Below are 56198 nucleotides of genomic sequence, written 5' to 3'. Positions count from 1 at the left end.
GAGCGCTGAACAGCGGGACTACAGGCGGGCTGAATTAATCCGCAAGCAATTGCGGAGTCAAACCGAGCATGGGGGTGCGTGAATATGATGTTTGGACGATTTACGGAACGGGCACAGAAGGTGCTGGCACTGGCACAGGAGGAAGCGGTTCGTCTTGGACACAACAATATTGGTACGGAACATATATTACTTGGCCTGATTAGAGAAGGCGAAGGCATCGCAGCGAAAGCTTTGATCGGTCTTGGCCTTGGACTTGAAAAAATACAGGATGAGGTAGAAGCGTTAATCGGCCGCGGACAAGAACAGCCGACGAACATCGCCTACACGCCTCGTGCGAAAAAAGTAATTGAGCTTTCAATGGATGAAGCGAGAAAGCTTGGCCATACTTATGTCGGCACCGAGCATATTCTTCTCGGCCTCATTCGTGAAGGTGAAGGCGTGGCGGCGCGGGTGCTCAACAATCTGGGCATCAGCCTGAACAAAGCCCGCCAGCAAGTGCTGCAGCTTCTAGGAAGCAGCGAAGCGGTATCCAGTAATCACGGTGCCCCTTCTAATGTCAGCACGCCAACACTCGATGGTCTGGCACGCGATCTGACGGCTTACGCGAAGGAAGGCAACCTGGATCCTGTTATTGGCCGCAGCAAGGAAATCGAGCGCGTGATTCAAGTGCTCAGCCGCCGGACGAAAAACAATCCGGTACTCATCGGTGAGCCGGGCGTTGGTAAAACAGCCATCGCAGAAGGCTTGGCACAAAAAATTATCGCCAATGAAATTCCTGAGACACTGCGCGACAAACGCGTCATGACGCTCGATATGGGCTCTGTCGTTGCCGGTACGAAATATCGTGGCGAGTTCGAGGATCGACTGAAAAAGATTATGGATGAAATCCGGCAAGCCGGCAACATCATCCTCTTCATTGACGAGCTGCATACACTCATCGGAGCTGGCGGCGCAGAAGGCGCGATTGACGCCTCCAACATTTTGAAACCGGCTCTGGCCCGCGGCGAACTGCAATGCATCGGCGCAACGACGCTGGATGAATACCGCAAATATATCGAGAAGGACGCAGCGCTGGAGCGCCGTTTCCAACCGATTACAGTAGATCAGCCGTCGCCGGAAGAAGCGGTTCAAATTCTGATGGGGCTGCGCGACCGTTACGAAGCGCATCACCGGGTTAAAATTACCGATGAAGCGATCGTTCAAGCAGTCAAACTGTCGGATCGCTACATTACCGACCGGTTCCTGCCGGATAAAGCGATTGACCTTATCGATGAGGCGGGCTCTAAAGTCCGGTTGAATTCATACACGGTACCGCCGAATCTGAAGCAGCTTGAGAATCGTCTCGAGGATATCCGCAAGGAGAAGGACGCAGCGGTACAAAGCCAAGAGTTCGAAAAGGCTGCTGCCTTGCGAGATACGGAGCAGAAGATTCGCGAAGAGCTGGACGTAACGAAAAACCAATGGAAAGAAAAACAAGGCCGTACTGATTCCGAGGTTACGCCTGAAGATATCGCACAAGTCGTGGCAAGCTGGACCGGCATTCCGGTCAGCAAGCTCGCAGAGGAAGAAACTCAGCGTCTGCTTAATATGGAAGCTCTGCTTCATGATCGTGTTATCGGTCAAGACGAAGCGGTCAAAGCGGTATCAAGAGCAATCCGCCGTGCTCGCGCAGGCTTGAAAGATCCGAAGCGTCCGATGGGCTCCTTCATCTTCTTGGGTCCAACGGGTGTTGGTAAAACCGAGCTGGCCCGCGCTCTCGCGGAAGCGATGTTCGGAGACGAGAATGCGGTCATCCGCATTGATATGTCGGAATATATGGAGAAGCATTCCACTTCACGCCTCGTCGGCGCGCCTCCGGGCTATGTCGGCTATGAGGAAGGCGGCCAATTGACCGAGAAGGTTCGCCGCAAGCCGTATTCCGTTGTCCTGCTTGATGAGATTGAGAAGGCGCATCCGGAAGTATTCAACATTCTGCTGCAGGTGCTGGAGGATGGACGCTTGACCGATTCCAAAGGTCGGGTCGTTGACTTCCGCAATACGCTGATCATTATGACGTCGAACGTTGGCGCCGATCAAATTAAACGCAATTCGTCGCTTGGCTTCACAGCGGTACATGATGCCGGCCGCGACTTTGCACAAATGAAAGACAAAGTAATGGCTGAGCTGAAGAAAAGCTTCCGTCCGGAGTTCCTGAACCGGATCGACGAAACGATCGTGTTCCACTCGCTGGAGCAAGAGCATATCGCTCAGATCGTAACGCTCATGTCCGACGATCTTCGCAAGCGTCTGCGCGAGCAAGAGGTGGATTTCGTACTCACCGATGCTGCGAAAGCATTCCTCGCGAAGGAAGGCTTCGATCCGCAATACGGTGCGCGTCCGCTGCGCCGTGCGATTCAGAAGCATATTGAGGACCGGTTGTCCGAAGATCTGCTGATGGGCAAAATCAGCAAAGGCGACACATTTACGATCGACGAGAAGGACGGCGCTTTGACCGTTACCCGTTCGGCCGACGTTGAGAAGGAAGCCGTTTCTGAGGAACCGGCAGCCAAATAATAGCTTGAATACAATGCGCTTCTTCCGGAAACGGAAGGGGCGCATTTTTTTTCATAGGCACAGGGGTTTATACGCTCGGGATTAAATGGTAAACTTTGAATGAAAGCGTATGTTAAAAGGAGCCTATCATGGCAAAAATAAAATCGAAGTTCGTATGTACGGATTGCGGCACCGAATCACCGAAATGGCTGGGCAAATGCCCTGGCTGCCACGCTTGGAATACAATGGTCGAGGAGAAGGAGACCGTTGTGAAGACACAGGGTGTTGGTCTTCGGATGGTTCATACGAAAGAAAAGGCACAATCCATCATACATATAGAAAGCGGGCAAGAACCGCGTATTGAAACAAGGATGCAAGAGTTGAACCGCGTACTGGGCGGAGGCGTCGTTCCGGGCTCGCTTATATTGGTTGGCGGAGATCCTGGCATCGGCAAATCGACACTGCTTCTGCAAACGTCGCATGCTATGGCGGTTAAGGGTCTGAAGGTGCTCTATATTTCCGGAGAGGAATCGGTTCGCCAGACAAGACTGCGGGCGGATCGCCTCGGCGCATTGACGGAAATGCTCTATGTGCTGTGCGAAACGAATATGGACCATATTAACGATGCCATTGAAACGATCGCACCCGACTTTCTCGTCATCGACTCTATTCAGACGGTGTATGATCCGAATGTACAATCGGCGCCGGGCAGCGTTGCCCAGGTAAGGGAATGTACAGCGCACTTTATGCGAGTAGCCAAAATCAAAGGCATTGCAACGGTGCTTGTCGGGCACGTTACGAAGGAAGGCGCGATTGCCGGTCCCCGCTTGCTGGAGCATATGGTCGATTGCGTGCTCTATTTCGAAGGCGAGCGGCATCATACCTACCGGCTGCTGAGGGCGGTGAAAAACCGTTTCGGCTCGACGAATGAAATCGGAATATTCGAAATGGGCGAGGAAGGGCTGCGCGAGGTTGCCAATCCGTCAGAGCTGTTTCTATCCGAGCGCCCGCTTGGCGTATCCGGCTCTACCGTCGTTGCCAGTATGGAAGGAACGCGGCCGGTACTCGTTGAGCTGCAGGCACTGGTAGCGACGACGAATTTTCCGTCGCCCCGGCGCATGTCTACGGGCATCGACCATAACCGGATGGCGCTTATTATTGCCGTGCTGGAGAAACGCATCGGCATGTTCCTTCAGACGCAGGATGCGTACTTAAACGTAGCCGGCGGCGTCAAGCTTGATGAACCGGCTGTCGATTTGGCAGCTGCGGTATCGCTTGCCTCCAGTTTCCGAGATGCGCCTACGAAGCCTTACGACGTTATTTTCGGCGAAGTAGGTTTGACCGGTGAAGTTCGGGCTGTGTCACGGGCGGAGCAGCGAGTGAAGGAAGCGGAGAAGCTCGGTTTCAAGAGGGTTATTATGCCGGAAAAAAGCCTGAAAGGCTGGAAGGCACCTGAGGGCATCGAGATTATTGGAGTCAATACCGTATCGGAAGCACTTAAGGCAGCACTTGGATAGGGGGCATACGATGAAAGAACCAAGTCAGCAAGACATAATGAATCAGTTGTTGCAGTTAGTCGCACCCGGCACCCCGTTCCGCGAAGGGCTGGAAAATGTACTGCGGGCGAAAACCGGCGCGTTGCTCGTTGTTGGCTACAGCCCTGAAGTCATGGAAGTCGTGGACGGCGGCTTTTCCATCAATTGTGATTTCTCGCCAAACTACTTATATGAGCTTGCAAAAATGGACGGGGCAATCATTTTAAGCGAAGATATGCGCCGCATTTTGTATGCCAACACACAGCTGATTCCGAACAGCTCGATCCCTTCGACGGAGACCGGCATTCGGCACCGCACGGCGGAGCGGGTTGCGAAGCAGACCGGCAAGCTGGTCGTTTCCATTTCGCAGCGCCGCAATATCATTACGCTGTACCAAGGTAATTTACGCTACTCCCTTAAGGAGATGGGCGTTATTCTAACGAAGGCGAATCAAGCGATCCAGACGCTGGAGAAATACCGGGTGGTGCTTAACCAATCCCTGACAAACCTGTCTGCGCTTGAATTCGAGGAGCTGGTGACGCTTCAGGAAGTCGCTCATGTCGTTCAGCGTGTGGAGATGGTGCTGCGCGTTAAGATGGAAATCAAGCGCTATGTGACCGAACTGGGCATAGAGGGACGTCTCATTGCCATGCAGCTGGAAGAGCTGGTGGACGGCGTTGATGAAGAAGCTTGGTATTTGCTTAAGGATTATGCGAAGGATCATGCCGACGACAAAATCCGTGAGCTGCGCATCGCGTTGAAGAAGCTCAGCTCCGATGAGCTGCTGGATGCCCAGCCGATTATCCGCCTTCTTGGTTACCCGAATGCTGGCTCCATGGTGGAGGAAGCCGTATCTCCGCGCGGATTCAGGCTGCTTAATCGCATCCCGCGTCTGCCGCTGATGATCATGAACAATTTGATCGAGCGCTTCGGCCGCCTGCCGCATGTTCTAATGGCTACAATCGAGGAATTAGATGAAGTGGACGGCATTGGCGAGGTTCGGGCGAGAGCGATTAAAGATGGCCTGAAACGGATTCAAGAGCAGATGTTCATTGACAGACAAATTTAAATCTCATACAATGGTTAGAATGCGTGTCGATCTGTTTGTGCTTGAAGTCACATAGACGATACATCAGTAATCAGTTTTAGGGCATAGTAGAGAAGAGGTGGAACAGATGATCACAAAGTCGATACCGAGCCTTCTCACGGTGGGGAACCTATTCCTCGGAATAGTCGCCATTATTCTTGTGTTTAATGAAAAGCCTGAACATGCCGCCATGATGGTCATTATCGCCATGCTGTTGGACGGCGTGGATGGCCGCGTAGCTCGGGCATTGAATGTACAAAGCGAATTCGGCAAAGAGCTCGATTCGTTGTCTGATGTGATCTCGTTCGGCGTAGCGCCGGCTTTTATAATGTATGTGGTCGCGTTTCAGAATCTAAATCCAACGGTAGCATGGATCATTACCGCGTTGTTCCCGATTTGCGGAGCTTTGCGGCTTGCACGATTTAATGTCGTCTCTTGTGCACCCGGCTATTTTATCGGCTTGCCGATTCCGGCTGCGGGAGGCGTACTGGCGACGATGGCTTTGTTCAAGAATGATATTTCCGTCACGATTCTGCTGGGAAGCACGCTTGTGCTGTCCTTGTTAATGGTGAGTACCGTGAAGTATCCAAATTTCAAAAAAATCGGTATTCCGCGGAGCGCGATTTGGGTTATTCCTGTCGTTGTGGCGATTGCGGTCGTGTTAGGCATACTGCTGCCTCACCAGTTATCGAAAATTCTTTTCCTGCCGTTGCTGTTATATGCGCTGTACGGGTTAAAAAAAAACGTTGATCGGCGGCTAAAGCGCCGGTTTCGCAAACGCCATCCCGAAGCAATCGGGACAGAGGAACCTGTACAGTCCGATACGTCGGCATAGTATGGAATGAAAGAAGCAAAGCTGTTTGAAGGTCGTCGCCCGACTTTCGAGCAGCTTTTTTCTTGTATAAAAGCTAGGAGTTTCGGCATATTGACGAATGAAATTTTAATTCCAATAAAAAAATTGAAACTTCATACTGGTAATGTCGTATACTGTATGTTGTACGCATACCGATGTTCGAGAGAATTTGTTCTCGTCAAGCAGAAGAGAGGCCTTATATGATTCAAGATTTTATAGATTATTTAATGGAATTCGGAGCACTTGGCCTTTTTATCCACTCCTTTATTGATGCTATCATATTTCCGGTACCGGCATTGTTTCTGCAAATTCCTCTCAGTCTAGTTGATCCCTCTAATGCCCTTTGGCTTGCAACTGCGGGTTTCGTCGCCTGTTTGCTTGGTTCTCCTATCGGTTACTATATCGGGAGATCGCTGGGCGCTACGGTTCTGTACAAAATTCTGAAAAAAGAATGGGTCGACAAAGCGACCGCCTTGTTTCAGAAAAATGGCGAGGCTGCCATTATGATCGGTTCCTTTACTCCCATCCCCTTTAAAGTGTTCACGATTCTTTCCGGCTCGCTCAAATTTCCGTTATGGCGTTTGATGTTATACGCAGCCGTCGGAAGAGCTGTGAAATTTTACGCCGTAGGTGCTTTGTTCTATTTTTACGGACGTTCTGCCGAAGGTATGGTAAAGGATGTATCTCTATATATTTTCGCAATTGGCGTTCCGCTTATCGTCATCTTCTTATTCATACGCAAAAAAATGCGCCAAAAGCGTGAGCGGTTGCTTGAAGCAGAAGCACATGCGGAGACGGCTTCAACTGCAACTGCAACTGCAACTGAAACGACTGCAACTGAAACGGCCCCCGCTTCGTCTGCGACTAAATCCGCAACTGCGTCTGTAAAGGCAGAGACGGAACAGGCATAGACGCATAGACGCTCATATTGAAAACAGCGTTCTCCTTGGTTGAAGGAGAACGCTGTTTTTTTGCTATATTCAAGTGAGATTAAACAGTCCAAGTGTCGAGCATTTGTCGTATTCGTCGGCAATGACTTCACTAAGCTCAATATCCAGCAGATTGCACATGGCGGTCATATAGAACAAGTTGCGCCCGAGATCGTTTTTGAGGGCGTCGCGGCAATTCTCGCATACTTGTCCGGAAAGATGGCTTTGAAGCGTCGATTTGGCATTTTCGAGGTTAAGCTCGTCTGAGTACTGCTGCTTGCGGGCATTTAATTCGATACAGCCGCAATCGGTAACCGCTTTCGATACTGCACGATTGACGGAAGCGCCGGATTGACCGAATTTGGACATGACGTCTAGCAGGCTGCGATGCCGCAGCAGTAATTCCGATACTTGTTGCTGAAATTGATCCAACGTTGGAGCGCTCATCAGTTCCACCTCTTTCATCAGCTTCTACAGAAGTTATCACTACTTCCATTATAAGCCTAGCCAGCAATCTTTTCAAAATTAAAAATCATTCACCATGACGGTTAGGTCGTCCAAAATTGGAACATAATTGTAATGGAGGTGGGAATGATGGTCAAAAAAATAATTCAAATTATCGGCGTGCTGTTTGGCGCAATGGCCGGAAGCGAGGTACATGGCTGGACAAATGGAACGGCGCTCTGGTCGGAGCCTTCTTTCGGTATGCTGCAGCGTTCAAGCTCTTATTACATGAATGTGGCGCTAGGAGCCATTGCAGGTCTTATTATCGCTACCATGGTTGCAGGCAAGCTGATCCGGTTGCTGCAAAATGGAGCCGAGAAGACGGCAGCACTGCCGGTTTCGGATCTGCTCGCAGGAGCGGGCGGTTTACTGGCCGGCTTATTGCTCTCCGTACTGCTGTACCCGGCGGTATCGGACCTTGGAGGACCCGGCATTCTGCTGCCGGCGGCGATGTCGCTTTGCTTCGGCTACTTGGGGCTTCGTATCGCATGGCATAAGAAAGAGGAGCTGGCGGCAGCGGCTGCAGCGGTGCTGGAGCAGCGCAAAGCGGCTCCCGTACCGGATGAGACTAGCGGCTTTGAGGAGCATAAAATATTGGACACGAGCGTCATCATCGACGGGCGAATCGCCGATATTTGCAAAACGGGCTTTATCGAAGGCACGCTCGTTATTCCGGAGTTCGTGCTGGAGGAGCTGCAGCATATCGCGGATTCTTCCGATCTGCTCAAGCGCAACCGCGGACGGCGAGGACTTGATATTTTGAACAAAATCCAAAAGGAGCTTGATGTTCGAGTTCTGATCTATGAAGGGGATTTTGAAGAAATAAGCGAGGTGGACAGCAAATTGGTGAAGCTGGCGAAAGCGCTGCACGGCAAAGTCGTGACGAATGATTTCAACCTGAACAAAGTATGCGAGCTGCAAGGCGTGTCGGTGCTCAATATTAATGATTTGGCGAACGCGGTTAAGCCGGTCGTGCTTCCGGGAGAAGAAATTATCGTACAAGTTATTAAAGACGGCAAGGAGCATGGACAAGGCGTTGCTTATTTGGATGACGGAACGATGATCGTGGTTGAAGGCGGACGCGATTATATCGGCACGACGATGGAGGTTCTGGTCACCAGCGTGCTTCAGACTTCTGCCGGCCGAATGATTTTCGCGAAGCCGAAGCTGTTGGAAAAAGCGCTCTAACCCTGTATAGTAGTAATAATCAGTTTGTCGCTATATTAGGGAGAGTAGGAAGCATGAACAAGTGGGGAGTCGTCGTCGTCGCAGCCGGACGAGGTTCGCGTATGGGGACGGCGGAGAGCAAACAGTATTTGCCGCTGCGGGGCAAACCGATACTTATTCATACGCTGGAGCTGTTTCAGTCGATGGAGGAGATCGCAGAGGTCGCGCTGGTCGTTGGCGGAGATGATGTGGAGCGGTGCAGCCGGCTCGTTAGCGAGCATAAGCTGGACAAGATCTCGGCAGTTGTCTCCGGCGGCGGCGAAAGGCAGCACTCGGTCTACGCGGGTATTGCGGCGCTGTCTCCGGCTGCGGAATGGGTCATGGTGCATGACGGTGTTCGGCCGTTAGTCACGCCGGAAGCGGTTCGCGCTTGCTGCGCTGCGGCAGAGCGGGTCGGAGCGGCGGTGCTCGCCGTACCAGTGAAGGATACGATTAAGCAGGTGGACGAGACGGGGTTGATCGTCTCTACGCCTGACCGCCGAAGCTTGTGGGCGATTCAAACGCCGCAAGCTTTTCGTCGTGAATTGCTCGTTGCGGCGCATGAGCGTGCGCAAGCCGAAGGGTATTTGGGCACCGATGACGCGATGGTCGTCGAGTGGACGGGCGCTGCCGTTACGATCGCAGAGGGCGATTATACGAATATTAAAATTACGACGCCTGAGGATTTGCCTTGGGCGGAGTTTTTGCTAGAGAAGCGGGAGAGGGGAAATTAAAGATGATTCGAGTAGGACAAGGCTTTGACGTGCATCAATTGACGGAAGGACGGCCGTGTATCATTGGCGGCGTTACAATTCCTTATGAGAAGGGGCTGCTGGGTCACTCCGATGCAGATGTACTGCTTCACGCCATCACCGATGCGGTGCTGGGAGCGCTGGGGCTCGGCGATATCGGCAAGCATTTTCCCGATACAGATGAGGCATTCAAGGATGCAGACAGCTTGAAGCTGCTGGAGCGGGTATGGGAGCTGGCGAAGGAGCGCGGCTACAAGCTTGGCAATGCCGATTCCACCATTATCGCGCAAAAGCCGAAAATGGCGCCATACATTCCGCAAATGGCGGAAATTATCGCACGGGCGCTGGAAGCTGATCTTTCGCAAATTAATGTAAAAGCGACGACGACGGAGCAGCTCGGCTTCACGGGCCGTGGCGAAGGAATCGCCGCACAATCAATCGTCTGTCTGATTAAAGCTTAACCAATCGGCTGAATGGCTGGAGCAAATCGTTTCATCTATTTTTCTGGTACAATAGAGCAGCATAGTTCAAGAGAGGGGTTTTTCACATGACACAGGAAGTCCGCGTACGGTATGCGCCTTCGCCGACAGGCCATTTACATATCGGCAACGCCAGAACGGCATTATTCAATTATTTATTCGCACGCAGTCAAGGCGGCAAATTTATCGTTCGCATCGAGGATACCGATGTGAAACGGAATGTAGCAGGCGGAGAAGAAAGCCAGCTTACTTACTTGAAATGGCTCGGCATGGATTGGGACGAGAGCGTCGATATCGGCGGCGGCTATGGCCCTTATCGTCAGACCGAGAGACTGGATATCTATAAAGAATATTGGCAGGACCTGCTGGACCGCGGCCTGGCTTACCGCTGCTATTGCACAGAAGCTGAGCTGGAGCAGGAGCGCGAGGAGCAGATCGGCCGCGGCGAGACGCCGCGTTATTCGGGCCGCCACCGCGAGCTGACGGAGGAGCAGCGCCAAGCATTCGAGGCGGAAGGCCGCGTAGCGAGCATCCGTTTCCGTGTACCGGAGAACCGCACCTTTGCGTTTGACGATATGGTCAAAGGCACGATCAGCTTTGATACGGCTGAGATGGGAGATTTCGTCATCGTCAAGAAAGACGGCATCCCGACTTATAACTTCGCTGTTGTGCTTGACGATTACTTGATGCGTATCAGCCATGTGCTTCGCGGCGAGGATCATATTTCCAATACGCCGCGCCAATTGATGATCTATGAAGCGTTCGGCTGGGAAGCGCCGCGCTTCGGCCATATGACGCTCATCGTCAACGAGAACCGCAAAAAGCTCAGCAAACGCGATGAATCGATTATTCAGTTCATCGAGCAATATGACGGTCTTGGCTATTTGCCGGAGGCGTTGTTCAACTTTATCGCTTTGCTTGGCTGGTCGCCAGAGGGCGAACAGGAAATCTTCACCCGCGAGCAGCTGGTTGAGGTTTTCAACGCTGACCGTCTCAGCAAGAGCCCGGCTGTATTTGATACGAATAAGCTGACGTGGATGAACAATGAATATGTGAAAAAAACCGAACTGCCGCGTCTCGTCGATCTATGCCTCCCGCATCTGCAAAAGGCTGGCCGCGTAGAAGCCGAGCTGAATGCAGAAGGCCGCGAGTGGGTAGATGCGCTCGTTAAGCTGTATCAGGACAAGATTCGCTATGCCTCGGAAATCGTGCCGCTCACGGAGCTGTTCTTCCGTGAAACGGTAGAGGACGAGGAGGAAGCCGCTGCTGTGCTGGCCGAGGAGCAGGTTCCGACTGTACTGGCAGCTTTTCTTGCTCAGGTAGAAGCCGGAGAGAAGCCGTTTGAAGCCGACGGTGTGAAAGAGATGATCAAAGCCGTTCAGAAGGAAACGGGCTTTAAGGGCAAGCAGCTCTTCATGCCGATCCGCGCGGCGATCACCGGGCAGACACATGGTCCTGACCTGAACCAATCGATCGTCCTGCTGGGCAAAGATAAAGTGATCGGCAGACTGCAAGGCCGTTTGGCGCGCTAATAGCAGCTGTACAAATTTCCTTGTCACTTTTTTGACGATTGAGTATACTGGTACTACCATAACAATTCGATGAAACGATAAGCGATGAACAGGAGAAGTACGCAAGGCAGGATTTGCAGAGAGGACAACGGTCAATGAGGCCCGTTGCCGGTTCATTCCGGCATGGCGCATTGCAGGCTGCGAGTTGTCTAGTCCCCAAGCGGAAATATGCACCTGGGAGCTTTGTTCCGATCCGGTTGCCAGCCATCACATGATGGAGGGGAAGCGGGGTAGGCAGCAACGTAAGCCTGCGTTAAGGGCTCTAAGACGGACAGCCGGCTGCGGCTTTTGCGGGAGAGTCACCCCTTTGGGTGATACGACCGGGAAGCGGGAACGCGGTACGAGTCCAAGCAGAGTGGAACCGCGTACGCGATATGCACGCCTCTGCAGCATCGGCACCGATGCTGCAGAGGCTTTTTTATATGTTCGCCGTTCGATACTGTTATGGTTCGCAAAGCGCTAGAGCGTGTTGTGAGGGCTGGGGGAGGTAGAGAGGGATGTTTCGCCATTTTCATTCAGACATAAATGCGGTATTCGAAAATGATCCGGCGGCGCGAAGCCGTTTCGAGGTTGTTTTTACCTACTCCGGCTTGCATGCGATATGGGCGCATCGAATTGCCCATTCGCTTTATCGGAACAAATGGTATACGGTGGCGCGTATCATATCGCAGTTCAGCCGTTTTATGACGGGCATTGAGATTCATCCCGGCGCGACAATTGGCAGCCGGCTGTTCATCGATCATGGCATGGGGGTCGTAATCGGGGAAACTTGTGAGCTTGGCGACGACGTCGTCATCTACCAGGGGGTTACGCTTGGCGGTACAGGCAAAGAGAAAGGCAAGCGGCACCCTACCATCGGCAATAGCGTCGTTATTGGTTCAGGCGCGAAGGTATTAGGTTCGTTTAAGGTAGGCGATAATTCAAATATAGGTTCGAATGCGGTCGTACTTCGCGAGGTGCCGGACAACAGCACAGTTGTCGGCAATCCGGGGCGCATCGTGAAACGGAACGGAGAGCGCGTCGGGGACCGGCTGGATCATAAGCAGCTGCCCGATCCCGTCATCGAGATGTTCCGCGAAATGCAGAAGGAAATCGACGGCCTGAAATCCGAGCTGGAGAAGCTTAGGGAGCCCGTTGCTGGAGGAGATTTGAGAAAATGACAGTTCATATTTACAATACGCTGACCCGTTCCAAGGAAGCGTTCGTATCGCAAGAGCCCGGCAAGGTGAAAATGTATGTATGCGGTCCGACCGTATACGATTATATTCATATCGGCAACGCGCGTCCGGTCATCTTTTTTGATGTCGTTCGCCGCTACTTGGAGTATGCAGGCTATGAAGTCAATTACATCGTGAACTTCACGGATGTGGACGACAAGCTGATTCGTAAAGCTGAGCAGCTGGGCTCTACCGTACCGGAAGTTGCGGAGAAATTCATTAACGCCTTTAACGAGGACTTGGAGTCGCTTGGCGTTCACAAGGCTTCGATGAATCCCCGGGTAACGCAGCATATCCCGGAGATTGTCGCGTTTATTCAAGAGCTGGTCGACAAGGGCTACGCTTATACGAGCGAGGGCGACGTTTATTTCCGCACCTCCAAGTTCGAGGATTACGGCAAGCTGTCGCATCAGAATCTGGAGGAGCTGCAGTTCGGCATCCGGATTGAAATCGGCGACCGTAAGGAAAATCCGCAGGACTTCGTTCTGTGGAAAGGCGCGAAGCCGGGAGAGATCAATTGGGAGAGCCCTTGGGGAGCAGGACGCCCAGGCTGGCATATCGAATGCTCGGCGATGGCGCGAACCTACCTGGGGAACACGCTCGACATTCACGGCGGCGGACATGACCTGCAATTCCCTCACCATGAGTGCGAAGTGGCGCAGTCCGAAGCGTTGACGGGCCATCCGTTGTCCAACTATTGGATGCATAACGGTTATGTCCATATTAATAATGAGAAAATGTCCAAATCACTGGGCAACGGTATTGCAGTCCACGAGCTTGTGAAGCGGGTGAAGCCAAACGCCATTCGTTATTTCATGCTGGCAACGCATTACCGCAGTCCGCTGAACTTCAGCGACGATACGATTGAGCAAGCGGAGAAAAGCGTCGAGCGCATCGTGAACTGCGCTTCGAACCTGAAGCATCGCTTGTCCGCACTGGGTGCAGAAGCGGCTGAAGCTGCGCCTTCCGAATTGGACGGCAAGCTGGCGGCGATCCGCGAGCAGTTTGAAGCGAAGATGGGCGATGACTTCAGCACGCCCGACGCGATTACAGCCGTATTCGAGCTGGTCACGGAAGCTAACCAATACATGAACCGCGCGGATGCATCCGCAGAGGGGCTTGCGGCGCTGCTGAAGACACTGGAGCAAATGGACGCCGTGCTGGGCTTGCTGCCGCAGCAGGCTGCTGACGATGAGCTTCTGGATACGGAGATCGAGCAGTTGATTGTAGACCGCACAGAAGCGCGCAAATCGAAAAACTGGGCAAGAGCCGATGAAATTCGCGATCTTCTGACTGCGAAAGGCATTGCGCTGGAAGATACTCCACAAGGGATCCGTTGGCGCCGGCTGTAAGCGGGGCGAGAGCGGAAGACCGAACGGAGGAATATTCATGTTGAACGACGACAATGGCAGAGCGGTCGAAGAAGTAGAACAATTGGAGCGGGGCAGGTCCTCGCTTCTGTTCCACTCGCCGTCCAAGAAGCCGCAATTGATTAATCCTGTCGTACTCGCGTATGTCGGAGACGGCGTGTTCGAGCTTATGGTCCGGCAATATCTGGTGTCGCTGCCGAATCATAAGCCGCATCATTTGCATCGCGAAGCGACAAGCATGGTCTCCGCCAAGGCGCAGCGGAAGCTGCTGGAACGCTGGCAGCCGCTGCTTACGGAGGAAGAAGCCGATATCGTACGGCGTGGGCGGAATGCGAAATCAGGGGCGCCTCCGAAGAACGCGGACCCGGCCGACTACCGTCAAGCGACGGCGCTGGAATGTCTGGTCGGCTATTTGTATTACGAAGGACGGACAGCCCGATTGCAGGAGCTGTTTGAGGTCGCGATCGCTCCGGTCGACGCGGCAAAAGCATTGGATTAGGGGGATTAGCATGACTGAAGCATACAACCAAGAAGAACTGATCGCAGGCAAGCATCCCGTAATGGAAGCACTGCGCTCCGGTCGGGAGATCAATAAGATATGGATCGCCGAGGGCGCTCAGAAGAGCTTGACCCAGCCGATTGTGGCGGAAGCGAAGAAGAACGGCATCGTCGTTCAATTTGTGGACAAGCGCAAGCTGGACAGCATGGTGGAAGGGGTTCAGCATCAGGGCGTAGTCGCGCAAGCCGCGGCTTTTGCTTATGTTGAAATTGAAGATTTGCTGGAGCGGGCGCGCAGCCGCGGTGAAACGCCATTTATTTTGCTGCTGGATGAGATCGAGGACCCGCATAACCTGGGTTCAATTCTGCGTACTGCGGAATGCACGGGCGTGCATGGTGTTATTATTCCGAAACGCCGTGCCGCGGGCTTGACGGCTACTGTGTTGAAGACGTCGGCTGGCGCTGCCGAGCACGTTCCTGTAGCGCGAGTAACCAATCTGGCGCAAACGATCGACCGTTTGAAGCAAGAAGGCGTATGGATCGCCGGGACGGATCTCAGCGCTCCGCAAGATGTGTACAAGACAAAGTTTGATCTGCCCCTTGCTATCGTTATCGGCAATGAAGGCAAAGGCATTGGCCGGCTGATTAAGGAGAAATGCGATTTTCTGGTGAAGCTTCCGATGCTCGGACAATTGAACTCGCTGAATGCCTCGGTTGCTGCCGGTGTATTGATGTATGAAGTGGTCCGGCAGCGCCGGAGCCTGTAGCGGATGAGCCGGCCCGACGATATTTTGCTGGTGGACGGTTACAATATTATCGGCGCATGGCCAGTGCTGGAGCGATTGAAAGAGATTAATCTGGAGGAAGCCCGGGACAAGCTGCTGACGCTGTTGGCCGATTACCAGGGTTTCTCCGGATTGAAGATTTACGTCATTTTTGATGCGCATCAGGTTCCCGGACTTGGCGCTAAGTATAAGCATCACAAGCTGGACATCGTCTACACCAAGGAGAAGGAGACAGCGGATGAGTGCATTGAGAGGCTCGTTGTCGCACTCTATTCCAAGCGCCGCAACGTGTTCGTCGCTACCTCTGATCTCGTTGAGCAGCATGTCGCCTTCGGCAAAGGCGCGTTGCGCCTGTCGGCCCGAGAGCTGCTCATCGATGTCCAGCAGAGCCGAAAGCAGATTGAGCACACGCTCCGCGAGGAGAAACCGGGCAAGCGCAACTCGCTTGACGGTATTTTGAGCCTAGAGGTCCGGAGCAAGCTGGAGCGGCTGCGGCGGGGCGAGAAATAGGTTTGGTCCCCCGTTCGGGCGCCTTTGTAACAAAGTTACAGTTCTGCAATTAAATCGATGGCGCCCGCGGGGCAAATTTGTTGACGGTGTAAGGTTACATAATGTATACTGGCTCTATATTTACTATGGTAGGAAGTACAGCTTTTCTATGAATCTAGCGGTGTACGCCTTGCAGGCCGGAGGGATAGTTCGTGAGCATCGACCTCAAAGAATGGAGTACGCTCGAATATGACTGCAGTACGGACGAGGACATCGTCGAAGCGGTCCGCAATGGCGACAGCCTGGCTCTTGAATATTTGATAAACAAATACAAGAACTTTGTGCGTGCCAAGGCGCGTTCCTATTTTCTAATCGGTGCGGATCGGGAAGATATTGTGCAGGAAGGCATGATCGGACTGTATAAGTCTATTCGCGATTTCAAGGGAGACAAGCTCGCGAGCTTCAAGGCCTTTGCTGAACTGTGTATTACGCGGCAGATCATTACGGCGATCAAGACTGCTACACGGCAAAAGCATATCCCGCTCAACTCGTACGTCTCGCTCGACAAGCCGATTTATGACGAAGACTCTGACCGTACGCTGCTCGATGTCATATGCGGGACGAGAGTGTCCGACCCGGAAGAATTGATAATCAACCAGGAAGAATTTATCGGTCTGGAAGACAAGATGTCCGAAATTTTGAGCGACCTTGAACGCAAGGTGCTGATGCTCTATTTGGACGGAAGGTCCTATCAGGAAATCGCCGTTGATTTGGACAGGCATGTGAAGTCAATTGACAATGCTTTGCAGCGGGTGAAACGCAAGCTTGAACGTTATTTGGAAGTAAGGGATCTGAGCAGTTAGCCGTTTGGCATTGTGAACCTCGCTTTGTCCGAATCGACGAGCTCAGGCAACGGCATTCTTATATAAAGTTTTTGAGAGTAGGCTGTCTATCCGTTCGGGCAATGACCGATTCGGAAGGACAGCTATTTTCGGTTTTAAAAGGGATAATATGGACTATACTAATAGGACGAACGAGATCCCGAAGCAAGCCTTTTCCATTATCTGAAGCGTATGGAGAAGCTATCTAATCGTTGACATCAAATATGCCGTGTGATAAAGTGTTTTAGGTAGGCCTAAATGTGAGGTTTTTTTTCGTGTTGGGGCCGCATTCTCGTGAGGGGTAGGCTACTATCTCATCACAAAAAGTATTTAGTAGCAGTTCGGGAGGTGTACTTCAATGCGGGTAATTATCACGTTGGCATGCACAAACTGCAAACAGAGAAACTATGCGAGCAGCAAGAACAAACGCAATCACCCCGACCGCATCGAGTTGAAGAAGTTTTGCAAGTTCTGTAACGAGCAGACTCCTCATCGCGAGACGAGATAGTCTATGGAGGTGTGAACGTGGCATTTTTGGCTAAACTAAAGCAAAGCTTTGGAACAACGTTTAGTTTCTTTGCCGACAGCTGGGCAGAACTGAAGAAGGTTCGCTGGCCAAACCGTAAAGAGTTGACAAGCTATTCGATCGTAGTACTTTTGACGATCACGGCTGTGACGATTTACTTTTGGCTTCTTGACATCGGGATCTCGTCGATAATTGAACTGATTGTTTAAGAAGGGTCCAAAGGTGGATTGGAATGGAAAAAAGATGGTACGTCGTACACACTTACGCCGGTTATGAGAACAAGGTGAAAGCCAATTTGGAACGCCGCCTTGAATCGATGGGCATGGAAGACAAGATCTTCCGCGTGCTCGTTCCTATGGAAGATGAAGTGGTAGAGAAGGACGGTAAGAAAAAGATCGTTCAGCGTAAAGTCTACCCCGGATATGTTCTGGTGGAAATGGTTCAAACGGATGATTCCTGGTACGTTGTTCGCAATACGCCGGGCGTTACGGGATTCGTAGGATCGACTGGATCCGGTTCAAAGCCGACTCCGCTCATGCCTGATGAAGTGGAACAAATTCTCAAGCATATGGGTATGGAAGAGCCGAAGCCGAAGATCGAGTTCGAGCTGAAAGAAACCGTGCGCGTCAAAGTAGGTCCTTTCGCAGATTTTGTCGGCACAGTAGAAGAGATTCTTCTCGACAAGGCGAAGCTGAAGGTGCATGTTAACATGTTTGGCAGGGAAACCCCGCTTGAACTCGATTACACGCAAGTGGAAAAAGTTTAAGAAACGGGTTTCGCGGGAAATGTTCTGTTTTTGGAATTACTAGTAAGGAGGTGTAAAAGTCATGGCAAAAAAGGTCATCAAGATGGTCAAACTGCAGGTTCCTGCAGGTAAAGCGAACCCGGCTCCGCCGATCGGTCCAGCCCTTGGTCAAGCAGGCGTTAACATCATGGCATTCTGTAAAGAATTCAATGCTCGTACTGCAGATCAAGCTGGTTTGATTATTCCGGTAGTTATTTCGGTGTTCGAGGACCGTTCCTTCACGTTCGAGACTAAAACTCCGCCGGCAGCAGTATTGCTCCGCGTAGCAGCAGGTATCGAAAAAGGATCCGGCGAACCAAACAAGAAGAAAGTTGCTACGGTTAAACGCGATAAAGTGCGTGAAATCGCTGAGCAAAAAATGCCCGACTTGAATGCAGCTTCCGTCGAAGCAGCAATGCTTATGATTGAAGGTACTGCACGCAGCATGGGTGTAACAATCGTCGACTAATTGTCGCGGATATCGTGTGATTTTGGGTCTCCCAAAATCCTGATGTCAAGTGGGAGGATCATTCCTAGGAGGATGCTCCGCTACACCACATAAGGAGGATATAACAATGGCTAAACATGGCAAGAAATATCTGGAAGCCGCTAAGCTGATTGACAGCGAAGCAACTTACGAGCCGGAACAAGCGATTGAGCTTGTGAAAAAGGCTGCAACAGCTAAATTCGACGAATCCGTTGAAGTTGCTGTCCGTCTGGGTGTAGACCCGCGGAAACAAGACCAAGCAGTGCGTGGCGTCGTTGTACTTCCGCACGGTACTGGTAAAACTAAACGTGTTCTCGTATTCGCTAAAGGCGAAAAAGCAAAAGAAGCGGAAGCTGCTGGCGCTGACTTCGTAGGCGATGCAGACATGATCAACAAAATCCAACAAGGCTGGTTCGAATTCGACGTTTGCGTAGCAACGCCGGACATGATGGCTGAAGTTGGTAAATTGGGTCGTATCCTGGGTGGTAAAGGTCTCATGCCTAACCCTAAAGCAGGTACGGTAACATTCGACGTGACGAAAGCCGTGCAAGAAATTAAAGCCGGTAAAATCGAATATCGTCTGGATAAAGCAGGTCAAATCCATGCGCCAATCGGTAAAGTATCCTTCGATGCTGAGAAACTCACTGAGAACCTCAAAGCATTGGTTGATGCTCTGAACCGTGCAAAACCGGCTGCATCTAAAGGGGTTTACCTGAAAAACATCGCCGTTTCTTCGACAATGGGCCCAGGCGCTCGCGTCTCCACTGCGGTTTACCGCTAAGAAGAACGGAACTAAATTCGAATATGCATGCCGTAGACAGTAGGTGCCGCAGGGCTTAATTTCCTACCGAGGTGTTATGATAAAGCGTTTGTAAGCAGCTTGCCCTAACGGATTGAGCGCGTTAACGAACCATTCATGGCCTTCGCAGTCTTGGTACGTGCGGAGGCTTTTCTTCTGCCTTGCGGCAGGGAAAGCTCGTCGTAGTAAACGGGATGTACAACTATTACAGGAGGTGTACAGTTTGGCAAACGCAAAAATCATCCAAGAGAAACAACAAGCGGTTGAGACGATTTCGGCTAAGCTCCGCGAGAGCACTAGCACAGTCGTTGCCGATTATCGCGGATTGAACGTTGCGCAAGTTACCGAACTTCGCAAACAGCTGCGTGAAGCTGGTGTCGAGTTTCAAGTATTGAAAAACTCGCTCGTTCGCCGCGCAACTGAGGCTGCGGAATTGGCAGAACTGAACGAGATTTTGGTTGGACCTACAGCCATCGCGTTCAGCAACGGCGACGCAGTCGCTCCAGCGAAAATCCTTAACGATTTCGCTAAAAAGAACGACGCTTTGAAACTTAAAGGCGGCGTTGTTGAAGGTAAAGTTGTAGGACATGAACAAATCAAAGCGTTGGCGGAACTTCCGTCCCGCGATGGCTTGCTCTCCATGCTCCTCAGCGTTCTGCAAGCTCCAGTTCGCAACTTCGCGCTTGCGGTTAAAGCAGTCGGCGAACAAAAAGAAGCTCAAGCTTAAGTTGTTTGAGTCTAGCAACGTCATAAATACCGGACGGCGTTTATCGCCGGCGGCGTAACAAACCAACAAAAAAAACTAAACCATTTTCGGAGGTATAACCATGTCTAAAGAGCAAATCTTGGAAGCCATTAAAGTTATGACCGTTCTTGAACTTAACGACCTTGTAAAAGCAATTGAAGAAGAATTCGGCGTAACAGCTGCTGCACCAGTAGCAGTTGTAGCTGGCGGCGCTGCTGAAGCTGCTGAGCAATCCGAATTCGACGTAATCCTGACTAGCGCAGGCGCATCGAAAATCAACGTAATCAAAGTTGTTCGCGAAATCACAGGTCTTGGCCTGAAAGAAGCGAAAGACTTGGTTGACGGCGCTCCTAAAGCAATCAAAGAAAAAGTTGCTAAAGAAGAAGCAGAAGCAGTTAAAGCTAAGCTTGAAGAAGCTGGCGCAGCTGTAGAAGTGAAGTAATATCGCTTTAATCCTTTCGCGGGTGCGTGCTGGAAGCGGTGCGCGTTCGCGAAGCATAACGGGCCCCTTGAAACGTCTTGTTTCAAGGGGTTCGTTGTATGTTAATGCGAACGATATGAAGCAGCAGGAGGAGTACAGGAGATGTCGGACCACTATTACTCTCAAAAACCGGGAGTGAAGCATAACCGTCAAGTTCATCAAGACGAGCTTTGCGGCTTTACGTTGAAATTCGTGACGGATGCCGGTGTGTTCTCCAAATCCGGTGTCGACTATGGCAGCCGGGCGCTGTTGAATGCGTTGGAGCTTGCGCCTTCGGCCAATGTGCTCGATGTTGGATGCGGCTACGGGCCAATCGGCCTGACAGCTGCCAGACTGGCTCCGCAAGGCCGAGTCACGATGATAGACATCAATGAAAGAGCAGTAGAGCTATCGAAGGAGAATGCCGCTCTGAACGGCATTTCCAATGTTGAGGTGCTGCAAAGCGATCTCTATGAATCGGTAGGAGGCAGAAGCTTTGACGTCATCCTGACGAATCCCCCGATTCGGGCAGGCAAAGCGACCGTGCACCGCATCTTTGAAGAGGGTTACGAGCTTCTAGTACCTGGCGGAACGATGTGGGTTGTTATTCAGAAGAAGCAAGGAGCTCCCTCGGCGGAAGCGAAATTGCAGTCGTTGTTTGAAGAAGTAGAAGAGGTTTCCAAGGATAAAGGCTACCGGATTTATATGGCAAAAAAATAGGGATGTCTGTCTTCTTGACTTGACATTCCAGATATGATAGTATTATAAAATGTCAGCATTAAATTGGGCTCAATCTCTTTAGTCAACTAAAATGTCAAGCGTGAATTTTCAGCGCGAAATGAATAAATAAAACACGTTTGACGTATAATGTTTACATTTTGGGCAAAATTACTTGATATGGAACCATAACGCCCGCGCTGCGTTTGGTTGACTGCCGGAACATGCTCTTTTTTCGAACTATATTCGATAAGGGCTTTTCTTTATTTGAATTGACGCAGTGATATATCGATGCTGTGAGACAGACATGAGGGGTGAGGTTAAGTTGGCAGGACAACTTGTTCAGTATGGTCGGCGCACGCGGAGAAGTTACGCCCGGATCAACGAGGTGCTGGAAGTCCCGAACCTGATTGAAATCCAACAAAAATCGTACGAAAAGTTTTTGGATAACGACTTGCTTGAGTTGTTCCAGGACATTTCGCCGATTCAGGACTTTACGGGAAATCTATCGCTTGAGTTTATCGACTATAGCTTGGGCGAACCGAAATATTCGGTCGATGAATCAAAGGAACGCGATGTAACGTATGCGGCTCCGCTGCGCGTTAAAGTACGGCTCTTTAATAAGGAAACCGGCGAAGTGAAAGAGCAGGAAGTGTTTATGGGTGACTTCCCTCTTATGACCGAGACCGGCACCTTTATTATTAATGGTGCGGAACGCGTTATTGTCAGCCAGTTGGTGCGATCCCCAAGTGTGTACTTCAGCACGAAGGTTGATAAGAACGGTAAGAAAACATACACGGCGACGGTTATTCCGAATCGTGGGGCATGGCTGGAGCTCGAGACGGATGCCAAGGACATTATTTATGTTCGGATCGACCGCACCCGGAAAATTCCGGTTACGGTGCTTTTGCGTGCTCTAGGCTTTGGCACTGACGCTGAAATTCTCGAATTGCTAGGGCATGACGAGTATATTCGCAACACGCTGGACAAAGACAATACGGATTCGACAGAGAAAGCGCTGATCGAAATCTATGAGCGTCTTCGTCCGGGCGAGCCGCCAACTTTGGACAATGCGAAGAGCTTGCTGGTAGCTCGTTTCTTCGATCCAAAGCGTTACGATCTGGCAAATGTCGGTCGTTACAAAATCAATAAAAAGCTTCACATCAAAAACCGTTTGTTCAACCAGCGCCTTGCAGAGACGCTTGTTGATCCGGGAACGGGCGAGATTATCGCCGAAGCAGGCCAAGTGATTGATCGCCGCCTGTTGGACGATATCCTTGACAAGCTGGAGAAAAATGTCGGCTTCAAGACGTATCATGTTGCCAACGGCGTATTGGATGCAGATAGTATTCCACTGCAAACGATCAGTGTATTCTCGCCGCTTGATGATGCGAAGGTGATCAAGGTCATCTCCAACGGCATCATTGACAAAATGGTTAAGCATATTACACCTGCGGACATCATTTCGTCCATTAACTATTTCATCAATCTCTTGCACGGAGTCGGAAGCACGGATGATATCGACCATCTCGGCAACCGCCGTTTGCGTTCGGTAGGCGAGCTTCTGCAAAACCAGTTCCGTATCGGTTTGTCCCGTATGGAGCGCGTTGTGCGCGAGAGAATGTCGATTCAGGATGCGAATGCGATCACGCCTCAGGCTTTGATCAATATCCGGCCTGTTATCGCATCGATTAAAGAGTTCTTCGGTTCGTCGCAGCTGTCGCAGTTTATGGACCAAACGAATCCGCTTGCCGAACTGACGCACAAACGTCGTCTGTCCGCACTCGGACCGGGCGGTTTGACGCGTGAGCGCGCGGGCTTCGAAGTCCGTGACGTCCATCACTCCCACTATGGGCGGATGTGTCCGATCGAGACGCCTGAGGGACCGAACATCGGTCTGATCAACTCCTTGTCTTCGTTCGCACGAATTAATGAGTATGGCTTCATTGAGGCTCCATACCGTTGGGTTGATCCGAAGACTGGTGTCGTAACCGAGCAGATCTCGTATATGACTGCCGACGAAGAAGACAACTATGTCATCGGTCAGGCAAATGCCAGACTGACAGAAGATAGCCGCTTCGAAGACGAAAGTCAGATCGTTCGTTACAACAAGCAAGCCGATAATATCCTGACCATGCCAAGTGATCGCGTTGACTACATGGACGTATCGCCTAAACAGGTCGTATCCGTTGCGACGGCGCTCATTCCGTTCTTAGAGAATGATGACTCCAACCGCGCTCTGATGGGATCGAACATGCAGCGGCAAGCTGTTCCGCTCTTGATTCCGAAAGCACCGCTTGTCGGCACAGGAATGGAGCACAAGGCTGCAAAAGATTCCGGCGTATGTATCGTATCCAAGTTCGACGGTGTCATCGAGCGCGTATCGGCCAATGAAATTTGGCTGCGCCGCGTAGAGCTGCTTGACGGCAAACCTGTCACTGGCGATTTGGTGAAACATAAGCTGCACAAATTTACACGTTCCAACCAAGGAACATGCATCAATCAGCGTCCTATCGTTCGTAAGGGCGATGTCATCAAAAAAGGCGACATTCTCGCTGACGGTCCTTCGACCGAGCAAGGCGAATTGGCGCTTGGCCGCAACGTAGTCGTTGCGTTCATGACGTGGGAAGGCTACAACTACGAGGATGCGATCCTGCTTAGCGAGAAACTGGTTAAGGAAGACGTATACACTTCGATTCATATTGAAGAATATGAATCCGAAGCCCGTGACACGAAGCTTGGACCGGAAGAAATTACGCGCGACATTCCGAACGTCGGTGAAGAAGCACTCAAAAATCTCGACGAGCGCGGCATTATCCGTGTAGGCGCTGAGATTGGCGCAGGTGATATCCTAGTCGGCAAAGTAACGCCTAAAGGCGTAACGGAACTGACAGCGGAAGAACGGCTGCTCCACGCGATCTTCGGTGAGAAGGCTCGCGAGGTTCGTGACACTTCGCTCCGCGTACCTCACGGTACGGATGGAATCGTCGTTGATGTAAAAGTGTTTACCCGCGAGAACGGCGATGAATTGCCTCCGGGCGTGAATCAGCTGGTTCGTGTATATATTGCTCAAAAACGGAAAATTTCCGAAGGCGACAAAATGGCAGGACGCCACGGCAATAAAGGGGTTATCGCCCGCATCATGCCGGAGGAAGATATGCCGTTCCTGCCGGACGGCACGCCTGTTGAAATCGTGCTGAACCCGCTCGGCGTACCTTCGCGTATGAACATCGGGCAAGTGCTCGAGGTCCATCTGGGCATGGCTTGTAAACAGCTCGGACTTCATGCAGCAACGCCAGTATTCGACGGCGCTCGCGAGTATGACGTATTCGATACGATGGAAGAAGCTGGCATGCAGCGCAACGGCAAAACGGTCTTGTATGACGGACGTACGGGCGAATCCTTCGAACGTGAAGTTACGGTCGGCGTCATGTACATGATCAAGCTGGCGCACATGGTTGACGATAAAATCCATGCTCGTTCTACAGGTCCTTACTCACTCGTTACGCAGCAGCCACTCGGCGGTAAAGCCCAGTTCGGCGGCCAGCGCTTCGGGGAGATGGAGGTATGGGCGCTTGAAGCCTATGGCGCAGCCTACACGCTTCAAGAGATTCTTACTGTTAAGTCCGATGACGTTGTCGGCCGGGTGAAAACGTACGAATCGATCGTCAAAGGCGAGAACGTGCCGGAGCCAGGCGTTCCGGAATCGTTCAAAGTATTGATCAAAGAGCTTCAATCTCTCGGTATGGACGTTAAGATCCTGACGGAGAACGAAGAAGAGATCGAAATGAAAGAAATGGATGACGAGGATGAAGGCGCGGGCGACAAGCTCAACCTGAATCTGGAAGGCGCAGAAATGGGCGCTGAATAGCATTTGCCAAGGCTGCTCGTACCGCTAGTTGCGTGGACGTGCAGCCGCTAATTTGCACGACATAGCCATACATGACGAAGGAGGGTTGCTCCTTGTTGGACGTGAACAACTTCGAGTATATGAAAATCGGGCTTGCCTCGCCGGATAAAATTCGTTCTTGGTCCCGCGGAGAAGTCAAAAAACCGGAGACGATCAACTATAGGACGTTAAAACCGGAGAAGGAAGGGCTCTTCTGCGAGAAAATCTTTGGACCAACCAAAGACTGGGAATGCCATTGCGGCAAGTACAAGCGTGTACGTTACAAAGGCGTTGTCTGCGATCGCTGCGGCGTTGAAGTCACTCGTGCAAAAGTACGTCGTGAGCGCATGGGCCACATTGAATTGGCTGCTCCTGTATCGCATATCTGGTATTTTAAAGGGATTCCGAGCCGTATGGGCTTGGCTTTGGATATGTCGCCTCGTTCGCTTGAGGAAATTATCTACTTTGCATCCTATGTTGTAACCGATCCAGGCGAAACGCCTTTGGAGAAGAAACAATTGTTGTCGGAGAAAGAATACCGCAGCTACCGTGAGAAATACGGTTACGGATTCCAAGCCGGCATGGGTGCTGAAGCAGTCAAAAAACTACTGCAGGATATTGACGTGGAGAAAGAGCTTGAGACGCTGAAGGAAGAGCTGCGTACCGCACAGGGGCAACGCCGTAACCGTGCGATCAAGCGTCTTGAAGTCATTGAAGCATTCCGCAACTCCGGCAATGAGCCGGAATGGATGATTCTTGACGTGCTTCCGGTCATTCCTCCAGAGCTTCGTCCGATGGTACAACTCGACGGCGGCCGTTTTGCAACGTCCGACTTGAATGACCTGTACCGCCGTGTTATTAACCGGAACAACCGTCTGAAGCGTTTGCTTGATCTCGGCGCTCCTGACATTATCGTACAAAATGAGAAACGGATGCTTCAGGAAGCCGTTGACGCCTTGATCGACAATGGTCGTCGCGGTCGTCCGGTAACCGGACCAGGCAACCGTCCGTTGAAATCGCTCAGCCATATGCTGAAAGGTAAACAAGGCCGTTTCCGTCAGAACTTGCTCGGAAAACGGGTTGACTACTCCGGTCGTTCGGTTATCGTTGTTGGACCGAACCTGAAGATGTTCCAATGCGGACTTCCAAAGGAAATGGCGCTGGAGCTGTTCAAGCCGTTCGTTATGAAAGAGCTTGTCAACAAAGGTCTTGCCCATAACATCAAAAGTGCGAAGCGCAAGGTTGAACGCGTAAGCCCTGAAGTTTGGGACGTACTTGAAGAAGTCATCAAGGAGCATCCGGTTCTGCTGAACCGTGCACCGACCCTTCACCGTCTCGGCATCCAGGCGTTTGAGCCGATCCTTGTCGAAGGCCGCGCCATCAAACTTCACCCGCTCGTATGTACGGCTTACAACGCCGACTTTGACGGTGACCAAATGGCTGTTCACGTACCGTTGTCGGCTGAGGCTCAGACGGAAGCGCGTTTGCTCATGCTTGCATCGGGCAACATTTTGAACCCGAAAGACGGCAAACCGGTTGTTACACCGTCGCAGGATATGGTTCTCGGATCTTTCTACCTGACGATGGACAACAAGGATGCGAAAGGCAGCGGTTCTGTATTTGCTTCGGTTAATGAAGCGATCTCCGCATACCAACGCGGCATTGTGTCGTTGCATGCCCGCATCTTCATACCGGCTCGCGTCTTGAAGAAAACGAACTTTACGGAGAAACAACAGGAGTCGCTCATTTGTACAACTGTTGGTAAAGTTATTTTCAACGAAATTTATCCGGAAGATTTCCCTTACATCAACGAAGCGACCAAAGCGAACTTGCTGTACGGGACGCCTGACAAATATTTCGTTTACGACAAAGGCAGCGATCTGAATAAGATCAAGGAAGAACTTCCGATTGCCGGCGGCGTGGGCAAAGAGTATTTGGGCAACATCATCGGCGAATGCTTCCGCATTTACCATACGACATTGACGTCGATCATTCTTGACCGTATCAAGCAGCTTGGCTTCACTTACTCGACTCGTGCGGGTATTTCGGTTGCCGTATCCGACGTAATCGTTCCAGAAGAAAAGGTTCAAATTCTGAAGGAATCGGATGGCAAGGTATCGGTCGTTATGAATCAATACCGTCGTGGTCTGATTACGAACGAAGAGCGCTATGACCGCGTTATCGAGATCTGGAGCAAAGCGAAAGATCAAATTACCGAAATTCTCATGAGATCGATGGATCGTTACAATTCCATTATGCTCATGGTCGACTCTAAAGCACGGGGTAACAAATCGCAGATCGCTCAACTCGGCGGCATGCGGGGCCTGATGGCCAACCCGTCGGGTCGGATTATCGAGTTGCCAATTAAATCGAACTTCCGTGAAGGCCTTACCGTTCTCGAGTACTTTATCTCGACTCACGGTGCGCGTAAAGGTCTGGCCGATACAGCGCTTCGTACCGCTGACTCGGGTTACTTGACTCGTCGTCTCGTTGACGTAGCACAGGACGTAATCGTTCGTGAGGATGATTGCGGCACGGATAAAGGCTTTACCGTCAGCAAAATTCAAGACGGCAAAGAGGTTATCGAGGATCTGTACGACCGTATCGAAGGCCGCTATTCGTTCGAGACGATTCGCAACCCTAAAACGGGTGAAGTTATCGTTAAGAAAAGCGAGCTGATCGATTCGAGCAAAGCAGACGCGATCATCAATGCTGGAATTGAAAAGCTGCAAATTCGTTCGGTTCTCAGCTGCCGCGCCCGTCATGGCGTCTGCAAAATTTGCTACGGCCGCAACTTGGCGACCGGCAAACATGTTGAAATCGGCGAAGCGGTTGGCATTATCGCAGCACAATCGATCGGTGAGCCAGGAACACAGCTCACGATGCGTACGTTCCATACCGGCGGTGTAGCCGGAGACGATATTACGCAAGGTTTGCCGCGTATCCAAGAGCTGTTCGAGGCGCGTAATCCGAAAGGTCAAGCGATCATTACCGAGCTTGACGGCGTCGTGAAAGAAATTCGCGAAGCGAAAGACCGTCGCGAAATAGAAATTCAAGGTGAAGCAGAGTCCAAAGTATATGCAATCACTTATGGCTCGCGTATCCGCGTTACAGAAGGCCAGCATATTGAAGCCGGCGATGAGCTGACGGACGGTTCGATCGATCCGAAAGACATGCTGCGCATCAAAGGCATCCGTGGCGTTCAAAACTATATTTTGCAGGAAGTACAACGCGTATATCGGAACCAAGGCGTAGAAATCAATGATAAACACGTCGAAGTTGTGGTTAAGCAGATGCTCCGCAAAATCCGTATCGTAGATGCAGGCGAAACGACGCTGCTTCCTGGCGCATTCGTTGACATCCATGAATATGAATCTCAGAACCGCGACGCGATTCTTTCCGGACATGAGCCTGCAGTCGCTAAGCCAGTCCTGCTCGGTATTACGAAAGCTTCCCTGGAAACCGACTCCTTCTTGTCGGCAGCATCTTTCCAAGAGACGACTCGCGTATTGACCGATGCAGCGATCAAAGGCAAAGTTGACCAATTGCTCGGTCTGAAAGAGAACGTTATTATCGGTAAGCTGATTCCGGCCGGTACTGGCATGACCCGTTACCGCAACATCAAACTCGTTGGTTTGGAAGACGAGGTTGTTGCAGAGCAGGGCGAAGTGGAATCAGAAGCCGTTGCGATTGAATAGGTAAGATAGATTCACCTTTTGTACAAAGCTCTGGACGAAGAGCGAGATATCCGCTGTGAGGGCACGGGCCCAGCGGCGGGTATCCGCTCTTTTTATGAGTAAATGAGCTTTGGGCATGTTCGAAAGGCTTAAGAAAAGTTTAACAACTTCTATAAAGCCGTAGTTGCTTGACACAGGCTGTTCAAGGTGATACTATATCGAAGTGTGCCTAATTGTGTGAGGTGTCTTCCGATAAGGAAAGGTGATTTCATGCAGTTTAAGGTTGGCGCGAAACAGACGACGAAGATGCTTGAGCAGCATAAAGCAGTCGAAGTCTATATTGCTCGTGATGCAGATCCGCGGATGAAAGAGAAGATTGTTCATCTGTGTGAGAGGTTGGGTGTACCGATTCGGTGGGTCGACACGATGGAGAGCCTGGGGGAAACCTGCGGCATTGACGTCGGTGCTGCAACTGCAGCGCTTGTCCCTGATGGCGAATAAATGAATCTTTATTTTTGCTGGTGTAGTTTGCAAGAAGTAGACCGGCAGAAATTTTCTTTTGTTCTTTTACGAACCACCTGGATCTGTGGGCTTAAAGTAGGGTGTAATGTCTTGCCATAAGCGTAACGGCTTTCGTTAACCTTTGGTAAACAAAAGTTCGTTTCGCGAAGAAATACAAGTATTTTGTTGTAAGTGCAAAACTTATTGAATTCTTGTATTTTTAATAAGACATGAATCATGGGAAGGGGGTGGCAACATGCCAACAATTAACCAGCTCGTCCGCAAAGGACGTCAAGCTAAAGTCGTAAAATCGAAATCGCCTGCTTTGCAAAAAGGCTTTAACGCCCTGAAACGTGAAGCTACGAACATCAGCGCTCCGCAAAAACGCGGTGTGTGCACTCGTGTAGGTACGATGACTCCGAAAAAACCGAACTCCGCGCTTCGTAAATACGCACGTGTGCGTCTGACGAATAAAGTAGAGGTAACGGCTTACATTCCGGGTATCGGACACAACCTGCAAGAGCACAGTGTCGTACTGATCCGTGGCGGTCGTGTAAAAGACCTTCCGGGCGTACGTTACCATATCGTTCGCGGCGCATTGGATACAGCGGGTGTTAACAACCGCGGTCAATCCCGTTCGAAATACGGTACTAAACGTCCAAAAGTTAAAAAATAAGTTGGAATTCTCCCGTTTGGGTGAGCCAATTGCAAATGCAAGCTAAACGACTATGAAAGAAAGGGGGACTTTCTCATGCCACGCAAAGGTCCTGTAACAAAACGCGATGTATTGCCGGATCCGGTGTACAATAGCAAATTGGTAACTCGTCTGATCAACCGTATTATGATCGACGGCAAACGCGGCGTTGCACAAACGTTGCTATATGATGCATTCACGCTGATTCAAGAACGCACGGGTAAAGATCCGATGGAAGTGTTCGAAGCAGCATTGAAAAACATCATGCCTGTACTTGAGGTTAAAGCTCGCCGTGTTGGCGGCGCTAACTATCAAGTGCCGATCGAGGTTAAACCAGAGCGTCGTACGTCGCTTGGTCTCCGTTGGCTCGTGAACTACTCACGTAACCGCGGTGAAAAAACGATGGAAGAACGTCTGGCTGCTGAAATCATCGATGCTTCCAATAACACTGGCGCATCTGTGAAGAAACGCGAAGACACGCACAAAATGGCAGAAGCGAACAAAGCGTTTGCTCACTACCGTTGGTAGAATCATAATACAAAGATCGATTGCCGAGATAATCTCGCAATTCGAAAGGAGACAAATTCATGTCAAGAGAGTTCTCCTTGAATAATACGCGTAACATCGGGATTATGGCGCATATTGACGCTGGTAAAACCACGACAACTGAACGGATTTTGTTCTTCACGGGCCGTACTCACAAAATTGGCGAAGTGCATGAAGGCGCTGCGACAATGGACTGGATGGAACAAGAACAAGAACGCGGTATTACGATTACGTCTGCCGCGACGACCGCTCAATGGAAAGGTCACCGCATTAATATCATCGACACCCCGGGACACGTTGACTTCACAGTAGAAGTAGAACGTTCCCTGCGCGTATTGGACGGGGCCGTTGGCGTTTTCAGTGCAAAAGAAGGCGTTGAGCCTCAATCTGAAACCGTATGGCGTCAAGCTGACCGTTACGGCGTTCCTCGGATCGCTTACATCAACAAGATGGATATCATCGGTGCAGACTATCTGAATGTTATTAAAGACATGCGTGAGCGTCTGCAAGCTAATGCGGTTGCTATTCAGCTTCCTATCGGTGCTGAGTCCGACTTCGTTGGTGTGATCGACATCGTTGAGCGTGTAGCTTACAAATACGTAGATGATCTCGGGAAAGATCCTGAGAAAATCGAAATTCCTGCTCAATATGCAGACCAAGTTGAAGAACTTCGTCTGGAACTTGTTGAGAAGGTTGCAGAATTGGATGAAGAGCTGACTATGAAGTATCTGGAAGGTGAAGAAATCACCGTTGCAGAACTGAAAGCAGCACTTCGCAAAGGTGTTTGCGAAGTTAAAATCTTCCCAGTTGTTGCAGGTTCTTCTTACCGTAACAAAGGTGTTCAATTGGTATTGGATGCAGTTGTCGATTACCTGCCGTCGCCGCTTGACGTACCAGCAATTAAAGGTACTCTTGAAGACGGTGAAGAAGGCGCACGTCCTTCTTCCGACACAGAGCCGTTCGCAGCTCTTGCATTCAAAATCATGACTGACCCTTATGTTGGTAAGCTGACGTTCTTCCGTGTGTACTCGGGTATCCTGAAATCCGGTTCGTATGTTCTGAATGCAACAAAGAACAAACGTGAGCGGATTGGCCGGATTCTGCAAATGCACGCGAACAGCCGTCAAGAGATTTCCGAAGTGTATTCCGGCGACATCGCCGCTGCAGTTGGTCTGAAAGATACAACTACAGGTGATACGCTTTGCGATGAGAAGTTCCCGATCGTTCTCGAATCGATGAACTTCCCTGATCCGGTTATCTCGGTAGCTATCGAACCAAAAACGAAAGCTGACCAAGATAAACTCGGTATCGCAATCTCCAAGCTTGCTGAAGAAGATCCTACATTCCGCGCTCATACGGATGAAGAAACGAACCAAACGATCATTTCGGGTATGGGTGAGCTTCACCTTGAAATCCTGGTTGACCGTATGCTTCGCGAATTCAAAGTTGAGACGAATGTTGGTAAACCTCAGGTTGCTTATCGTGAAACATTCCGTGAAGCAGCGAAAGTGGAAGGCAAGTTCGTTCGTCAATCCGGTGGTAAAGGTCAATTTGGCCATTGCTGGGTTGAGTTCATTCCACAAGAGCCAGGCACTGGATTTATTTTCGAAAACAAAACAGTGGGCGGATCCATTCCGCGCGAATTTATTGCTCCTATCCAAGCGGGTATCGAGGAATCAATGAAGAACGGCGTTATTGCCGGCTTCCCACTCGTTGACGTTAAAGCAATCGTATTCGACGGATCGTACCATGACGTTGACTCCTCGGAGATGGCGTTTAAAATCGCTGGATCGTTGGCACTTAAAGCAGCTAAAGACAAGTGTAAACCTGTCCTGCTTGAGCCAATCATGAAGGTTGAAGTTACGGTTCCAGAAGAGTACATGGGTGACGTAATGGGTATGCTGAACTCCCGTCGTGGTCGTATCGAAGGTATGGATACTCGTGCAGGCGCACAAATTATCCGTGCTAAGGTGCCTTTGGCTGAGATGTTTGGTTACTCCACAACGCTTCGTTCCGGTACGCAAGGCCGCGGCGTATTCTCCATGGAGCTTTCGCACTATGAAGAAGTACCGCGCAATATCTCGGAAGAGATCATTTCCAAAAACAAAGGCGCTTAATTCTACCGAATATAGCGTTGCTTGAACCTTCGGGTTGCTTTGGTCGACATCTTCACTTGCCCGGCAGGCGGAGATTCGGCCCACACATAAAACTTTAGTTATATTAAGGAGGATTAAGTTCAATGGCAAAGGCTAAATTTGAACGTAACAAACCGCACGTTAATATCGGTACTATCGGTCACGTCGACCATGGTAAAACGACTCTGACTGCAGCTATCACCACTGTACTTTCCAAAAAATACGGCGGCGCGGCAATCGCATTCGACCAAATCGACAAAGCTCCAGAAGAGCGCGAGCGTGGTATCACGATCTCGACAGCTCACGTTGAGTATGAGACTCCTAACCGTCACTATGCTCACGTTGACTGCCCAGGTCACGCCGACTATGTTAAAAACATGATCACTGGTGCTGCTCAAATGGACGGCGCAATCCTGGTTGTATCCGCAGCTGACGGCCCTATGCCGCAAACTCGCGAGCACATCCTGTTGTCCCGCCAAGTAGGCGTACCTTACATCGTTGTATTCCTGAACAAATGCGACATGGTTGAAGACGAAGAGCTTCTTGAACTGGTTGAGATGGAAGTTCGCGACCTTCTTTCCGAGTATGAGTTCCCAGGCGACGACACTCCAATCATCCGTGGCGCAGCGCGTGAAGCTCTGCAAAACCCAGATGGTCCTTGGGCTGACAAAATCGTTGAGCTGTTCGAGCAAGTGGATGCTTACATCCCAACTCCAGAGCGCGACACTGCTAAGCCTTTCCTGATGCCTGTCGAGGACGTGTTCACAATCACTGGTCGTGGTACAGTTGCAACTGGCCGTATCGATCGTGGTGTGGTTAAAGTCGGCGACGAGATCGAAATCGTTGGTCTTGCTGAAGAAACTCGCAAATCCGTCGTTACGGGCGTAGAAATGTTCCGTAAATTGATGGACTCCGCTCAAGCGGGCGACAACATCGGCGCACTGCTTCGTGGTGTTGACCGTAAAGATATCGAGCGTGGACAAGTTTTGGCTAAACCAGCTTCGGTTAAACCACACACTAACTTCACAGCTCAAATCTACGTTCTGACTAAAGAAGAGGGCGGACGTCACAAACCTTTCTTCACAGGTTACCGTCCACAGTTCTACTTCCGTACAACTGACGTTACAGGTATCATCAACCTGCCAGAAGGCACTGAGATGGTTATGCCTGGCGACAACATCACGGTTACAGTTGAACTGATCGCTCCAATCGCGGTTGAAGAAGGCACTCGCTTCTCCATCCGTGAAGGCGGCCGTACTGTAGGCGCTGGCGCTGTAGCAACTATCCAAAAATAATTCCGCGCGGCTTAGGCCGCATGGAATACAAGAAGGCTATTCCGGGCTTGCTCGGGATAGCCTTTTTTTATATGAATTATGATAACGAATTGATACAGAATATTATAAAGTAGTTGTATCGAAGTATAGCAAACGCTTTCAACTGCTAATTTTTACTCTAACATAAGCATTGACATGACTAAATGGCGCATTTACTATTAAAACTAATAAGTCGGCAACTGACTATTTTTAGAGATGACATTATTTCTAAATTAATTAAAGGGGATAATGGGGTCGGCAAAGAGATGAGAGGGGTAAAACAAAAATGAAGATGAAATGGCTGGTACCGCTTGCGCTGGTCCTGCTGCTGGTTGTCTCGGCATGCGGCAGCAAACCGGAGAACAATGCATCAGGCGGAAACAATGGATCCACAGGTACAGAGAATAGCGGTTCAGAAACGCCAAAGGATAGCAAAAAGTATAAAGTATCAATCTCCCAAATCGTGGAGCATCCATCCCTTGATGCAACAAGAGAAGGTTTTCTTGCGGCATTGAAGGATGCGGGCTTTGTAGACGGGGACAACTTGACCGTAGATTTTAATACGGCGCAAGGCGACCAAACGAACAATGGCTCGATCGCACAAAAAATTGCCGGTGCGAAAGCAGATCTGGCGCTTGGCATCGCAACACCATCGGCACAAGCAATTGTACAAGCTTATGTCAATGCGGGCAACAAAGGACCTGTATTGTTCGCGGCTGTGACGGATCCGCTTGATGCTAAGCTGGTCACTAACCTTGACGCTCCAGGAGGAAATGTAACAGGTGCTTCCGACACGAACCCTGAAGCAATCGTTCAACTGATGGATTTCATCGCTGCCAATTTTCCGAATGTGAAAAACGTAGGCATGGTTATCAATAAAGGCGAGACGAATGCAGTTGTTATGGCGAAAAATGCGGAGCAAGCGCTCGCTAAACATAACATTAAGCTGGTACAAGCTGCAGTAACGAATACATCGGAAGTTAAGCAAGCTGGCGAATCGCTCGTTGGCAAAGTGGACGCGATGTTTATTGCGCTTGACAACACGGTTGTAGCTGCTGTTGAGAGCTTGCTGCAAATCGCGAAAGACAACGATATTCCTTTCTTCTCGAGTGACCGTGATACCGTTGAGAAAGGCGCTTTTGCAACAGTTGGTTTCAAATATTATGACCATGGCTACCAAGTTGGTGAAATGGCCGCTGAAATTTTGAAAGGCAAAAATCCTGCTGAAATGAAAGTAACGGTTCCGGACAAGCTGGATTTGATTCTTAACATGAAGGCAGCTGCTGATCAAGGCATTACGGTAACAGACGAAATGAAAGCTGGCGTTAAAGACCCGGCTAACAATATTATCGAATAGTAAGAAAGAGAACGGGGTGAACGCTCCTTGTGTTCATCCTGTTTTCTATTTTCTAAGGAGGTGCCACCGGTGCCAGTATGGTTAAACGGTGCTTTTGAGCTTGGATTAATTTACTCGCTTATGGCTCTAGGCGTCTATATTACTTTCCGCATCCTTGACTTTCCCGACCTTACGGTCGACGCCAGCTTTACGACCGGTGCGGCTGTGGCAGCGGTTCTTATTACAGACGGAGTCTCGCCTTGGGTGGCTTGTCTGGCGGCATTTGGTGCTGGTGCTATTGCTGGAGCAATTACAGGCATTCTTCATACGAAGGGTAAAATCAATGGACTATTGTCAGGCATCCTGATGATGATCGCTCTATACTCCATTAATATGAGGATACTCGGCGGCAAACCGAATATCGGCCTAATGGGTGCAGATATTGTAACTGTATTCTCCAGCATGAAGGTGCTGCTGCTTATGCCGTTTGTTGTGATTGCGATTAAAGTGCTGCTGGATTTGTTTTTCCGTACGGATCTCGGGCTTAGCCTGCGTGCGACCGGCGATAACGAGCGTATGATTAGAAGCTTTGGAACGAACACGGACAATACGAAAATATTGGGCATCGCACTATCCAACGGCCTGGTTGCGCTATCTGGCTCGCTCATTGCTCAACAAAGCGGATTTGCTGACATTTCCATGGGCGTCGGCATGATCGTAATCGGTCTGGCATCGGTTATTATCGGCGAAGCGATTTTTGGCGCCAAGTCGGTATTCCGCGCAACGCTCGCAGTCGTGTTAGGATCGATTGTTTACCGCATTATTATCGGCCTTGCTTATCAGAGCGACTTCCTTGAGGCCTCCGACTTGAAGCTCATTACAGCGGTTATCGTTATTGTGGCTCTTGTATTCCCTTCCATGCAGAAATCCTGGAAGCAGAAGAACTTGGCACGCAAACGCACCGCTCAAATTCTTGGCGGGAATGGTCAGAAAGGGGGAGGACGCTGATGCTGGAAATATCAAAAGTATCGAAGCTGTTCAACCCAGGTACATTAGATGAGAAAACAGCGCTCGTCAACATCAACCTCGCTATGAAGCCGGGAGATTTCATTACAGTTATCGGAAGCAACGGTGCAGGCAAATCGACCTTAATGAATATTATCTCAGGCGTTATGAAGCCAGATATCGGCGAAGTGAAGATCGACGGCAGAAACATTAGCGCTCTTCCGGAGTACCGTAGAAGCAAATGGATCGGCCGCGTCTTTCAAGACCCAATGGCGGGTACGGCTCCGCGGATGTCTATTGAAGAAAACTTGGCGATGGCCTATAAACGCGGTCAACAAAGAGGTTTTTCGTTCAGCACCAATCGCAGCCGCCGCACAATTTTTCGTGAACAACTATCACGTCTCGGTATTGGTCTTGAGAATCGTCTTAGCGCTAAGGTAGGTATGTTGTCCGGCGGCGAGCGCCAAGCGCTTAGCTTGTTGATGGCGACGTTTACGAAGCCTCAGATCCTGTTGTTGGACGAGCATACAGCAGCGCTCGATCCTGCACGTGCCGAGTTGATCACGGCATTGACGGAATCGCTCGTACGCGAAATGAATCTCACAACGCTGATGGTTACCCACAACATGGAACAAGCGATTCGTCTTGGCAACCGTCTGATCATGATGGACAAAGGTAAGATCATTCTAGAAGTCAACGAAGACCGGAAGAAGGATCTGACCGTAGAACGTCTGCTCGGCGAGTTCGAGCAAATCAGCGGCAAGAAGATGGCGGATGACCGCGTCGTGCTCGGTTGAAAATTTGAATGGTTTGAATGCAGCTATGTTTGGCTCGGGCATGACCGCCCGCCAAGCGATATAGCTGCATTTTTTACGTTCAGACCCCGGTTAGCTAACTTGTTTCTTCTATTATATAGAGATGCTGATATGCACCAAGCTAATCCCATATCATCTTACAGGGCGAAATTGGATTTGAGATTCAATGGACTGGCAGTTATGCTAGTCAAAGACATTGAAGAGCGGAAGCAGCGGCGGCAGATGGCAATTTTAACGTTAAAAATGCCGTTTCTGCATCATAATTGAAGTATTGCAGCAATACTGGCGAAGTTATTCAATTTTCCCTTGCAATTGCCCGCCCACTTCGTTATAATATTGACTGTTGGTCTGTGACGTTGCGATGATGTGAGAGGTTGCCGACACACCCGGCCCCTTTGCCATGGGGCATGTGCCGGGTTTTCTCACGGAGTATGTCCGATAATAAATTGGGCGATAGAAGGAGGGACTTATATGGCAAAGCAAAAGATTCGTATTCGCTTGAAAGCATACGATCACAGAATTCTTGATCAATCCGCAGAGAAAATCGTGGAAACTGCAAAACGTTCCGGTGCAGGCGTATCCGGGCCGATTCCGTTGCCTACGGAAAAGCAAATCATCACCATTCTCCGTGCGGTGCACAAGTACAAGGATTCTCGGGAGCAATTCGAACAGCGTACACATAAACGCTTGATCGACATTGTGAACCCAACGCCGCAAACGGTTGATGCGTTGATGCGCCTGGATTTACCATCCGGTGTAGATATCGAAATCAAACTGTAATAACAGCATAATTGATTATTGAAAAGAAACGAGGTGTCAACATGAAAGGTATCTTAGGGAAAAAACTTGGAATGACTCAAGTGTTTACCGCTGAAGGTAACGTAATTCCGGTTACAGTTATCGAAGCAGGTCCTTGCGTTGTTCTTCAAAAGAAAGATCAAGAGAACGATGGCTATGAAGCTGTTCAACTCGGTTTCTCCGATAAAAAAGAATCCAGAGTGATCAAGCCGGAAATCGGCCACGCGAAGAAAGCCAATACGACTCCTAAGCGCTACGTTCGTGAAATTCGCGGAATTAACCTTGCTGAATATGAGGTTGGCCAAACAGTAGGTGCTGACTTGTTCGCAGAGGGCGAATTTGTTGACGTAACGGGTATTTCCAAAGGTAAAGGTTTCGCCGGCGTTATTAAACGTTGGGGACAAAGCACGGGTCCTATGGCTCACGGCTCTCGTTATCACCGTGGTCCTGGTTCCATGGGTTCGATCCAAGCGAACCGCGTACCGAAAGGCAAACGCCTTCCAGGTCACATGGGCAGCGAAACGGTTACGATTCAAAAGCTTGAAATTATCCGTGTAGATGCAGAACGCAACGTACTGCTCGTTAAAGGATCCATTCCTGGAGCGAAAAACGGATTCGTTAAAGTGAAACAAACAGTTAAGAACTAATTGTTATAAGAAAGGAGGAACAAGAAATGCCTAAAGTAACAGTATACAACGTGAGTGGCGCACAAGTTGGCGAAGTTGAGCTTTCCGATAGCGTATTCGGAATTCAACCTAACGCACACGTGCTGCATAGCGCTGTTGTCCTTCAGCAAGCTGCTGAGCGCGCTGGGACGCACAAAACTAAAGGACGCTCCGAAGTACGCGGCGGCGGTCGTAAGCCTTGGAAACAAAAAGGTACGGGCCGTGCACGTCAAGGCAGCATTCGCTCCCCGCAATGGGTTGGCGGCGGTACGGTTTTCGGACCAACTCCACGCTCTTACGGGTTCAAGCTTCCTAAGAAGGTTCGCCGTCTGGCGATTAAATCCGCATTGTCTTCCAAAGTGATCGCGAACGAAATTATCGTTCTGGATCAATTGGCACTCGCGGCACCTAAAACGAAGGAATTCGCAGCAATTCTTAACAACCTGAAAGCTGACCGCAAAGCACTTGTTGTTTTGCCTAGCTATGATGATAACGTAGCATTGTCTGCACGTAACATCCCAGGCGTGAAATTCGTCGCTGCTGACGGCATTAATGTTCTGGATGTCTTGGTACATGACAAGCTCATCATCACGAAAGAAGCGGTAGAGAAAGTACAGGAGGTGTTTGCGTAATGAAAAATCCTCGCGATATTATCAAACGCCCTGTTATTACGGAGCGCACGAGCGATTACATGGCTGTCAAACGTTATGTGTTTGAAGTCGATCTTCGTGCTAACAAAACCGAAATTAAAGATGCTATTGAGCAAATCTTTAAAGTGAAAGTGACTGGCGTTAACACAATGCGCGTTGCAGGCAAGCCTAAACGCTATGGTAAACACAGTGGCTATAGACCTGACTGGAAAAAAGCAATCGTTCAACTGAGCGATGACAGCAAAGAACTTGAGTTCTTTGAAACGTCTGTATAGAAAAGGAGGGAATACAAGTGCCAATCAAAAAGTATAAACCGACTTCCCCGGCCCGTCGCGGCATGTCCGTCTCGACTTTTGAAGAGATCACAACAAGCACACCGGAGAAATCGTTGCTTGCTCCGCTTTTCAAAAAAGCTGGCCGCAACAACCAAGGTAAAATTACGGTTCGTCACCACGGCGGCGGACACAAACGTAAATACCGGATCATCGATTTCAAACGTAACAAAGACGGTATCATCGGCAACGTGGCTTCGATCGAATACGATCCAAACCGTACATCGAATATCGCTTTGATTCACTATGTTGACGGTGAGAAAGCTTACATCATCGCACCAAAAGGTCTGAAAGTTGGCGATAAGGTCGTTTCCGGTCCTACTTCAGATATCAAAATTGGTAACGCGTTGCCGCTTGTGAATATTCCTGTCGGTACAGTTATCCACAACATCGAGCTGAAACCAGGTAAAGGCGGCCAATTGGTTCGCGCAGCTGGTACAGATGCTCAACTTCTTGGTAAAGAAGGCGACTATGTTTCCGTTCGTCTGACTTCCGGTGAAGTACGTCGTATTCTGAACACTTGCCGTGCAACAATCGGTTCTGTTGGCAACGAAGATCACGAACTCGTGAAAATCGGTAAAGCTGGTCGTTCCCGTTGGATGGGCAAACGTCCTGAAGTCCGCGGCGTAGTAATGAACCCGAACGATCACCCACACGGTGGTGGTGAAGGCCGTGCTCCAATCGGTCGTAAATCCCCGATGTCTCCTTGGGGCAAACCGACGCTTGGTTACAAAACGCGTAAGAAGAAAAAAGCATCGAGCCAATATATTATTCGTCGTCGTACGAAGTAATAACCGCTTGATACAAGCTACGTTTCCGCGAAGGGAGGACTCCGAATGGGTCGCAGTTTGAAAAAAGGACCGTTTATTGACGGCCACCTGCTCAAAAAGGTCGAGGAACTGAACGAAAGCAACAAAAAAGTCGTGATTAAAACTTGGTCGCGTCGCTCGACAATTTTCCCGCAATTCATTGGACACACAATTGCGGTGTATGACGGCCGTAAACACGTGCCGGTTTATGTAACAGAAGACATGGTAGGACACAAGTTCGGTGAATTTGCACCAACTCGTACGTACAAAGGCCATGACGACGATAAGAAAACGGGCAGACGTTAATTTGCCCACTATTTTTTATGAATGTTGAGAGGAGGTTCATCCATGCCAGAAGCTAAAGCGCACGTAAATTTCGTACGTATTGCTCCTCGTAAAGCACAGCTAGTTGTCGATTTGATTCGCGGCAAAAAAGTAGGCGAAGCGATCGCTATTTTGCGTCACACGCCGAAATCTGCTTCCCCGATTGTTGAGAAGTTGCTGAACTCTGCTATTGCTAACGCTGAGCACAACTACCAATTGGATGTGAACAAACTGGTTGTCACGCAAGTATTCGTGAACCAAGGTCCGACAATGAAACGTTTCCGCCCACGTGCTATGGGACGTGCAAGTAAGATCAACAAAAGAACCAGCCACATCACTTTGGTGGTATCTGAAAAATAAGGAGGGATAACGTGTGGGTCAAAAGGTAAATCCGGTCGGTTTGCGTGTTGGGATTATCCGCGATTGGGAATCCAAATGGTACGCAGGCAAAGACTTCGGCGATCTTCTTCTTGAAGACGTGAAAATTCGTGAGTACCTCAAGAACAAACTGAAAGATGCGGCAGTATCCCACATCGAAATCGAGCGCGCGGCTAACCGCGTTAACGTGACGATTCAAACGGCTAAGCCGGGTATGGTTATCGGCAAAGGCGGTTCCGAAGTGGAAAACCTGCGCACGGAGCTTGGCAAGATCACTAAAGGCAAAAAAGTACACATTAACATTTCCGAAATTAAACAAGCAGATCTGGACGCTATTCTTGTAGCTGAAAGCATTGCGCAACAACTTGAGCGTCGCGTTTCATTCCGTCGTGCTTTGAAACAAGCGATTCAACGTTCGATGCGTGCAGGCGCTAAAGGGATCAAAACCGCAGTTAGCGGTCGTCTCGGCGGTGCTGAAATTGCTCGTTCGGAAGGCTACAGCGAAGGAACAGTTCCGCTTCATACGCTGCGTGCTGATATTGACTATGGCACAGCTGAAGCGCATACGACTTACGGCCGTATCGGCGTAAAAGTATGGATCTATCGCGGCGAAGTCCTTCCAGCTAAGAAGAAAGCTCCCCAGGAAGGAGGCAACTAATCATGTTGGTACCTAAACGTGTCAAACACCGCAAACAACAACGCGGTCACATGAAGGGTCGCGCTAAAGGCGGCACTGAAGTAGCTTTCGGCGAATACGGCCTTCAAGCACTTGAGCCTTCATGGATCACTAACCGTCAGATCGAAGCGGCTCGTATTGCTATGACTCGCTACATCAAACGTGGCGGTAAAGTATGGATTAAGATTTTCCCTGATAAACCGATCACTCAAAAACCTCTCGAGGTTCGTATGGGTAGCGGTAAAGGTAACGTTGAGAAGTGGGTTGCAGTCGTCAAACCTGGCAAAATCATGTTTGAGCTGGCTGGTGTCTCCGAAGAAATCGCTCGTGAAGCGATGCGCCTCGCGTCCCACAAACTCCCGATCAAAACGAAGTTCGTGAAACGCGAAGAAGTGGGTGGTGAAGCAAATGAAGGCTAGTGAATTTCGCAACCTTACCTCTGCTGAGATAGAAGTAAAAATCGCTGGTTTTAAAGAAGAGCTCTTCAACCTTCGTTTCCAATTGGCTACCGGCCAACTGGAAAGCCCGACACGTATTCGTGACGTGCGTAAGAACATTGCTCGCGCTAAAACCATTTTGCATGAAAGAGAACTCGGTATAGCAGCTAACTAAGCTGACCTTGATTATACCAAGGTGTAAGGAAGGAGGAAGAACATGAGCGAACGCAATGCCCGCAAAGTTCAAGTCGGAAAAGTCGTAAGCGATAAAATGGATAAAACAATTGTGGTGGCTGTAGAAACCTACAAAAAACATAATTTGTACCATAAACGCATCAAGTACACGAAAAAGTTCAAGGCGCATGATGAGAACAATCAAGCGAAAATTGGCGACATCGTGAAAATCATGGAGACTCGTCCGCTTTCGAAAGACAAACGCTTCAGACTGATTGAAGTTGTTGAAGTGGCCGTTGTCCTTTAATGTGTGATGAAGTTATTGAGCATTTGCCCGGAAGGAGGACGTTAAAATGATTCAACCATTTACTCGTTTGCGAGTTGCTGATAACTCTGGTGCGAAAGAACTGATGTGTATTCGTGTTCTTGGCGGTACTGGACGCCGTGTCGGTGCAATCGGCGATCTGATCGTGTGCTCCGTCAAACAAGCAACACCAGGCGGCGTTGTCAAAAAAGGTGATGTAGTAAAAGCGGTTATCGTTCGTACGAAGCGTGCGGTTCGTCGTAAAGACGGTTCCTACATCGCATTCGACGAGAATGCAGCGGTTATCGTTAAAGAAGATAAGAGCCCTCGCGGCACTCGTATCTTTGGACCAGTTGCCCGTGAGCTTCGCGATAAAGATTTCATGAAAATCGTATCGCTTGCTCCAGAGGTTATCTAATCGACTGATCCCACAATCGTGTGGGTTCTATAAATGCCTGAAAGCTTAAGTGAGCAGGAGGTGTAATCAATGCCAAGACTGAAAAAAATTCTTGAATCGCACAACAACAAATTGCACGTCAAAAAAGACGACACGGTCATCGTCATTTCCGGTAAGGACAAAGGCAAAAAAGGCCGTGTAATCGCTGCGTATCCGCGTGAAAATCGCGTACTCGTAGAAGGCGTCAATATGGTGAAGAAGCATACTCGCCCTTCGCAGGTTAACCCGCAAGGCGGCATCATCGAGCAAGAAGCTCCGATTCACGTATCGAACGTAATGCACATTGATCCGAAGAGCGGTAAAGTAACTCGTATCGGATACAAAGTGCTGGAAAACGGCAAAAAAGTCCGGATCGCTAAACGCTCCGGCGAAGTGATCGACTAATCGTTAACCGTAGGAAAGGAGGTCCATGAAAATGGCTGCAAGAATGAAAGATCGTTTTCTTAATGACATTACGCCTGCTCTAATGCAGAAGTTCAACTATACGACTGTAATGCAAGTGCCGAAAATCGAGAAAGTCGTAATCAACATGGGTGTTGGCGAAGCAGTTGCTAACTCCAAAGTGCTTGATGTGGCTGTCGAAGAGCTTCGCATCATTTCCGGTCAAAAACCTGTTGTTACTCGCGCGAAGAAGTCCATTGCCGGCTTTAAACTTCGTGAGGACATGCCGATTGGGGTTAAAGTAACGCTGCGCGGTGAGCGCATGTACTACTTCCTTGACAAGCTGTTCAACATATCGCTCCCACGCGTTCGTGACTTCCGCGGTGTGTCGACGAAAGCATTCGACGGACGCGGTAACTATACGCTTGGCTTGAAAGAGCAATTGATCTTCCCAGAGATCGAGTACGATAAGGTCGATAAAGTTCGTGGTATGGACATCGTTATCGTCACTACGGCAAAAACGGACGAAGAATCTCGTGAACTGCTGACCCAATTGGGCATGCCGTTTGCGAAGTAATCCACTTTTAGGAGGTGTAATACCCAGTGGCAAAAACTTCGATGAAAGTGAAGCAACAACGTACACCGAAATTTAAAGTGCGTGCATATACGCGCTGTGAACGTTGTGGCCGTCCGCACTCTGTTTTGCAAAAGTTCAAAATTTGCCGGATTTGTTTCCGCGAGTTAGCATACAAAGGCCAGATTCCTGGCGTTAAAAAAGCAAGCTGGTAATAAGCCTAGTTCGGGAAGGAGGTTAACACAAATGGTTATGTCTGATCCGATTGCAGATATGCTGACGCGCATTCGCAACGCGAATGTTGTTCGTCACGAAACCGTGGAAATGCCCGCTTCGAAAGTTAAGAAGCAAATCGCTGAAATTCTGAAGCGCGAGGGCTTTATCCGCGATGCTGAATATATCGAAGACAACAAACAAGGGATTATCCGTATTTTCTTGAAATACGGCCCTAACCAAGAGCGCGTTATCACTGGTTTGAAACGTATTTCGAAACCAGGTCTGCGTGTTTATACAAAATCGACTGAAGTCCCTCGCGTTTTGGGCGGTCTGGGAATTGCTATTATTTCCACGTCCAAAGGGATCATCACTGATAAAGAAGCTCGTCAAAGCAAAGCTGGCGGCGAAGTCGTCTGCTACGTTTGGTAAGTAACAAGTCACAACGATTGGAGGTGTAACAATGTCCCGTATTGGTCGTAAACCGATCCAAGTGCCTAACGGCGTATCCATCAACTTGGACAACACATTCATTACCGTTAAAGGACCGAAAGGTACGCTTTCCCGCGAACTCCATAAAGACATGAAAATTAATGTTGCGGAGAGCGAGATCGTAGTAGAACGTCCTTCTGACAATAAATTGCATCGTTCCCTGCACGGAACAACTCGCAGCGTTATCGCTAACATGGTGAGCGGCGTTACCGAAGGGTTCTCGAAAAATTTGGAGCTCGTAGGCGTAGGTTACCGTGCAAGCAAAACTGGCGATAAGATCGTTCTTAACGTTGGTTACTCCCACCCTGTGGAGATCACTCCTGAGCAAGGAATTGAGTTTGAAGTGCCAGTGAACACGAAGATCACTGTTCGCGGTATCGACAAAGAGCGCGTAGGCGCTGTTGCTGCTCAAATCCGCTCCGTACGTGAGCCAGAGCCTTACAAAGGTAAAGGTATCAAGTATGAAGGTGAACGCATCATCCGCAAAGAAGGTAAAGCTGGTAAGAAGAAATAAGCAGTCTGAATGGGCTGCTTAAAATAGCGGTATAAGGCAGAATGAAAGGAGTGAACCTTGAATGATTACGAAAGGCGATAAAAACAAGGCTCGTCTGAAAAGACACTTGCGTGTTCGTAAAAAAATCACTGGAACGGTTGCTCGTCCACGTCTCTCGGTGTTTCGTTCTTCCAAACACATCTACGCTCAATTGATCGATGATGTGAATGGCGTAACTATAGCATCGGCATCCACGCTGGATAAAGAACTGGCTGAAGCGATCGGCAACGGAGGCAGCGTAGAGGCTGCTCGTAAAGTTGGCGAATTGGTAGCACAACGCGCAAAAGCGAAAGGTCATACTGCAATCGTATTTGACCGCGGTGGCTACTTGTATCATGGCAGAATTCAGGCGCTTGCTAACGCAGCTCGCGAAGCTGGTCTGGAATTCTAGTCGAATTTACTTAAAAGGAGGTAAACGACTTGCGTATAGATCCGAATACGTTGGGTGAACTGACTGAAAAAGTGGTTAATATCAACCGCGTAGCAAAAGTAGTAAAAGGCGGACGCCGTTTTAGCTTTAGCGCGCTCGTAGTTGTCGGCGACGGCCAAGGTCATGTCGGCGCAGGGATCGGTAAAGCAGGCGAAGTACCAGATGCGATTCGCAAAGGTATCGAAGATGCTAAGAAAAACCTGATCCATGTACCACTCGTAGGTACAACTATTCCTCACCTTGTGCTTGGACACTTCGGCGCTGGTGAAGTTCTTCTGAAACCAGCATCCAAAGGTACTGGTGTTATCGCCGGCGGTCCAGTTCGTGCAGTACTTGAACTGGCTGGTGTAGGCGATATTTTGACGAAATCCCTCGGTTCTTCGAACTCCATGAACATGGTAAACGCAACGCTTGAAGGTCTTTCCCGTCTGAAACGTGCGGAAGACGTAGCGAAGCTTCGCGGTAAAACTGTCGAAGAGCTGTTAGGTTAAGGAGGGAAATAAGATGGCAAAATTGCAAATCACCCTCGTTCGCAGTTTGATCGGCCGCAACGAGAAACAACGCGCAACCGTCGAATCGTTCGGTCTTCGCAAGATTCGTCAATCGGTTGTACTGAATGACAGCCCAGCCGTTCGCGGTATGGTTAGCTCGGTTAGCCATTTGATCAAAGTCGAAGAAGTGTAGCAATAGATGCAAGCAGAAATCTATAAGGAGGTGCAAGAACGATGAAATTGCATGAACTCGCACCAGCACCAGGCTCTAAGCAAGTTAACAAACGCAAAGGCCGCGGTATTGGCTCCGGTAACGGCAAAACAGCAGGCAGAGGCCACAAAGGTCAAAACGCTCGTTCCGGCGGCGGTGTACGCCCTGGTTTCGAGGGTGGTCAAAACCCATTGTACCGTCGTCTTCCGAAACGTGGTTTCAACAACCGTTTCCGCAAAGAATATGCCGTAGTCAACATTGAAGAATTGAACAGCTTTGCAGCAGGTACCGAAGTTACTCCACAAGTTCTTCTTGAGCAGGGGATTGTTAAAAATCCACTCGCCGGTATTAAGATTTTGGGTAATGGCGAAATCCAGGTTCAACTGACTGTAAAAGCAAGTAAATTCTCTCAATCTGCGGTAGAGAAGATCCAGGCTGCCGGCGGTAAAACCGAGGTGATCTAATTGTTCAAAACCGTGTCCAACATTTGGAAAGTGGAGGATTTGCGCAAGCGGATCCTGTTCACCCTTTTCATTCTGCTCGTATATCGCATCGGTGCTTTCATTCCGGTGCCAGGTGTTGACAAAAACGTATTCAAACAAGTAGACGCTGCTGGCGCAGATATGTTTGGTTTGCTGAACACTTTTTCCGGCGGTGCGCTATTCCAGTTTTCCATCTTTGCTATCGGCATAACGCCTTATATCACAGCGTCGATTATCGTTCAGCTGTTATCGATGGATGTTATTCCGAAGTTTGCGGAATGGGCGAAGGAAGGCGAGAACGGAAAGAAGAAGCTCGCACAAATTACGCGTTACGGCACGGTTATTCTTGGTTTGGTACAAGGTTTTGCAACAGCTGTTGGCTTCAACCGTCAATATAACAGCCAAATGATCCCGGGTGCTACATTCGTAGATTACCTGCTCATCGCGCTCATATTGACAGCGGGTGTGTCCTTCCTGATGTGGCTCGGCGAACAGATTACGGAACGTGGTATCGGCAACGGTATTTCGATCCTGATCTTTGCGGCGATTGCAGCAGGTATTCCAGGACATATTCGTACGATCTACCAAGATCAATTCATTAACGCAGACGGCCAATTGTTCTTGAACATTGGCAAGATGGTTCTGATCCTTATCGTGATCATCGCAATCATCGTAGGCGTTATCTTCGTTCAGCAAGGCATTCGTAAAATTCCGGTTCAATACGCTAAGCGCGTAGTTGGTCGGAAAATGTACGGTGGACAGTCGACGCACATTCCGATGAAAGTGAACGGCGCTGGCGTTATTCCGGTCATTTTCGCGGTATCGCTCCTTATGTTCCCGGTCACGATTGCCCAATTCTTTACGGGGAACTCGGTAGCGAACTGGATTATTAATAATATGATGTACGACGCGCCGCTTGGCATGGTGTTGTACGTATTGTTAATCATCGGTTTCACCTTTTTCTATACCTTCGTTCAAATTAATCCGGTACAAATGGCGGATCAAATGAAGAAGAACGGCGGTTATATCCCAGGCATTCGTCCGGGTAAACCAACTTCCTCTTATCTGACTCGCGTAATGTCACGGATTACACTGACCGGTGCGATTTTCCTAGCGGTTATTTCGATTCTTCCGGTGCTCTTCGGAACACTTGCTGGATTGCCGCGTACGGTGCAGCTCGGCGGCACCTCGCTTCTGATTGTTATCGGCGTTGCGCTTGACACGATGAAGCAAATCGAGAGCCAGTTGATCAAACGCCATTACAAAGGGTTTATCAATAAATAACAATAGGTTCTGATCGGGATTCCGTGTTCGTCGCATGCGATGTTGCGGAACCCGCATGAGCCTATTGTGCTTAAAGCGAGGAAGACGTCAATGAACATCTTATTCATGGGCCCTCCGGGAGCCGGCAAGGGAACGCAAGCTGAGCGTATCGTAGAAGAGTTTGGCATTCCGCATATCTCTACTGGCGATGCATTCCGCCTTGCGATGAAACAAGGGACTCCGCTAGGTCTCAAAGCGAAAGAGTATGTCGATCAAGGGCTGCTCGTTCCCGATGAGATTACGAACGGGATTGTAAAAGAACGTCTCGCACTGGACGATTGCAACAAAGGGTTTTTGCTTGACGGCTTTCCACGCACCTTGCAGCAGGCCGAAGCGCTTGATGTAATGCTCGCGGAATTGAACCGGGGCATCGACCACGTTATTAATTTAAAAGTTGACCGCGGCTTTCTGCTCGCTCGTTTGACGGGAAGACGCATCTGCAAAGCATGCGGCTCGACCTACCATGTGATTTTCAATCCGCCGAAGCAAGAAGGCGTCTGCGACAAATGCGGCGGCGAATTGTATCAACGGTCGGACGATACGGAAGAGAAAGTCGGCACGCGGCTTGACGAATATATTTCCAAAACCGCTCCGCTTCTTGACTATTACAGCGGTAAAAGTCTTCTTCGCGAAGTCGACGGTGAGAAAGAAATCGATGCGGTTACGACCGACATCGTGACTCTCTTACGAGGTTCATTGTAATGATCATTTGCAAATCCGATTCGGAGCTGCAAGTGATGAGGGAAGCCGGCCGCATTGTAGCGGAGACGCATCAGTTAATGAAAGAGGCGGTAAAGCCTGGGGTTACGACACTGGAGCTAGACCAAATCGCTGAAGCGTATATTCGCAGCAAAGGCGCCGTTCCATCCTTTAAAGGTTACAATGGTTTTCCTTCCAGCATTTGCGCTTCTGTGAATGACGAGCTGGTGCACGGCTTTCCGGGAACCCGAACGTTGAACGAAGGCGATATTATAAGCATAGACATCGGCGCGCAGTACAATGGCTTTCATGGCGATTCCGCTTGGACCTACAAGGTTGGAGAGGTATCGGATGAAGTTGCCAAGCTGCTCGAGGTGACGGAGCAGTCGCTCTATGCGGCGCTTGCAATTATCCGTCCGGATGTTCGATTGTTTACCGTATCGCATGCGGTGCAACAGGTGGTCGAAGCGGCCGGCTTCTCGGTCGTACGCGAATTTGTCGGACACGGGATCGGCAGGGACCTCCATGAGGAACCGCAGATACCGAATTACGGCTTACCGGATCGCGGCCCGAAGCTAAAGCCGGGAATGGTGCTTTGCATCGAACCTATGGTCAACATCGGCGAACGATATGTACGCACGCTTGAAGACAATTGGACGGTCGTAACGGAAGACGGTTCATGGTGCGCTCATTACGAGCATACTGTAGCCGTAACGGAGGACGGTTTTGAAATTTTGACGATGCTGCCGAAATCGGGGTAATCCATATGGAGAAACAGCCGCAGGTCGGACAAATCGTTAAGGTGCTTCGGGGAAAAGATGAGAACAGCTATGCGATCATCCTGACTGTTGTAGACGAGCGATTCGTTATGATCGTCGACGGTGATAAGCGGCGATTCGATCAGCCGAAGAAGAAGAACGTTCTGCATCTCGAGTTGCAACCCGTTATAAGCAGCGAAGTAACAGACAGCTTGCTTGAATCGGGCAGAGTGACCAATGCCAAGTTACGTTATGTGATTCAGAAGTACGCACATGCGAAAGGAGAATGACGGTGGCAAAGGAAGACGTCATTGAGGTCGAGGGTACGGTAATTGAACCGCTGCCGAATGCCATGTTCAAGGTGGAGCTGGAGAACGGTCATCAAATTCTCGCACATGTTTCCGGCAAGCTCAGAATGCATTTTATTCGAATTCTGACTGGGGACAAAGTGGTTATACAGTTATCGCCTTATGATTTATCCAGAGGGCGCATCACCTATCGGAAGTAGACCGGCAGCGGTATGCTTGCGAAGGATTCGGGAGGTAATCACAATGAAGGTTAGACCTTCGGTAAAGCCGATCTGCGAAAAATGCAAAGTCATTCGTCGCAAAGGCAACGTTATGGTGATTTGTGAAAATCCGAAACACAAACAAAAACAAGGATAAAGGAGGGACTAAGGCTTATGGCACGTATAGCTGGTGTAGACTTGCCGCGTGACAAGCGCGTCGAAATCGCCCTGACATACATTTTCGGTATTGGCAAAACAACTTCGCAAAAACTTATCAGCACTTCTGGCGTCAACCCTGACACTCGCGTTCGGGATCTGACTGAAGATGAACTGGCAAAATTGCGCGAAGCAATTGACAAATCCGTTAAAGTAGAAGGCGACCTGCGTCGTGAAATTTCGCTTAACATTAAACGCCTGATCGAGATCGGTTGCTACCGTGGTGTTCGTCACCGTCGCGGCTTGCCTGTTCGCGGTCAACGCACGAAAACGAATGCGCGTACGCGTAAAGGTCCTCGTCGGACTGTAGCTAACAAGAAGAAATAATAAAGGGGTGAAATAGGACAATGGCAAAACCTAAAAAAGTCGTTCGTACAAAACGTCGTGACCGTAAAAATATTGAATCTGGCGTAGCGCACATCCGCTCGACATTCAATAACACGATCGTAACGATCACTGACCCGCACGGCAACGCAATTTCGTGGGCAAGCTCCGGTAACATGGGCTTTAAGGGTTCCCGTAAAAGCACGCCGTTTGCAGCGCAAATGGCAGCGGAATCCGCGGCTAAAGCAGCTATGGAGCATGGCATGAAAGCTGTAGAGGTAATGGTTAAAGGTCCTGGCGCAGGCCGCGAAGCAGCAATTCGTTCGCTTCAAGCAGCTGGCCTCGAAGTTAACCTGATTAAAGACGTAACGCCAGTTCCTCACAACGGATGCCGTCCGCCGAAACGTCGTCGCGTATAGTTGATCCACTGTGGTATCAAATAACTGCAACTTGTGAATAATGGTTGTGAAGGTTTGGCATACTACGAGATTTGACTAAAGAAACGGTATGGTAACGGAGCGACGTTTGAAGGAGGGTACTATTAGTGATTGAGATCGAAAAGCCGAAAATCGAGACCGTAGATTTGAGCGATGATGGAGCATACGGACGTTTCATCGTTGAGCCGCTGGAGCGCGGATACGGGACGACGCTGGGAAATTCGCTTCGCCGAATTTTACTGTCGTCGCTGCCGGGCGCAGCTGTGACATCCGTTCAAATCGACGGAGTGCTTCACGAGTTCTCTACGGTTCCAGGAGTGATTGAGGACGTTACAGAAATCATTCTGAACCTGAAAGGCCTCTCGTTGAAAATCCACTCTGATGAAGAAAAGGTGTTGGAAATCGACGCTGAAGGCGATGGGATCGTTACGGCTGGCGACATTCGAGCTGATAGCGATGTCGAGATTTTGAACCCTGATCTTCACATCGCGACCTTGGCCTCCGGTGCGCGCCTCCATATGCGAATTTTCGCTAATCGGGGACGCGGATACGTGCAAGCGGACCGCAACAAAAGGGACGATCAACCGATTGGGGTTATTCCCGTTGATTCGATTTACACGCCAATTACGCGTGTAAATTACAGCGTTGAGAATACTCGCGTTGGTCAAGTAACCAACTACGACAAATTAACACTTGAAGTATGGACCGATGGCAGTATTCGACCGGAAGAGGCCGTGAGCCTCGGCGCAAAAATTCTGACGGAACATTTGGATCTCTTCGTTGGTTTGACTGACGAAGCCAAAGACGCAGAAATTATGGTCGAGAAGGAAGAAGACAAAAAAGAGAAAGTTCTAGAGATGACTATCGAGGAACTGGATCTTTCCGTACGTTCTTACAACTGCTTGAAACGCGCTGGCATCAACACCGTTCAAGAGCTGATTACGAAATCCGAAGAGGACATGATGAAGGTTCGCAACTTGGGCCGCAAGTCGCTTGAGGAAGTTCAAGAGAAGCTGGAAGAGCTGGGTCTGGGCCTTCGCATGGAAGAGTAGCAAGAACATCTAGTACAGACTTTAGGCAAGGGAGGGGAAATCAAGATGGCATATCAAAAATTGGGCCGTGACGCTAGTGCGCGGAAAGCTTTGTTCCGTGACCTCGTTACTGACCTGTTCCTTTATGAGCGTATTCAAACTACGGAAGCGAAAGCGAAAGAAGTTCGTTCGATCGCTGAAAAGCTGATCACGAAAGCAAAGAAAGGTGACTTGCACGCTCGTCGCCAAGTAGCTGCTTTTGTTCGTCGTGAGACTATTGATGGAGAGCAAGACGCAATCCAAAAATTATTCTCCGAGCTGGCCACCCGTTACTCGGAACGTGCGGGCGGATACACGCGGATTCTGAAACTGGGACCCCGCCGTGGCGACTCTGCGCCAATGGTGTATTTGGAACTGGTTGACCGCGCGTAACACATGCACATTTAGCTGAAGCCGCCTTAGGGCGGTACAGCTGTTTGGGCTGTGGTAGATAAAGGGTGGACCCTTGCGGCCACCTTTTTTTATTGCCCTTCGCCGGTGCGTGTGAAGCTGCGTGAAAGCATTGAATGGGTGTATGGCAATACGTGAAGATTTTTAAAATATAGCAATTCGGTATTGCATGAAAGGTTTGACTTACGATCGCCATTGCTCGCGGATTTCTTGGAATTCACCGTTACAACGGTAGAAATCCACTCACAAAAGCGAACGCTGGGCTTCTACAGCCCAAACCTTTCATTCCATACCTAAGCTTATTTTAAACTCTACAACATGCCATACCCTTCAAGGTTTTCACTGCGCTTCGCTGCCCGGCGGGGGAATAAAGAAAGAAGTGGAGCAAGGGTCTTGTGGGGGAAGAGGTGTCGAGATGAGGAATTTATGCGCGACGGTAAGTTATGAAGGGACGGAGTTCAACGGCTTTCAATCGCAGCCGTACGGTCGTACCGTACAGCAGGAGATTGAAAAGGCGATTCAGGTGCTGACAGGAGAAGATATTCTCATTCTCGGTTCGGGAAGAACGGATGCCGGTGTACATGCGCAAGGACAGGTGTTCAACTTTTTAACGGAGTCTACGATTCCTGCAGAACGTTGGGCTATTGCGCTGAATACGAGGCTTCCTAAGGATATTGTCATCCTGGAAGTGCATGAAGTATCGCTGTCCTTTCATTCCAGGCGCTCTGCCAAACGGAAGACGTATCGGTATACGATCGATATGGGGAAGTTTCCGAATGTGTTTGAACGCCGCTACGCGTTTCATCATCCGATGCGCCTTCAAGTGGAAGCGATGCAAGAAGGGTTGAAGCACTTGATTGGAGAGCATGACTTTACGTCATTCACATCCATTCATTCGACGAAACCGCATCATATAAGGATCGTCTATGACGCGTATTTCGAGAAGCAGGGCTCGATGCTCCATATGTACATTACCGGCAACGGTTTTCTGTACAATATGGTTCGGGTCATCATGGGTACTTTGCTTCAAGTCGGCCAAGGAAAGCGGCAGCCTGCAGACATGAAACGCATCTTAGAAGGGCGAAGCAGAGCTTTGGCGGGTCCAACTGCAATGTCCCATGGTCTCATGCTTATGAACGTGGAATACCCAGCTGAAGCTTGAAGAAAAATCGCGTAAAACTGCTTGCTTTAGGCTACTTTGTATAGTAGAATATAACTTGTGCTTTCTTAGTGGCTATCCCACAGCCCCGACTGAGAATTCACAAACTTGGCGAGCAACATTAGATTAATAACAAACGTGAAACGTTGTTTATAAAAATTAAAACTTTACTGTAAACGAATCAAGGAGGATCATCCATGCGTACCACCTATATGGCTAAGCCAAATGAAGTTGAGCGTAAATGGTACATCATCGATGCGGAAGGCAAAACGCTCGGTCGTCTTGCTTCTGAAGCTGCCAGCCTGATCCGCGGCAAGCACAAACCGCAATTTACGCCTCACGTTGACACAGGCGACTTCGTAGTCGTAGTTAACGCTGACAAAATTGTTTTGACTGGTAAGAAAATGCAAAACAAAAACTACTACCGTCATTCCGGATACTCAGGCGGCCTTAAAGTAACGCCTGCTCACGAAATGATCGCTAAAAAAGCTGACCGCGTAATCGAACTGGCTGTTCACGGCATGTTGCCAAAAACACGTCAAGGTAACGCAATGAAGCTTAGACTTAAAGCATACGCTGGTTCGGAGCATCCGCATCAAGCACAAAATCCAGAAGTTTACGAACTTCGCGGCTAATAAGGGGAGGACAGTTTCATGGCTCAAGTGCAATACTATGGAACGGGTCGTCGTAAACACTCTGTCGCACGTGTACGTCTTGTGCCGGGTGAAGGACGAATCATTGTTAATAAACGCGATCTGAACGAATATTTTGGTCTGGAAACGCTGAAGCTTATCGTTAAGCAACCGCTCGTACTGACTGACACGCTTGCAAAATACGACGTGCTCGTAATTGCAAACGGTGGCGGTATGTCCGGTCAAGCAGGCGCTATCCGTCATGGCATTTCCCGCGCACTTCTGAAAGTTGACGCTGAACTGCGTCCAGCTCTGAAACGTGCAGGATTCCTGACTCGTGACCCACGTATGAAAGAACGTAAAAAATACGGTCTTAAAGCGGCTCGTCGCGCGCCACAATTCTCGAAACGTTAATTCCTTGTTCAAAGGAAAATCAAACCTCTGGCCTTATGGGCCAGAGGTTTTTTTGTTGTATAAGGTGATTGATGATATTAATGCTGACGCCATCTGGATCCCGGATAGGCGTTTTTTGTATGCTAAGGAGAGCGATTATTACGAACGCGATCCCTTTACAGGTACTTTATTTCATTTTGAACAAAACTTCTTGAACATTTACTCAGGAGCAAGTATAATTTAATTAATAACATACGAATTTACTAGGATTTAAACCATGGAGGGGCCAATATGAACTTATTCGAAAAAGAAGCATTAGTGCAGCAAAAAGCGGTAGAGCTTGAAAATGCGACTGCGGAAGAAATTTTGGCGTATGCAGTAGAAGCATTCCCTAACATTACCTTTGCGTGCAGCTTTGGCGCAGAAGACGTTGTTCTCGTCGACATGCTGCAAAAAATAAGCCCGACAACCGACATTTTCTATTTGGACACCGATTTCCACTTCAAAGAAACTTACGAGACGCGTGACCGTATGGTGGAGCGCTACCCAGGCATTCCGTTTGTTCGGGTGCAGCCGGAAATTACGCCGGAAGAGCAAGTGGAGCAATTTGGCCCAGAGCTGTGGAAAACCGATGCGAATCAATGCTGCAACATTCGGAAAGTTCAGCCCCTTACAAACATCCTGACGAAATATGATGCGTGGATTACAGGTATTCGCCGCGATCAGGCGCCGACCCGCGCCAACGCTAAGAAAGTAGAATATGATACAAAGTTTGGTCTCATTAAGTTCAACCCGATCGCAGGCTGGACTACGGAGGATGTATGGAACTACATCCGTGAGAATGACGTTATTTACAACCCGCTGCATGACAACTACTACCCGAGTATCGGCTGCGAGTATTGCACGCGTCAGGTTATGCCAGGCGAAGATCCTCGCGCAGGACGCTGGTCAGGTCAAGAAAAAACGGAATGCGGCTTGCATAAATAACCGTTGAAATCTTAATCATGATCTCAACTTAGGAGGCATTAACCGAAATGACTCAAATATCACCTCATGGCGGCGTACTCGTTAACCGTGTGGCTGAAGGTTCGCTGCGTGAACAGCTACTGAAAGAATCGGAAGGTCTGCAAAGCATCGTAATCAATACGTGGACAGTATTCGATCTGGATCTGATCGGTGTAGGCGCATTTTCGCCGCTTACTGGCTTTTTGAACGAAGCGGATTATCATTCGGTAGTGGATCGTATGCGTCTAGCTGACGGTACGGTATGGAGTATTCCGATTACGCTTGCTGTCGAGGAAGCGAAAGCTGCTCAATTGC

At 49.7% G+C, this 56198-nt stretch carries 71 protein-coding genes, 1 pseudogene and 1 other annotated feature (1 of these 73 running past the window's edge); of the genes and pseudogenes, 71 read left to right on the top strand and 1 reads right to left on the bottom strand.

The genetic code is table 11. The features are described from left to right. The 6 genes from IEX98_RS28585 to IEX98_RS28560 form a co-directional block, all read left to right on the top strand. Positions 1-82, top strand: partial view of a protein arginine kinase gene (locus IEX98_RS28585; RefSeq protein WP_188893071.1) — the final stretch only. 998 nt of this gene lie to the left of the window's left edge; 82 of the gene's 1080 nt are visible here — the last part of the coding sequence; its start codon lies off the left edge, out of view; the stop codon is at positions 80-82. A gap of 2 nt (positions 83-84) precedes the next feature. Further along, the gene (gene clpC / locus IEX98_RS28580) at positions 85-2553 is read left to right on the top strand and encodes an ATP-dependent protease ATP-binding subunit ClpC (RefSeq protein WP_188893070.1); all 2469 of its coding nucleotides are present in this window, start codon (positions 85-87) and stop codon (positions 2551-2553) included. Positions 2554-2681: 128 nt separating this feature from the next. Continuing rightward, positions 2682-4049, top strand: coding sequence for a DNA repair protein RadA (radA, locus tag IEX98_RS28575; protein WP_188893069.1), 1368 nt, complete (start codon positions 2682-2684; stop codon positions 4047-4049). 10 nt (positions 4050-4059) lie between these two features. Next, positions 4060-5136, top strand: coding sequence for a DNA integrity scanning diadenylate cyclase DisA (disA, locus tag IEX98_RS28570; RefSeq protein ID WP_188893068.1), 1077 nt, complete (start codon positions 4060-4062; stop codon positions 5134-5136). Positions 5137-5242: 106 nt separating this feature from the next. Then, positions 5243-5989: a CDP-diacylglycerol--serine O-phosphatidyltransferase gene (pssA, locus tag IEX98_RS28565; protein WP_188893067.1), complete on the top strand. Its 747-nt coding sequence runs from the start codon at positions 5243-5245 to the stop codon at positions 5987-5989. Between the two features lie 218 nt (positions 5990-6207). After that, positions 6208-6918, top strand: a complete 711-nt coding sequence (locus IEX98_RS28560; protein ID WP_188893066.1) for a YqaA family protein — start codon at positions 6208-6210, stop codon at positions 6916-6918. 69 nt (positions 6919-6987) lie between these two features. On the opposite strand, the gene IEX98_RS28555 is transcribed toward IEX98_RS28560, so the two are convergent. Next, entirely contained in the window at positions 6988-7383 is a 396-nt protein-coding gene (locus IEX98_RS28555; RefSeq protein ID WP_042171500.1) for a hypothetical protein, read from the bottom strand. Between the two features lie 147 nt (positions 7384-7530). Here IEX98_RS28555 and IEX98_RS28550 point away from each other — a divergent pair, with 147 nt between their 5' ends. The 65 genes and pseudogenes from IEX98_RS28550 to sat form a co-directional block, all read left to right on the top strand. Further along, positions 7531-8628, top strand: coding sequence for a PIN/TRAM domain-containing protein (locus IEX98_RS28550; protein WP_188893065.1), 1098 nt, complete (start codon positions 7531-7533; stop codon positions 8626-8628). Positions 8629-8681: 53 nt separating this feature from the next. Further along, the gene (gene ispD, locus IEX98_RS28545) at positions 8682-9380 is read left to right on the top strand and encodes a 2-C-methyl-D-erythritol 4-phosphate cytidylyltransferase (RefSeq protein ID WP_188893064.1); all 699 of its coding nucleotides are present in this window, start codon (positions 8682-8684) and stop codon (positions 9378-9380) included. A 2-nt stretch (positions 9381-9382) separates the two neighbouring features. Next, positions 9383-9859 carry a 2-C-methyl-D-erythritol 2,4-cyclodiphosphate synthase gene (gene ispF, locus IEX98_RS28540; RefSeq protein WP_188893063.1) on the top strand — a complete coding sequence of 159 codons (477 nt, stop codon included), beginning with the start codon at positions 9383-9385 and terminating at the stop codon, positions 9857-9859. Positions 9860-9945: 86 nt separating this feature from the next. After that, positions 9946-11409, top strand: a complete 1464-nt coding sequence (gene gltX / locus IEX98_RS28535; RefSeq protein ID WP_188893062.1) for a glutamate--tRNA ligase — start codon at positions 9946-9948, stop codon at positions 11407-11409. Positions 11410-11755: 346 nt separating this feature from the next. Beyond that, on the top strand, positions 11756-11911 hold the full coding sequence (locus IEX98_RS28530; protein ID WP_188893061.1) for a hypothetical protein: 156 nt from the start codon (positions 11756-11758) through the stop codon (positions 11909-11911). Positions 11912-11945: 34 nt separating this feature from the next. Further along, positions 11946-12608 carry a serine O-acetyltransferase gene (gene cysE, locus IEX98_RS28525; RefSeq protein ID WP_188893060.1) on the top strand — a complete coding sequence of 221 codons (663 nt, stop codon included), beginning with the start codon at positions 11946-11948 and terminating at the stop codon, positions 12606-12608. Beyond that, complete coding sequence (cysS, locus tag IEX98_RS28520; RefSeq protein WP_188893059.1) at positions 12605-14017, top strand: cysteine--tRNA ligase; 1413 nt, start codon at positions 12605-12607, stop codon at positions 14015-14017. Before cysE ends, cysS begins: the two co-directional genes overlap by 4 nt. Positions 14018-14054: 37 nt before the next feature. Beyond that, positions 14055-14534 (top strand): Mini-ribonuclease 3, encoded by a 480-nt coding sequence (locus IEX98_RS28515; RefSeq protein ID WP_188893058.1) that lies wholly within the window; start codon positions 14055-14057, stop codon positions 14532-14534. Positions 14535-14544: 10 nt separating this feature from the next. Further along, positions 14545-15300 carry a 23S rRNA (guanosine(2251)-2'-O)-methyltransferase RlmB gene (rlmB, locus tag IEX98_RS28510; RefSeq protein ID WP_188893057.1) on the top strand — a complete coding sequence of 252 codons (756 nt, stop codon included), beginning with the start codon at positions 14545-14547 and terminating at the stop codon, positions 15298-15300. 3 nt (positions 15301-15303) lie between these two features. Then, complete coding sequence (locus tag IEX98_RS28505; protein ID WP_188893056.1) at positions 15304-15828, top strand: NYN domain-containing protein; 525 nt, start codon at positions 15304-15306, stop codon at positions 15826-15828. Between the two features lie 191 nt (positions 15829-16019). Further along, entirely contained in the window at positions 16020-16670 is a 651-nt protein-coding gene (sigH, locus tag IEX98_RS28500; RefSeq protein WP_042171481.1) for an RNA polymerase sporulation sigma factor SigH, read from the top strand. A gap of 376 nt (positions 16671-17046) precedes the next feature. Continuing rightward, on the top strand, positions 17047-17196 hold the full coding sequence (gene rpmG / locus IEX98_RS28495; protein ID WP_015847242.1) for a 50S ribosomal protein L33: 150 nt from the start codon (positions 17047-17049) through the stop codon (positions 17194-17196). Positions 17197-17213: 17 nt separating this feature from the next. After that, the gene (secE, locus tag IEX98_RS28490; protein WP_042171479.1) at positions 17214-17423 is read left to right on the top strand and encodes a preprotein translocase subunit SecE; all 210 of its coding nucleotides are present in this window, start codon (positions 17214-17216) and stop codon (positions 17421-17423) included. Between the two features lie 23 nt (positions 17424-17446). Continuing rightward, positions 17447-17980, top strand: coding sequence for a transcription termination/antitermination protein NusG (nusG, locus tag IEX98_RS28485; protein WP_188893055.1), 534 nt, complete (start codon positions 17447-17449; stop codon positions 17978-17980). Between the two features lie 61 nt (positions 17981-18041). Continuing rightward, entirely contained in the window at positions 18042-18467 is a 426-nt protein-coding gene (gene rplK, locus IEX98_RS28480; protein WP_188893054.1) for a 50S ribosomal protein L11, read from the top strand. 106 nt (positions 18468-18573) lie between these two features. Next, on the top strand, positions 18574-19266 hold the full coding sequence (gene rplA, locus IEX98_RS28475) for a 50S ribosomal protein L1 (protein ID WP_188893053.1): 693 nt from the start codon (positions 18574-18576) through the stop codon (positions 19264-19266). A gap of 12 nt (positions 19267-19278) precedes the next feature. Next, positions 19279-19448 (top strand) — a sequence feature (ribosomal protein L10 leader region). 59 nt (positions 19449-19507) lie between these two features. Next, the gene (gene rplJ / locus IEX98_RS28470) at positions 19508-20011 is read left to right on the top strand and encodes a 50S ribosomal protein L10 (RefSeq protein WP_188893052.1); all 504 of its coding nucleotides are present in this window, start codon (positions 19508-19510) and stop codon (positions 20009-20011) included. Positions 20012-20111: 100 nt separating this feature from the next. Continuing rightward, on the top strand, positions 20112-20471 hold the full coding sequence (gene rplL, locus IEX98_RS28465) for a 50S ribosomal protein L7/L12 (protein ID WP_042171466.1): 360 nt from the start codon (positions 20112-20114) through the stop codon (positions 20469-20471). A gap of 141 nt (positions 20472-20612) precedes the next feature. Further along, positions 20613-21209, top strand: coding sequence for a class I SAM-dependent methyltransferase (locus IEX98_RS28460; RefSeq protein WP_188893051.1), 597 nt, complete (start codon positions 20613-20615; stop codon positions 21207-21209). 304 nt (positions 21210-21513) lie between these two features. Next, positions 21514-25077 carry a DNA-directed RNA polymerase subunit beta gene (gene rpoB / locus IEX98_RS28455; RefSeq protein ID WP_188893050.1) on the top strand — a complete coding sequence of 1188 codons (3564 nt, stop codon included), beginning with the start codon at positions 21514-21516 and terminating at the stop codon, positions 25075-25077. A 92-nt stretch (positions 25078-25169) separates the two neighbouring features. Next, the gene (rpoC, locus tag IEX98_RS28450) at positions 25170-28793 is read left to right on the top strand and encodes a DNA-directed RNA polymerase subunit beta' (protein WP_188893049.1); all 3624 of its coding nucleotides are present in this window, start codon (positions 25170-25172) and stop codon (positions 28791-28793) included. 249 nt (positions 28794-29042) lie between these two features. After that, on the top strand, positions 29043-29273 hold the full coding sequence (locus IEX98_RS28445; protein WP_188893048.1) for a ribosomal L7Ae/L30e/S12e/Gadd45 family protein: 231 nt from the start codon (positions 29043-29045) through the stop codon (positions 29271-29273). A 256-nt stretch (positions 29274-29529) separates the two neighbouring features. After that, positions 29530-29949, top strand: coding sequence for a 30S ribosomal protein S12 (rpsL, locus tag IEX98_RS28440; RefSeq protein WP_188893047.1), 420 nt, complete (start codon positions 29530-29532; stop codon positions 29947-29949). Between the two features lie 75 nt (positions 29950-30024). Next, positions 30025-30495, top strand: a complete 471-nt coding sequence (gene rpsG / locus IEX98_RS28435; protein ID WP_042171461.1) for a 30S ribosomal protein S7 — start codon at positions 30025-30027, stop codon at positions 30493-30495. 59 nt (positions 30496-30554) lie between these two features. Further along, on the top strand, positions 30555-32630 hold the full coding sequence (gene fusA, locus IEX98_RS28430; RefSeq protein ID WP_188893046.1) for an elongation factor G: 2076 nt from the start codon (positions 30555-30557) through the stop codon (positions 32628-32630). A gap of 122 nt (positions 32631-32752) precedes the next feature. Continuing rightward, positions 32753-33943: an elongation factor Tu gene (tuf, locus tag IEX98_RS28425; RefSeq protein ID WP_042171459.1), complete on the top strand. Its 1191-nt coding sequence runs from the start codon at positions 32753-32755 to the stop codon at positions 33941-33943. A 304-nt stretch (positions 33944-34247) separates the two neighbouring features. Then, on the top strand, positions 34248-35318 hold the full coding sequence (locus IEX98_RS28420; protein ID WP_188893045.1) for an ABC transporter substrate-binding protein: 1071 nt from the start codon (positions 34248-34250) through the stop codon (positions 35316-35318). A gap of 69 nt (positions 35319-35387) precedes the next feature. Next, entirely contained in the window at positions 35388-36305 is a 918-nt protein-coding gene (locus IEX98_RS28415; RefSeq protein WP_188893044.1) for an ABC transporter permease, read from the top strand. Then, positions 36305-37099 (top strand): ABC transporter ATP-binding protein, encoded by a 795-nt coding sequence (locus tag IEX98_RS28410; RefSeq protein ID WP_188893043.1) that lies wholly within the window; start codon positions 36305-36307, stop codon positions 37097-37099. Before IEX98_RS28415 ends, IEX98_RS28410 begins: the two co-directional genes overlap by 1 nt. A 489-nt stretch (positions 37100-37588) precedes the next feature. Continuing rightward, positions 37589-37897: a 30S ribosomal protein S10 gene (gene rpsJ / locus IEX98_RS28405; protein WP_017692074.1), complete on the top strand. Its 309-nt coding sequence runs from the start codon at positions 37589-37591 to the stop codon at positions 37895-37897. A gap of 41 nt (positions 37898-37938) precedes the next feature. Then, positions 37939-38562, top strand: coding sequence for a 50S ribosomal protein L3 (gene rplC, locus IEX98_RS28400; RefSeq protein ID WP_188893042.1), 624 nt, complete (start codon positions 37939-37941; stop codon positions 38560-38562). A gap of 26 nt (positions 38563-38588) precedes the next feature. Next, positions 38589-39212, top strand: coding sequence for a 50S ribosomal protein L4 (gene rplD, locus IEX98_RS28395; protein WP_042171443.1), 624 nt, complete (start codon positions 38589-38591; stop codon positions 39210-39212). Further along, the gene (gene rplW, locus IEX98_RS28390; RefSeq protein WP_042171441.1) at positions 39212-39505 is read left to right on the top strand and encodes a 50S ribosomal protein L23; all 294 of its coding nucleotides are present in this window, start codon (positions 39212-39214) and stop codon (positions 39503-39505) included. The genes rplD and rplW overlap by 1 nt, the downstream gene beginning before the upstream one ends. A gap of 17 nt (positions 39506-39522) precedes the next feature. Further along, positions 39523-40353: a 50S ribosomal protein L2 gene (gene rplB / locus IEX98_RS28385; RefSeq protein WP_188893041.1), complete on the top strand. Its 831-nt coding sequence runs from the start codon at positions 39523-39525 to the stop codon at positions 40351-40353. Between the two features lie 45 nt (positions 40354-40398). Beyond that, the gene (rpsS, locus tag IEX98_RS28380) at positions 40399-40677 is read left to right on the top strand and encodes a 30S ribosomal protein S19 (RefSeq protein ID WP_042171439.1); all 279 of its coding nucleotides are present in this window, start codon (positions 40399-40401) and stop codon (positions 40675-40677) included. Positions 40678-40719: 42 nt separating this feature from the next. Next, on the top strand, positions 40720-41055 hold the full coding sequence (rplV, locus tag IEX98_RS28375; protein WP_188893040.1) for a 50S ribosomal protein L22: 336 nt from the start codon (positions 40720-40722) through the stop codon (positions 41053-41055). Positions 41056-41068: 13 nt separating this feature from the next. Then, the gene (gene rpsC / locus IEX98_RS28370; protein ID WP_042171434.1) at positions 41069-41731 is read left to right on the top strand and encodes a 30S ribosomal protein S3; all 663 of its coding nucleotides are present in this window, start codon (positions 41069-41071) and stop codon (positions 41729-41731) included. 2 nt (positions 41732-41733) lie between these two features. Beyond that, a complete protein-coding gene (rplP, locus tag IEX98_RS28365; RefSeq protein ID WP_042171432.1) occupies positions 41734-42168 on the top strand; it encodes a 50S ribosomal protein L16 in 435 nt (144 codons plus the stop codon). Further along, the gene (gene rpmC, locus IEX98_RS28360) at positions 42158-42361 is read left to right on the top strand and encodes a 50S ribosomal protein L29 (protein WP_042171431.1); all 204 of its coding nucleotides are present in this window, start codon (positions 42158-42160) and stop codon (positions 42359-42361) included. The genes rplP and rpmC overlap by 11 nt, the downstream gene beginning before the upstream one ends. 42 nt (positions 42362-42403) lie before the next feature. Further along, on the top strand, positions 42404-42667 hold the full coding sequence (gene rpsQ, locus IEX98_RS28355; RefSeq protein WP_188893039.1) for a 30S ribosomal protein S17: 264 nt from the start codon (positions 42404-42406) through the stop codon (positions 42665-42667). Positions 42668-42713: 46 nt separating this feature from the next. Continuing rightward, entirely contained in the window at positions 42714-43082 is a 369-nt protein-coding gene (rplN, locus tag IEX98_RS28350) for a 50S ribosomal protein L14 (protein WP_015847214.1), read from the top strand. 69 nt (positions 43083-43151) lie between these two features. After that, a complete protein-coding gene (gene rplX, locus IEX98_RS28345) occupies positions 43152-43505 on the top strand; it encodes a 50S ribosomal protein L24 (RefSeq protein WP_229692437.1) in 354 nt (117 codons plus the stop codon). A 31-nt stretch (positions 43506-43536) separates the two neighbouring features. After that, positions 43537-44079, top strand: a complete 543-nt coding sequence (gene rplE, locus IEX98_RS28340; RefSeq protein WP_188893038.1) for a 50S ribosomal protein L5 — start codon at positions 43537-43539, stop codon at positions 44077-44079. A 26-nt stretch (positions 44080-44105) separates the two neighbouring features. Beyond that, positions 44106-44291, top strand: coding sequence for a type Z 30S ribosomal protein S14 (locus tag IEX98_RS28335; RefSeq protein ID WP_013312154.1), 186 nt, complete (start codon positions 44106-44108; stop codon positions 44289-44291). A gap of 31 nt (positions 44292-44322) precedes the next feature. Then, on the top strand, positions 44323-44721 hold the full coding sequence (gene rpsH / locus IEX98_RS28330) for a 30S ribosomal protein S8 (protein WP_042171424.1): 399 nt from the start codon (positions 44323-44325) through the stop codon (positions 44719-44721). 31 nt (positions 44722-44752) lie between these two features. Further along, complete coding sequence (gene rplF, locus IEX98_RS28325) at positions 44753-45295, top strand: 50S ribosomal protein L6 (protein WP_188893037.1); 543 nt, start codon at positions 44753-44755, stop codon at positions 45293-45295. Between the two features lie 61 nt (positions 45296-45356). Beyond that, positions 45357-45725 (top strand): 50S ribosomal protein L18, encoded by a 369-nt coding sequence (gene rplR / locus IEX98_RS28320; protein ID WP_188893036.1) that lies wholly within the window; start codon positions 45357-45359, stop codon positions 45723-45725. Between the two features lie 29 nt (positions 45726-45754). Next, positions 45755-46255, top strand: a complete 501-nt coding sequence (gene rpsE / locus IEX98_RS28315) for a 30S ribosomal protein S5 (protein WP_188893035.1) — start codon at positions 45755-45757, stop codon at positions 46253-46255. Positions 46256-46268: 13 nt separating this feature from the next. Further along, positions 46269-46448: a 50S ribosomal protein L30 gene (gene rpmD, locus IEX98_RS28310; RefSeq protein ID WP_042171416.1), complete on the top strand. Its 180-nt coding sequence runs from the start codon at positions 46269-46271 to the stop codon at positions 46446-46448. Between the two features lie 41 nt (positions 46449-46489). Then, positions 46490-46930, top strand: a complete 441-nt coding sequence (rplO, locus tag IEX98_RS28305; RefSeq protein ID WP_042171414.1) for a 50S ribosomal protein L15 — start codon at positions 46490-46492, stop codon at positions 46928-46930. Next, positions 46931-48232, top strand: coding sequence for a preprotein translocase subunit SecY (gene secY, locus IEX98_RS28300; protein ID WP_188893034.1), 1302 nt, complete (start codon positions 46931-46933; stop codon positions 48230-48232). It begins immediately after the preceding gene. Positions 48233-48322: 90 nt separating this feature from the next. After that, the gene (locus IEX98_RS28295) at positions 48323-48973 is read left to right on the top strand and encodes an adenylate kinase (protein WP_188893033.1); all 651 of its coding nucleotides are present in this window, start codon (positions 48323-48325) and stop codon (positions 48971-48973) included. Continuing rightward, entirely contained in the window at positions 48973-49731 is a 759-nt protein-coding gene (gene map, locus IEX98_RS28290) for a type I methionyl aminopeptidase (RefSeq protein WP_188893032.1), read from the top strand. The genes IEX98_RS28295 and map overlap by 1 nt, the downstream gene beginning before the upstream one ends. A gap of 5 nt (positions 49732-49736) precedes the next feature. Next, positions 49737-50018, top strand: a complete 282-nt coding sequence (locus tag IEX98_RS28285; protein WP_042171405.1) for a KOW domain-containing RNA-binding protein — start codon at positions 49737-49739, stop codon at positions 50016-50018. 2 nt (positions 50019-50020) lie between these two features. Beyond that, the gene (gene infA / locus IEX98_RS28280) at positions 50021-50236 is read left to right on the top strand and encodes a translation initiation factor IF-1 (RefSeq protein WP_015847200.1); all 216 of its coding nucleotides are present in this window, start codon (positions 50021-50023) and stop codon (positions 50234-50236) included. Between the two features lie 43 nt (positions 50237-50279). Next, on the top strand, positions 50280-50393 hold the full coding sequence (rpmJ, locus tag IEX98_RS28275) for a 50S ribosomal protein L36 (protein WP_003333770.1): 114 nt from the start codon (positions 50280-50282) through the stop codon (positions 50391-50393). A gap of 17 nt (positions 50394-50410) precedes the next feature. Further along, the gene (gene rpsM, locus IEX98_RS28270; protein ID WP_188893031.1) at positions 50411-50779 is read left to right on the top strand and encodes a 30S ribosomal protein S13; all 369 of its coding nucleotides are present in this window, start codon (positions 50411-50413) and stop codon (positions 50777-50779) included. Positions 50780-50799: 20 nt separating this feature from the next. Beyond that, entirely contained in the window at positions 50800-51195 is a 396-nt protein-coding gene (gene rpsK, locus IEX98_RS28265; protein ID WP_042171398.1) for a 30S ribosomal protein S11, read from the top strand. A gap of 125 nt (positions 51196-51320) precedes the next feature. Next, positions 51321-52265 (top strand): DNA-directed RNA polymerase subunit alpha, encoded by a 945-nt coding sequence (locus IEX98_RS28260; protein ID WP_042171396.1) that lies wholly within the window; start codon positions 51321-51323, stop codon positions 52263-52265. Between the two features lie 45 nt (positions 52266-52310). Beyond that, a complete protein-coding gene (gene rplQ / locus IEX98_RS28255) occupies positions 52311-52676 on the top strand; it encodes a 50S ribosomal protein L17 (RefSeq protein ID WP_042171395.1) in 366 nt (121 codons plus the stop codon). A 433-nt stretch (positions 52677-53109) separates the two neighbouring features. Further along, entirely contained in the window at positions 53110-53856 is a 747-nt protein-coding gene (truA, locus tag IEX98_RS28250; RefSeq protein ID WP_188893030.1) for a tRNA pseudouridine(38-40) synthase TruA, read from the top strand. Between the two features lie 194 nt (positions 53857-54050). Then, entirely contained in the window at positions 54051-54488 is a 438-nt protein-coding gene (rplM, locus tag IEX98_RS28245) for a 50S ribosomal protein L13 (protein WP_042171388.1), read from the top strand. 18 nt (positions 54489-54506) lie between these two features. Next, on the top strand, positions 54507-54899 hold the full coding sequence (gene rpsI / locus IEX98_RS28240) for a 30S ribosomal protein S9 (protein ID WP_042171387.1): 393 nt from the start codon (positions 54507-54509) through the stop codon (positions 54897-54899). A gap of 270 nt (positions 54900-55169) precedes the next feature. Then, positions 55170-55865, top strand: coding sequence for a phosphoadenylyl-sulfate reductase (locus IEX98_RS28235; RefSeq protein ID WP_188893029.1), 696 nt, complete (start codon positions 55170-55172; stop codon positions 55863-55865). 47 nt (positions 55866-55912) lie between these two features. Further along, positions 55913-56198: pseudogene (gene sat, locus IEX98_RS29325) on the top strand (sulfate adenylyltransferase); the annotation flags it as partial.

It is taken from the genome of Paenibacillus radicis (ex Gao et al. 2016) (genome assembly GCF_014641555.1).
Lineage (GTDB): Bacteria > Bacillota > Bacilli > Paenibacillales > Paenibacillaceae > Pristimantibacillus > Pristimantibacillus radicis.
The sequence above is the reverse complement of the archived record's forward strand: the minus strand, read 5'-3'. Positions and strand labels throughout refer to the sequence as shown.

Coding starts and splice junctions, on each gene's coding strand:
- pssA (WP_188893067.1), top strand. CDS start 5,243: ATGATCACAAAGTCGATACCGAGCCTTCTCACGGTGGGGAACCTATTC.
- rplV (WP_188893040.1), top strand. CDS start 40,720: ATGCCAGAAGCTAAAGCGCACGTAAATTTCGTACGTATTGCTCCTCGT.
- rplX (WP_229692437.1), top strand. CDS start 43,152: ATGCCAAGACTGAAAAAAATTCTTGAATCGCACAACAACAAATTGCAC.
- cysE (WP_188893060.1), top strand. CDS start 11,946: ATGTTTCGCCATTTTCATTCAGACATAAATGCGGTATTCGAAAATGAT.
- rpsG (WP_042171461.1), top strand. CDS start 30,025: ATGCCACGCAAAGGTCCTGTAACAAAACGCGATGTATTGCCGGATCCG.
- rpsL (WP_188893047.1), top strand. CDS start 29,530: ATGCCAACAATTAACCAGCTCGTCCGCAAAGGACGTCAAGCTAAAGTC.
- IEX98_RS28550 (WP_188893065.1), top strand. CDS start 7,531: ATGGTCAAAAAAATAATTCAAATTATCGGCGTGCTGTTTGGCGCAATG.
- rplN (WP_015847214.1), top strand. CDS start 42,714: ATGATTCAACCATTTACTCGTTTGCGAGTTGCTGATAACTCTGGTGCG.
- tuf (WP_042171459.1), top strand. CDS start 32,753: ATGGCAAAGGCTAAATTTGAACGTAACAAACCGCACGTTAATATCGGT.
- IEX98_RS28295 (WP_188893033.1), top strand. CDS start 48,323: ATGAACATCTTATTCATGGGCCCTCCGGGAGCCGGCAAGGGAACGCAA.
- rpsS (WP_042171439.1), top strand. CDS start 40,399: ATGGGTCGCAGTTTGAAAAAAGGACCGTTTATTGACGGCCACCTGCTC.
- gltX (WP_188893062.1), top strand. CDS start 9,946: ATGACACAGGAAGTCCGCGTACGGTATGCGCCTTCGCCGACAGGCCAT.
- IEX98_RS28560 (WP_188893066.1), top strand. CDS start 6,208: ATGATTCAAGATTTTATAGATTATTTAATGGAATTCGGAGCACTTGGC.
- IEX98_RS28460 (WP_188893051.1), top strand. CDS start 20,613: ATGTCGGACCACTATTACTCTCAAAAACCGGGAGTGAAGCATAACCGT.
- rplQ (WP_042171395.1), top strand. CDS start 52,311: ATGGCATATCAAAAATTGGGCCGTGACGCTAGTGCGCGGAAAGCTTTG.
- rplP (WP_042171432.1), top strand. CDS start 41,734: ATGTTGGTACCTAAACGTGTCAAACACCGCAAACAACAACGCGGTCAC.
- fusA (WP_188893046.1), top strand. CDS start 30,555: ATGTCAAGAGAGTTCTCCTTGAATAATACGCGTAACATCGGGATTATG.
- cysS (WP_188893059.1), top strand. CDS start 12,605: ATGACAGTTCATATTTACAATACGCTGACCCGTTCCAAGGAAGCGTTC.
- IEX98_RS28555 (WP_042171500.1), bottom strand. CDS start 7,383: ATGAGCGCTCCAACGTTGGATCAATTTCAGCAACAAGTATCGGAATTA.
- IEX98_RS28285 (WP_042171405.1), top strand. CDS start 49,737: ATGGAGAAACAGCCGCAGGTCGGACAAATCGTTAAGGTGCTTCGGGGA.
- rpmD (WP_042171416.1), top strand. CDS start 46,269: ATGGCAAAATTGCAAATCACCCTCGTTCGCAGTTTGATCGGCCGCAAC.
- rpsK (WP_042171398.1), top strand. CDS start 50,800: ATGGCAAAACCTAAAAAAGTCGTTCGTACAAAACGTCGTGACCGTAAA.
- IEX98_RS28410 (WP_188893043.1), top strand. CDS start 36,305: ATGCTGGAAATATCAAAAGTATCGAAGCTGTTCAACCCAGGTACATTA.
- rpsI (WP_042171387.1), top strand. CDS start 54,507: ATGGCTCAAGTGCAATACTATGGAACGGGTCGTCGTAAACACTCTGTC.
- rpsQ (WP_188893039.1), top strand. CDS start 42,404: ATGAGCGAACGCAATGCCCGCAAAGTTCAAGTCGGAAAAGTCGTAAGC.
- rpmG (WP_015847242.1), top strand. CDS start 17,047: ATGCGGGTAATTATCACGTTGGCATGCACAAACTGCAAACAGAGAAAC.
- map (WP_188893032.1), top strand. CDS start 48,973: ATGATCATTTGCAAATCCGATTCGGAGCTGCAAGTGATGAGGGAAGCC.
- IEX98_RS28420 (WP_188893045.1), top strand. CDS start 34,248: ATGAAGATGAAATGGCTGGTACCGCTTGCGCTGGTCCTGCTGCTGGTT.
- IEX98_RS28445 (WP_188893048.1), top strand. CDS start 29,043: ATGCAGTTTAAGGTTGGCGCGAAACAGACGACGAAGATGCTTGAGCAG.
- IEX98_RS28235 (WP_188893029.1), top strand. CDS start 55,170: ATGAACTTATTCGAAAAAGAAGCATTAGTGCAGCAAAAAGCGGTAGAG.
- rplA (WP_188893053.1), top strand. CDS start 18,574: ATGGCTAAACATGGCAAGAAATATCTGGAAGCCGCTAAGCTGATTGAC.
- rplR (WP_188893036.1), top strand. CDS start 45,357: ATGATTACGAAAGGCGATAAAAACAAGGCTCGTCTGAAAAGACACTTG.
- ispF (WP_188893063.1), top strand. CDS start 9,383: ATGATTCGAGTAGGACAAGGCTTTGACGTGCATCAATTGACGGAAGGA.
- ispD (WP_188893064.1), top strand. CDS start 8,682: ATGAACAAGTGGGGAGTCGTCGTCGTCGCAGCCGGACGAGGTTCGCGT.
- rplL (WP_042171466.1), top strand. CDS start 20,112: ATGTCTAAAGAGCAAATCTTGGAAGCCATTAAAGTTATGACCGTTCTT.
- rplF (WP_188893037.1), top strand. CDS start 44,753: ATGTCCCGTATTGGTCGTAAACCGATCCAAGTGCCTAACGGCGTATCC.
- rpsM (WP_188893031.1), top strand. CDS start 50,411: ATGGCACGTATAGCTGGTGTAGACTTGCCGCGTGACAAGCGCGTCGAA.
- rplW (WP_042171441.1), top strand. CDS start 39,212: ATGAAAAATCCTCGCGATATTATCAAACGCCCTGTTATTACGGAGCGC.
- truA (WP_188893030.1), top strand. CDS start 53,110: ATGAGGAATTTATGCGCGACGGTAAGTTATGAAGGGACGGAGTTCAAC.
- nusG (WP_188893055.1), top strand. CDS start 17,447: ATGGAAAAAAGATGGTACGTCGTACACACTTACGCCGGTTATGAGAAC.
- rlmB (WP_188893057.1), top strand. CDS start 14,545: ATGACTGAAGCATACAACCAAGAAGAACTGATCGCAGGCAAGCATCCC.
- rplK (WP_188893054.1), top strand. CDS start 18,042: ATGGCAAAAAAGGTCATCAAGATGGTCAAACTGCAGGTTCCTGCAGGT.
- rplD (WP_042171443.1), top strand. CDS start 38,589: ATGCCTAAAGTAACAGTATACAACGTGAGTGGCGCACAAGTTGGCGAA.
- disA (WP_188893068.1), top strand. CDS start 4,060: ATGAAAGAACCAAGTCAGCAAGACATAATGAATCAGTTGTTGCAGTTA.
- rpmC (WP_042171431.1), top strand. CDS start 42,158: ATGAAGGCTAGTGAATTTCGCAACCTTACCTCTGCTGAGATAGAAGTA.
- rplC (WP_188893042.1), top strand. CDS start 37,939: ATGAAAGGTATCTTAGGGAAAAAACTTGGAATGACTCAAGTGTTTACC.
- rplE (WP_188893038.1), top strand. CDS start 43,537: ATGGCTGCAAGAATGAAAGATCGTTTTCTTAATGACATTACGCCTGCT.
- rplO (WP_042171414.1), top strand. CDS start 46,490: ATGAAATTGCATGAACTCGCACCAGCACCAGGCTCTAAGCAAGTTAAC.
- rpmJ (WP_003333770.1), top strand. CDS start 50,280: ATGAAGGTTAGACCTTCGGTAAAGCCGATCTGCGAAAAATGCAAAGTC.
- rpsJ (WP_017692074.1), top strand. CDS start 37,589: ATGGCAAAGCAAAAGATTCGTATTCGCTTGAAAGCATACGATCACAGA.
- rpoB (WP_188893050.1), top strand. CDS start 21,514: ATGAGGGGTGAGGTTAAGTTGGCAGGACAACTTGTTCAGTATGGTCGG.
- clpC (WP_188893070.1), top strand. CDS start 85: ATGATGTTTGGACGATTTACGGAACGGGCACAGAAGGTGCTGGCACTG.
- IEX98_RS28505 (WP_188893056.1), top strand. CDS start 15,304: ATGAGCCGGCCCGACGATATTTTGCTGGTGGACGGTTACAATATTATC.
- rpsH (WP_042171424.1), top strand. CDS start 44,323: ATGGTTATGTCTGATCCGATTGCAGATATGCTGACGCGCATTCGCAAC.
- radA (WP_188893069.1), top strand. CDS start 2,682: ATGGCAAAAATAAAATCGAAGTTCGTATGTACGGATTGCGGCACCGAA.
- IEX98_RS28515 (WP_188893058.1), top strand. CDS start 14,055: ATGTTGAACGACGACAATGGCAGAGCGGTCGAAGAAGTAGAACAATTG.
- rplM (WP_042171388.1), top strand. CDS start 54,051: ATGCGTACCACCTATATGGCTAAGCCAAATGAAGTTGAGCGTAAATGG.